Raw genomic sequence first — 54340 nt, 5'->3', positions numbered from 1 at the left:
AACCCTGCATGTGGGCCTGTTTAGTGTAACGACGAGATTAGACAGGGACGTCTACGAGATTTTGCGGCGGCATTGTGAAAATCGAGGCCGTAAAATGGGTTGGCAGGGGTTAGGTCACCGATTCAGGAGTCTCTCTCGTGCCAGCATCCGCATTTCCTCCTCCGCAGTGTCTTGCTCCAAATCCCCGGTCACAGGCGACCAGCCGAGTGCGTCGTCCAGTTGGGGCCAGAGTGCTGCCAGATGCGCAGCCACCTTTTTGGGCTCCACCTCGACGAGACGAAGTAGAGCCGTAGGCGCAACGCGTGATGGCATCTTACGCTGTTCGGCAAGATCAAAAATGCAATCTCGGGTTTCAACCGATGGCGTAGCCGCTGCCATACATGCATCAAACGCAGCCCTGTATAGCACCTCTCTTTGGCGTTCGCTTTCGATTTCAAGAGCAATTAAGCGAACGATCTTCGGCAAGACCTCAGCAAGACGCGACGCTCGCACGCGCCCTGCCAAATTGATCAAGTTCACCGCAATGGCGTCCCTGGTTGAGGAATCAATATGCACAGTGTCCTCTAGAGCCCGGATACATCCTTCTCGGAACGCCAACTGCTCTGCAGCCTCCAGACAGTCGTGCACATCTTCGAGGTCGAGCGCCATCGAACCGTTCCTCCCAATAAAAGGCGCCGCGACTCCAAAGGCATGGCGCCCTTTGCCCTCTTCGACAAAACCGCGGAACCCAGAAATCAGAAATCGCTTGAAGTCTTCCGGATCGGAAGTTTGCAGCTCGACTAAGTCATCTCTCTTGGGACTACGCATTATTCCATTCTCGGTAGATTATCAGTCCATTCATCAAACACAGGTCGAAATCCTGGAAATGACCCATCAATAACGTGCTTAAGCCTGTTCAAAAATGCCAAATGATCGTCATTGGTCGAATTTCCAATCGGAGAGTTGATCTCTCCAATAAAATCAAACTCAATATGGGCATCAGTGAAATCAACTTCATTTAGTCGCGGAGAAATTCGCTCTTTCATCCCTGGCAAAAGTTCGCCTCGATCTCGGAGGCAGCCCAAGTCGACTGTACTTCCCCAAGCGTCGGCCCGTGAAGATACACTGTGACCGCTGTGTGCGGCGAAACGACAATAACCTCCCGCATCTGCGAAGTTTGGTCTATAGTGGCCTGTTTCAATTAATATATGGTTCTTTACGTGCAGAACGAACCGAAGATTTCGAGCGCGGGCTCTCTCAGTGCCGGAACCATCATGCTCTGGGTAGAACAGCCCAAGCTTGTCCCGTAAGACATTTGCAGCGCCCTCTGGAGCAGCGCTTGCCAGCAACTCTTCGACGAGAGTACGTTGTGTCCACCAGTGCACTGGCTTTACTGGCCAATATGCAAAAGGCTCTGGAACAAATCTGCGCATTCGGCGAATGGTGGGATCAAGTGAAGAGAGTTGTTCCCACACAGCGTCACCGGTCGGCGGCGGATCGTTGGACCAGAAAGAAAAGCGGTTGCGAACTGCATCTGGCATTACTCCGATCAATGTACGCCAATCAACGACCTGACTGAGGTATTCATCGTCGGTATCATTCAGGCAATCTGCCCCAACCGAAGTATGGAAAAGAAAATCCGAGCCGTTGCGTACATAAATATCCGGAGGATATCCAGCGAGCGCTCCAATCTCTCCATGACACGCATCGGCCAGTGCAGCAAGATAGGCCGCTGCGGTCGGCGTGTCCGAAGAACTTGGCGGAAATACAACGCCGGCAAAGGTATTTTCGACATGCTCCTGATCATGTAGACCAGTCGCCGATCCAATCGCGGCGTTCAGAAGCGAAATTAAAATAGTCAGATAATCGTCATTAATTGGGTCCAACTCTTCAATGATCCTTTAGCTAAGAATGAACATCATTCCACTAAGCGATACTTGAAATGATGCGTCAACCAGAGGAACGCTGCTCGATTTGCACATGTGCTCTCTGGGCATCTTGTCCCTCGCCTCCATCTGGCCTTCTTGATTGACGCCTGAACTCTTTGAATTCTGCGCGCGCCGCAACGACATGGATCATAGAGAGTTTTTTCATCAATGGAAGTCTTGATATCCTTGGTCGCTTCGCAATCTCAAACTCTATCTGAAGCGCAGTATCGCGCAGGACCACGACAACCCATTGTTTTAACTTGAAATTACTTCCGCATCGCGGCCACCACAGGACAAAACAGCTCCTGAGGTTCGCCCACCATGCCCGACACCAGCGTCATTTTCGCTCCTCCGCCCGAAACGCTCACCACCGATGAGCGCTTGGCGGAACTCGCCCGGATCCTCGCTGCAGCTGTGGATCGCGCCAACCCACCAGAATTGAACGAAAATTCTGCGAACGACGGAGACAGTTCGCTGGACATCCTCGCCCTTGTTCGCCGTCGTCGTCACCAGTTGCGAACCCGAGTTGGAGAGGACGAATGATGCAAACGACAACAAAATCAGTAGGAAAGAGAACAGGCGTCGGCGCTGCGCAGGGCCACGCTGTTCTGGCGGACCTGGTCGCGCTGAAGGCGATGACCGTGCCTCAGCTGCGCGAGAAATGGACGGCGATCTTTGACGCGCCCGCGCCGAACACCAGCCGCCAGAACCTCGAACTGCGGCTGGGGTACCGGATCCAGGAACTGGCCCTCGGCGGCATTGGCCGCGACACCCGGCGGACGCTGGATGCGCTGGCGGCGGAGGTGGCTTCTGGCGAGCCCGGTCAGATCATGTCCGACCCACGACGCCCGATTCCGGGCACCAAGCTGGTCCGTGAATGGAACGGTGTCGAGCACACGGTCACGGTGCTGACGAAGGGCTTTGAATGGCAGGGCCGCCGGTACAAATCCCTCTCCGGCGCGGCGCGGGCCATCACCGGTGCGAACTGGAACGGTTGGAAGTTCTTCGGCTTCACCCCACGCCCGAGGATCAGCAATTGACGCGCCAAACACAGCCGCAACCACCCCGCCGCCTGCGCTGCGCCATCTACACCCGCAAATCGAGCGAGGAAGGGCTCGACATGGAGTTCAACAGTCTCGATGCCCAACGAGAGGCCTGCGAGGCCTATATCGCCAGCCAGAAGGCCGAGGGCTGGGTTTGCCTGCGCGACAAATACGATGACGGCGGCTTCTCCGGCGGCACGCTGGAACGCCCCGCGCTGAAGGACCTGATCGCCGACATCGAGGACGGGCTGATCGACATCGTCGTCGTCTACAAGATCGATCGCCTCAGCCGCGCGCTGATGGATTTCTCCAAGCTGGTCGAGATCTTCGACAAGCACGGCGTCACCTTCGTCTCCGTCACGCAGTCCTTCAACACCACTACGTCCATGGGGCGGCTGACGCTGAACATCCTGCTCAGCTTTGCCCAGTTCGAGCGAGAAGTCATCGGCGAGCGGATCCGCGACAAGGTCGCTGCATCGCGCAAGAAGGGCATCTGGATGGGCGGGCCGGTGCCGCTGGGCTACACTGTGAAGGACCGCAAGCTGATCGTTGACCCGGCCGAGGCCGAGACAGTGCGGACGATCTTCACGCTCTACGCCCGGTCCAGTTCCACGGCGGAGGTGATCCGTGAGTTGGACGCGCGATCGATCCTGACCAAGACCGGCAGGCCTTACGATAAGACCTCGCTACTCAAGACCCTGCACAACAAGGTCTATCGCGGCCTCGCCGTTCACAAGGGCACGGCCTATCCCGGCGAGCACGACGCGATCATCGACGAGGCGCTTTGGGACGACGTTCATCATGTAATAGCGAACAACCGCGTCAAACGGGTTGCCATTGCCAAGGAACCCTCACCGGCGCTGCTGCGCGGGCTGATCTTCACTGAGACCGGCGTGGCGATGACGCCCCATCACACCAAGAAGGGCACGCGGCGCTATCGCTACTATGTCTCGATGGACGCGATTAAGAAACGGCCCAAAGCCGAGATCCGCGGGCCGCAACGGCTGCCCGGCGGGGTCGTGGAAGATGCCGTGGTCGGGGAAATCCGCCGCCTGCTGCGCACCCCCGAGGTTGCCGCGCGGGTGTTGCGGAAGCTGTGCAGCACCAAGCCATCTTTTTTCATGCCAAGCCGCTTTAAAAACGTGCTGAACGAGCGGCCTAGATTGCGGCCATAGCCCTCTTTGGCGTTGTAGGAAAAGGACACGAAAAGCCTCTCTTGTCGAGATAGGGAATGCACCCATTCAAGGAAGCCAAGCCGGATCAACTCGGAATGGATGGGCACTTGGCGCTTAGCGGCAGGTGACTTGAGGCTCTTACCTTTGCCATCATCGTTGATGTCGATAAACCAGATGTCGCCTTCTTGTCGGATGTCCGTCAGGAATAGCTGAGCAATCTCGCGTCGTCTTGCCCCGGTATAAAGGGTCAGTAGCTACGAATACCGCAGCATCGCCATCGCAGCCAATCAACCCTTTAGCGGCTGGGATCAGATCTTCCCCGACAAAGCCATGACCGTCGCGGCTATCGACCGGCTCGTTCATCACGCGACCATCCTCGAGATGAACGCCGAAAGCTTCCGTCAGCGTACCGCCGCCTCCAACAAAAGGGCGCAGGCCGATGCCCCAGCGACAACCATTATAGACAAACAAAACGAAGGAGAAACCTAACCAGAAACATTGAACGACACGCCAACCTCAGCGGCCTGAAAACCGGCCAAGGTGGTTGTCGCGCGCGGACAAGGTGGTTGACGTTCTACACCGAATCATGGAACACCATTCCCAAGAGGCTTGATTCATGCGCAACGCAACGGCAACATGCACGAGAAGGCATCCCAATCAGAGGGTTGTCGAATTGTGCTTCTTATACAAGGAATACCCAATTGATCAGATACGCTTTTCTTGCTGCAGCGACAGTGTTTTTGGGCGCACCCGCGTTCGCTGACTGTCCGAGCGCGCCGCCCTTTTCTCCGTCATTGGCATCGGGCGATGCTACGGTCGACGCGGCCTGGTTGAGCCAGACGCTGGTCGGAATGCGATTGGTTTTCGATGATGGAACTGAAGTCTATAGAGAGGATGGCAGTTACAGCTACGTAGCAGGGAATCAGCAATGGGACGCTTCCAGCTACAGGTTTTACGAAAATGGCTTTCGTTGCATAGGATACGGCCAACCGCGTTTCGATTACTACGTGGTCAATGATGGAAATCTTATTTTAGTAAACTCCCAAGGAAGCAGGTTCGCAGGGCAACTTACAAATTGATCTCTTTTCATGAATGGTGATGTAATTTTCGGCGGGCCAATTGCATCATCACAAGGGGTGCGTTTATGCAACACGCGTACTCAAGCTGCAAGCACGTGTTCCTGTGCGACTGGACCTCGCAAATCGTGCAACTCGTACCATTTTTTATACCGAGCATGAAACACGCATACACGCCCCGAACCAAATTCAATTAATGAAACGAAACGCGATCCGGGTTCCGGAATTGGGCTGCTGGCCCTTGATTGACGTCAAGTATCGCCGCCGAAAATATGATGAGAACTGGTGTAGAGAAAATCGACCTTCGCCGAGTAGCTGAGTATTGCAACGTATCGCCACTCTGAACCTAGCGCCCATTCGTGGGCATTGCTCTCTAAAAGCGGCCATCGGTGCGCGTGCAGCGAAAGCTCACTTTGTCCGCAGTTTGCCAGTTCATGCACGGCGCAGCGAACGACCGCTGTCCGCCAAAAACGGCCGCCCTAAGACCCGTCCCGCGGTTTGCATCGTATTCCGATACCGCTTGAGACTTCGAAAATGGCGCTTGCCCGAAAACGCCAAGGCCCTGAAAATACTATACTTTTTGAATGCGCCCTACTGAAGACCTAGGGCGCTCGGTTAGAGACAAAGCGGGTTCAGAGACCAATTTTGGTCAATTTGGCAGTCTCCGAAGGGCGGTCGCAACTGCTAAACCCCTTTGAAACAAAAAGAAAAAAGGGCCCCATAAGGACCCATCATCGGTTTCGGCAAGTGTAAGTGGCGGAGAGGAAGGGATTCGAACCCTCGAGACGGTTCCCCGCCTACACACTTTCCAGGCGTGCGCCTTCGACCACTCGGCCACCTCTCCGAGGAGCGGTCTAGCGGGAATCGCCGGGGATGTGCAAGGGCTTCGGCGCAATATCAGGCGCCCTCCGCCGGAGCGGCCGCCAGCGCAGGAGAAACCGCTCGTCGGGGCTCATGCCGGCGGGGGCCTGAGGCCTCTGGCGGGGCGAAAGGGGCCCGGTCCGCAGGCGCGGCGCGGCGGACGAGCGGTCTGGCGGCAGTGGCGCGCACCAGGTGCCGGGCCCGGCTGAAAGAGGCGCGGGCCGGCGGTCACTCAAAGGCGGGCAGGTAGGCCATGTCCTCGGCAAAATACTGATAACTGTCGGCATTCCGGGTCAGCACACGGCGGGATTGCAGCGCCATCTGCGAGCAGGTCGTGCGGGTGTAGCAGATGTCATCGGTGGAGGCGACGATGTCGAAATGGCTCATCTCGTGGATGATCGTGCCGGCGCGGGTGCCGTTCTCCATCTCGCGCGAGGTGGCCGAATAGGCGTGGATCGGCGGCATCCGGAAGAACGACGGGCACAGGTTGATCGCGTAATGTTCATGCCGCCAGACATTGGCATACATCGACTCGTCGCAATCCTCCTCGCCGATATTGGCGCAGACCACCTTGACCTCGACGTCGCGCAGCGCGGTGTGGATGGATTTGAAGGCGGCGCGCACGTCGGCCGCGTTTTGCTTGCTGTAGGGCCCGAACCAGCGCCGGTATTCCGGGGTGTCCCCGATCGAGACCGCAGCGCGCAGGGCGAGCTTTTCAGCCGCGGTCAGCGCCTCGAGCACGGACTCGATCTCTGCCTTCTCGCAGCGCTCGAACTCGTGGGCCGCGGCGGCGTGGGCCATCAACGACACCGCCAGAACGGCGAAGATACGAACGAACATGGCGGGCCTCCTGCGTAGCGTGTGCCGCATCAAGTATAGGAAGACACGGATCAATCGAGCAAGAGCGACACGCGCCTGTTGATCTTTCCCTTTTTCTCGATCTTGCCGAGCCGCACCTGGCCGATCTCGATCGTGGTGGTCACGTGGGTGCCGCCGCAGGGCTGCAGGTCGGCGGTGTTCTCGCCCTCGCCGATGCGCACCAGGCGAATGCGCCCTGCCCCGCGCGGCGGCTGCACCGAGAGGGTCTTGACCAAGCCCGGGTTGGCGTCGAGCTCGGCCTCGGCAATCCATTCTTCGGTCACGGCGAAATCGCAGGCGATCAGGCGGTTGAGCGTCGCCTCGATCTCGTCGCGGTCCTCCGGGGCATCGGGCATGTCGAAATCGAGCCGGCCCTTCTCGGCGCCGATGGCCCCGCCGGTCACCGGGCGCGGGATCACCACCGACAGCAGGTGCAGCGCGGTGTGCATCCGCATATGGCGGTGGCGCCGCTCCCAGTCGAGATGCTGGGTCACGCGGGCGCCGGTGGCGGGCAGCGACGCGGGCTCGGCAGGGACCAGGACAATATCGTCGCCCGCGCCCTTGACCGCGGTCGCGATCTCGATCTCGCCGTCCTCCCAGACCAGCGCGCCGCTGTCGCCGGGCTGGCCGCCGCCCGTGGGATAGAAGATCGACCGGTCGAGGATCAGCCCCCCCTCGGCGGTGACGCCGGTGACCCGGCCGGTAGTCTCGCGCAGGTAGGGGTCGGAACGGAACAGCGGCTCTGTCATGTGAGGTCTCCCTTGTCGGGGTCGGTGGGTGTGTCGGCCGGCGCGGGTGACGGCGAGGCGGCCGGCGCCGAGGCGGCGGCGCCGCCGGTGTCGCGCAGGACTTCGGGGTTGCGCAGCCAGATGTCCCGCTGGGCGAAGGGGATCTCTATCCCCTCTTCGGCGAAGCGCTTGGCGATGGCGTGGTTGAGGTCCGTATGCACATTCATCACCCAGTTGACGTCGCGCAGGATGGCGCGGATCTCGAACTCCAGCGAGTCGGCGCCGAAGGTCCGGAACAGCACGGCGGGTTCGGGATTGTGCAGCACCATCGGGTGTTCGCGGGCGATGGCCATGAGGATGTCCGACACCTTCTGGGTATCGGTGCCGTAGGCCACCCCCACCGGCACGATCACCCGGCCCACGGAATTGCCGCGGGTCCAGTTCGTCACCGTGCCCGAGATCAGGTCGGCGTTCGGCACGATCACATCGGTGCGGTCGAAGGTCTCGATCCGGGTGGAGCGGACAGAGATGTCGCGGACATAGCCCATCTGCCCGCCCACCTCGATCCAGTCGCCCTGGCTGATGGGGCGTTCGATCAGCAGGATGATCCCCGAGACGAAGTTCGACACGATATTCTGCAGGCCGAAACCGATCCCGACCGACAGCGCCCCGGCGACGTAGCCGAGCGCGGACAGGTTGATGCCCGCGGCGGTGATCGCCACGAAGGCCGACAGGATGACACCGACATAGCCCACGCCCGACGCGATGGCGTTCTGCCCGCCGATATCGAGCCGGGTGCGCGGCAGGACCGTGTTGCGCAGACCGCCCTGGATCAGCCGGGTCAGGACATAGCCGATGGCGAAGACGATCGCGAAGGACAGAAACACGGTCGGCGAGATCCGCGTATCGCCAAGGGCGACCCCCTCGCGGAACCGGTTCCAGAGCTCGGTGAGGTCAGAGACCCGCGCGCCCCAGATCAGCGCCAGGAACGGCAGCGCGAGCAGCGTCAGGGCGAAGGCGACCAGCACCGGAGCAAGCGCGTCAGTGCCCCCGTCCAGCCGGCGCGACATCAGCGCGTAGAGGTCGAAGACCAGCCGTTGCAGCAGCAGTACCATGCCCAGCAGCGCCAGCGTCAAGGCGATCGGGCGGAGCATGACCGTGGCCGCCTCTTCATAGCCCAGGATCGCGCACAGCGGCCCGAGAAGCCCGCCAAGCATGGCCAGCTGGCCGACGGTGCGGGTGATGCGGACGCGCAGCGGCATGCCCTCGGCGACGTCGTCCTCGGGCAGGGTTTCGAGGCCGCGTGCCGGGCCGGTTTCCGGCTCTGCGCCAGCCGGGCGGATCGCGATGCGGCGGCCGAGACCGAACAGCAGCGCCCCTCCGATCAGATGCACCGGGAACATCAGCACGGCGGTCGCGGCGGCGCCGGCCTCGGCCACCTCGCCGAAGGTCCGGACCAGGACGCTGACGGTCAGGGTCCAGCCCAGCCCGGCGGCAAGCACCCGGTCGCGGCGCCAGGTCGGGCCGCCGCTGTGTTCCGCCGGCGCGGGCCCCTCCTCTCCGTCCGGCAGGAAATAATGGTCGACGAGCCAGCCCGCGATCAGCACGTAAAGCGCGGCGAACGGCAGCTCGACCAGCATCGTCTCGACCCGCAGGCCGACAAGGCCGGTCATGGTCAGCCCTGCATAGATCGCCAGAAGCCCCAGGAACGGCAGCGCGATCTTGCCCAGGGAGGCGGCGAAGGCCAGCGCCCCCTTGCCGGTGCGTTCGCTGGCCATGGCCCGGCGTTCGAGCCGCCCCGACCAGGCGCGACCGCGCAGCAGGATCAGCAGGCCGAAGAGCGTTGTGGTGCTCGCCGCCGGGGCGACGGACAGCGCATCGGTGAGTTTCGCCTCGCCTCGCAGGGCGCTCTCGACATCCAGCCGGAAGGCCTCCACGCCGCGCTTGACCGCGGCGGCGGCGGTGGGCCAATTCGCCGGATTGACCGGCAGCGGCCCGCGTTCGGAAAGCTGGCGGGCCTCGCGTTCCCGCACCAGGCTGTCGATCTCGGCGATCAGGCCGGTGGCGCGGGCGCGGGCCTCCGAGGCCAGTAGCGCCGGGGCGCCGATCTCGCGGAGTTCGGCCTGGAGTTCGGCGCGGCGCTCGGAGATGGGGTCGGCCTGCTCCTGCGCCTCGCCGTCGGCGGTTTGCGGCGGTGCCAGCGCCTCGAGCTGCCCCTGCAAGGTGCGCAGGCGCTGCGCCCCGATGGCGTTTTCCGCGCTCAGCCGGTCGCGCCAGTCGACCAGTTCCTGGCGCAGCGACGTGAAGGCGAGGGTCGAGGCGAGGCCGGCGTCAATCGCCTCCTCGGCGCGCCGCGCCACGGCGTCGAATTCGGCATAGGTCGAGGTCTCGGGCGCGACCGCGCTGCCGGGCTCGTCCACCTGCGCCACCGCCGTCCCGGCCGGAAGCAGCAGACCCGCCGCAACCAGAAACAGGACGGACAGTGCGCGTATCATGCGTCTTCGAAAACGCCGGGAATGGATTGCGGGGCGCCGTCCATCCAGGCAGGCACTGGCAGACCCTTGGATTGCAGGAAGTCCGGGTTGAAAAGCTTGGACTGGTAGCGGTTGCCGTAGTCGCACAGGATCGTCACGATCGTGTGCCCCGGCCCCATCTCGCGGGCCATCCGCATCGCGCCGGCGATGTTGATGCCGGACGAGCCGCCCAGGCACAGACCTTCTTCCTGGAGCATGTCGAATACGATCGGCAGCGCTTCGCTGTCGGGGATCTTGAAGCACATGTCCGGGGTGAAGCCTTCGAGGTTGGCGGTGATCCGGCCCTGCCCGATGCCTTCGGTGATCGAATCCCCGCCCGCCTCGATCCCGGTGTAGATCGTGTAGAGCGAGGCACCCTCGGGGTCGGCCAGGCCGATCTTGACGCCCTTGGGCTGCAGCGCCATGCCGACGCCCGCGAGCGTGCCCCCGGTGCCGACCGCGCAGACGAAACCGTCCACCTTGCCGTCGGTCTGCGCCCAGACCTCGGGGCCGGTGCCGTCGATATGGGCCTGCCGGTTGGCGATATTGTCGAACTGGTTCGCCCAGAGCACGCCCTCGTTCGAGGTCCGGCGCAGCTTTTCGGCCAAGCGGCCGGAATAGCGCACGTAGTTGTTGGGGTTCTTGTAGGGGACCGCGGGCACCTGAACCAGCTCGGCGCCGGCCAGGCGGATCATGTCCTTCTTTTCCTGGCTCTGGGTCTCGGGGATGACGATGATCGTCTTGAACCCCATCGACGCGCCCACGAGGGCGAGCCCGATGCCGGTGTTGCCGGCGGTGCCCTCGACGATGGTGCCGCCGGGATGCAGCTCGCCGCGCGCCACGGCGTCCTGGATGATCGACAGCGCGGCGCGATCCTTCACCGACTGGCCCGGATTCATGAACTCGCATTTGCCCAGGATGGTGCAGCCCGTCTCTTCGGAGGCGCGGCGCAGCTTCATCAACGGCGTGTTGCCGACCAGGTGGGCGAGGTCTGACTTGAATTGCATGGGTCCGCTCCTGTCATAAGCTCCGGCAATTCGTTTAGGGGCCACGCACCCGGAACTCAAGCAGAGGAGCGAAACCGGTCACGATGGCGTGCGGCCCAAAGCAGCATCATCGCCAGCGGGGCCACGTTTACCTCTCCGCTCGCCACCAGGTCGAGCGCGGCGTCCAGCGGCAGGACATGGGCGCGGATGTCCTCGTGCTCGCCCTCGGCGCCGCCGATGCGCTTGTCCGCCCCCGTCAGGTCGGCGATCCCGAGGTAGCAATGGTGGAACTCTGTCGAGTAGCCCGGCGACGGATAGACCCGCCCGATCAGGTGCAGCGCCCCGATGTCGAGCCCGGCCTCCTCGACGGCTTCCCGACGGGCGCAGGTTTCGGGCGTCTCGCCCGCCTCGATCATGCCGGCGATGGGCTCCAAAGTCATCGGGTGCGGATCGCCGCGCAGCGCGACGGCCAGGCGCAGCTGCTCGATCAGCAGCACGGTGTCCTGCGCGGGATCGTAGGGCAGCACCAGCGCCGCGTCGAAGCCGGCAAAGACCTCGCGGGTGAAGGGCTCGGTCCAGCTGCCGTCGAAGCGGCGGTGACGCAGGTCGAAATGCCGAAGCCGGAAAAAGCCGTCGAAGCCCTCGCGCTGCCGGGTGATCTCGATGGGGTTGCCGGGGGTGCGCAGCTCGGTCGGGGCACCCGCGCGGGCCAGCTCCCGCGCCCAGCCCCGCGCCTGCATCGCCGAGAAGAACCCCTCCAGCCGGTCGAGGGGCTCTCCGGCGGCGAACCGGCCGATGAACTCGGCCGCCGCGCTGACCGCCATCGGCCCCCAGTCCGCGACCCAATCCTGCAGCTCGAACGGCGGGCCGGGGGTGAAGGCGCCCTCGTCGGGAAAGTAGATCTCGGCCTCGACCCGGCCGGTGGCGGCGCTCACCGAATGGCGCCGCGTGCCATAGGCAAAGCCCAGCTCGTAGGCGTCGAGCCGTTCGGCGTCGCCGGGCTGCGGCTCGAACAGCAGGCCCTGGGCCTCGCCCGGGCCGGGCTGGATCATCGGCACGTTCTGGCCGGCGATCCAGCGCACCTCGTGGCCGTCCAGCCGCGCCGGCTCCAGCGGCCCGGGATCGCGGCCCAGAACGGCCCGCAGCAGCGGCGCGTGGCGCAGCGTTCCGTAGAAGAAGAACATCAGCGAAAGGCCCGGCCGGCCATGCCCGATATGATGCCGGCCACGATGCCGCCTGCGATCAGGGTGGCCCAGACCTCCACCGTGGACATCGTGCGCAGATGCTCGGCCAGCAATTCGAACACCGCGATGACCGCCTCTGCCGGGCCGTCGTATTCCCGCTCCAGCGACCGCCCGAGCATGTCGTTGAAGCTCTGGATGAAGAGCGCCCAGAACACGGTCATCAGGATCGTGGTGAAGCCCACGCTGATAGAGCCCACGAAGCCCAGCCGCGCCCGGCTGCCCATGATCATCCAGCCGCAGACCACGCCCACGGCGGCGTTGACCTCGGCGAACCAGCCGGGGTTGAAGGCCTCCGGAAAGAGCGGCTCGATCAGCGCGTCAGAGACATACCAGGCCAGGCCGCCGTAGAGCAGGGCTGCGACCACATGGGCGAATGTCGGCATCGGCTTCCTTCCCGGCTGCGCGGCACGCGGCTCCGGTCAGTGCGGCCGCTCCACGGTGATCTGGACTACATCGCAGTTGTGCCCATGGAACGTCGCGGCGCAAGAGGTCAGGTAGACATTCCACATCCGCCGGAACCGCTCGTCGAAGCCGAGCTTGGCGATCTCGTCCCAGCGATCGTTGAAGGTGTCGTGCCAGCGCCGCAGGGTGATCGAATAGCTTTCGGCGAACTCGATGCTCTTCTTCATCGCAAGGCCCGCGCCCTCGATCTCTTCCTTGAGGCGGCTCGGCGGCGGCAGCATCCCACCAGGAAAGATGTACTTCTGAATGAAATCAACGCCTTTTCGGTAGATCTCCCAGCGGTCGTCCTGGATCGTGATGATCTGGAACGTCGCCTGCTTGCCCGGGCGCAGACGGTCTCGGACGGTCTTGAAGTAGATCGGCCAGTATTGCTCGCCCACCGCCTCGAACATCTCGATCGAGGCGATGCCGTCGTAGACTCCGCGCTCGTCGCGGTAATCCTGCAGCTTGAAGGTCACCTGGTCCTCCAGCCCCGCCTTGCGGATCCGCTCCACGGCATAGTCGAACTGTTCCTTGCTGATCGTGAGCCCGGTGACCTTCAGCCCCCGCTCGCGCGCGGCGTATTCCGCGAACCCGCCCCAGCCGCAGCCGATCTCGAGCACGTGGTCGCCGGGCTTGGCGCCCATCTGGTCCACCATCGAGGCGTATTTCTGCTCCTGCGCCTTCTCCAGGCTCTCCTGGCCGGTCCCGAACAGCGCCGAGGAATAGGTCATGCTCTCGTCCAGCCAGAGGCTGTAGAACTCGTTGCCCAGATCGTAATGCGCCGAGATGTTCTTGCGGGCCTGGCTCTTTGTGTTGCGCAGCATCCAGAAGCGAAGCTTTTCGTAGGCGCGCACAAGCTCGAAGCCCGGAAAGCCGTCGAAGATCGCGTAGTTGTCGGCATGCAGGAAATCGAAGAAGGCCATCAGGTCCGGCGTCGACCACCAGCCGTCGACATAGGCTTCGCAAAAGCCAAGGTCACCGTCCCGGATCAGCCGCGAAAAGACGTCCGGGTTGTGAATGCTGACCTCGCAGACCGGTCCCGGCCCGGCTCCGTCGGCCCGAAACGTCCGGCCGTCCGGCAGTTGCAGGTCGATCCTGCCGTGTTCCACCTTTTTCGCAATGTCGAACACCCGCGCAAAATACCTCGGCAGGTTGCCCTGCCCCTCTGTCGTCGTCAGGATCATGCCACGTCCTTTCCCCCATCGAAGAAAGATTTTAGCTCAAGTATCGGCAATGTCACCCGTTTCTCCCTCCGCGGTTAAAAGTCCCGGTCGGAATAGGCGTCCAGGGCACGGCGTCGCCCGTCTTTTGCCGAGACGACAGGGTCGGGGTAGCCGTCGCCGGGCCCAAGACCCCAGCAGCGCGGGATCGCCTCGAAATAGTCCAGCGCCGTCCGCGGCGGGCTGCCCTGGCCCTCGGCGATCCAGCGGCGGCGGTATTCGCCGTCCCGGTCGAACTTGTCGACCTGGGTCTCGGGGTTGAAGACGCGGAAATAGGGCGTCGCGTCCGGCCCCGACCCCGCCGACCATTGCCAGCCCATGGCGTTGGAGGCCGGGTCCCAGTCGATCAGGTGCTCCTCGAACCAGCGCAGGCCGATCCGCCAGTGGGTCATCAGGTGCTTGGTCAGATAGGAGGCCACGATCATCCGGCCGCGATTGTGCATCCGCCCGGTGACGTGCATCTCGCGCATGGCGGCATCGACGAATTCCATCCCCGTGCGCCCCTGTTTCCAGGCCAGCACTTCGGGGCGGGTCTCGTCCTCGTTCCAGGGAAAGGCATCCCATTCCTCGCGCCAGTTGCCGGTGGTCAGGCGCGGGGTGTGGTGGACCAGGTGATAGGCGAACTCGCGCCAGACCAGCTCCTTGAGGAAGGTCTCGGCGCCCGCCGCCCCGGCGTCCAACGCCCGCCATCCCGCCTCCCAGCAGGTCCGCGGCCCGATCTCTCCCAGGGCGAGGTTCTCGCTGAGCCCGGAGGTGCCGTCGATGGCCGGAATGTCCCGGGCCTCGTCGTAATCGGCGATCTTGTCGTCGATGAACGTGTCAAGCCGGTCCCGCGCCGCCGCCTCGCCCACCACAAGGTGGGGCGCGACGACGGCGGCGCCCCGGTTCATCGGGGCCGCCATCCGCCAGTCGTCAAGCGCGTCGCTCTCGGGAAAGCTCTCCGGCCGGCTCAGACGCGAGGGCGCGGCGGCGGCCGTGCCCGGGTCGCGGCCCCGCACCGCCTTCCACATCGGCGTATAGACCTTGTAGAAACCTCCGGTCCGGGTCTCGACCGTCCAGGGCTCGAACAGCAGATGGCCCGCGAAGGACCGCGCGTCGAGGCCGTCGTCCTTCAGCCCGGCCTTCACCGCCTCGTCGCGTTTGCGGGCGTCCGAGTCGTAGAGCCGCGTCCACCAGACCGCGCCGGCCCCGGTCTCGCGCACCAGCCCTCGCAGGGTCTGGAGCGCCTCGCCGCGGCGCAACACCAGCGTCGAGCCCTTGTCTTCAAGCGCCGCGGCAAAGGCCGCCACACCGCGGCCAAGGCGCCAGCGCGCGGCCGCGCCGTGGCCCTCGACCGCCTGGTCATGGATGAAGACCGGGACGATCGGCCGCCCGGTCTCGGCGGCGGCGGCAAGCGCGGGGTGATCCGCCAGCCTCAGATCGCGCCGGAACCACAGCAGAATCGGTGAGGCGTCAGCCATGTCTCGTCCCTTTCGTCGCCGCGGCCCCGGCCGGCCACCCCGCAGGCCCGGCCGCCGGGGGCCCGGCGGCTCAGGCGTTCACGTCCACGACGACCCGGCCCTTGACCGACCCATTCAGGATCCCGGCGCCCAGCTCCGGCAGATCGGCGAGCGTCGCCGGCTCCACCATCGCCTCCAGCTTGTCGAGCGGAAGGTCGGTCGTGATCCTCTGCCAGGCAGCCACCCGGTCGTCATACGGACGCATAACGCTGTCGATGCCCAAAAGGTTCACCCCGCGCAGCAGAAACGGCACCACCGTCGCGGGAAGCTGCGCCCCGCCGGCCAGCCCCACCGCCGCGACCGAGGCGCCGTATTTCATCTGGCCCAGCACCCGCGCCAGCATCGCGCCGCCCACCGCATCGACGCAGCCGGCCCAGGTCTCGGCCTCCAGCGGGCGCTTGACGGTCTCGGCCAGATCGGCCCGCGGCACCATCCGCGTGGCGCCCAGCCCGGTGAGGTAGGCCTCGTTCTCGGGCCGCCCGGTCACGGCGGCCACCTCGTATCCGAGCCTGGACAGGATCGCCGTCGCGACCGACCCGACCCCGCCCGAGGCGCCGGTGACCAGCACAGGGCCCTGCCCCGGCTTCAGCCCCTGCGCCTCCAGCGCCATGACCGCGAGCATCGCGGTGAAGCCCGCGGTGCCGACGGCCATCGCCTGTCGCGTGCCCAGCCCCTCTGGCAGCGGCACCAGCCAGTCGGCCTTGACCCGCGCCTTTTGCGCGTAGCCGCCCCACCACGCCTCGCCGACCCGCCAGCCGGTCAGGACGACCTTGTCGCCCGGCGCGAACCGCGGGTCGTCCGAGGCCGAGACGGTGCCCGCGAAATCGATGCCGGGCACATGCGGATAGGTCCGCACCAGCCCGCCGCCCGGCCCGATGCACAGCCCGTCCTTGTAGTTCAGCGTGGAGTATTCGACATCGACCGTGACGTCGCCCTCGGGCAGCCGGTCCTCGCCCAGCTCCTGGACGCTTGCGTGGGTCTTGCCGTCTTCGTCCTTCTCGACAACCAATGCCTTGAACATGGCTCTCTCTCCTTCTGATGAGCGACGCCGTCTCGGCGCGTTGCTGTCACCCGGCCTCCGGCATGAAGGGCAGGTCCGTCGTGGGCGGTGTGATCCCCGCCGCCGTCAGCATCGCGTGGACTTGCCCGCGGTGATGTGTCTGGTGATTGAACATGTGCATGATGCCCATGGCCAGCGGCAAGGTCCGGGCGCCGCCGCCCGACGGGGTCCAGACGATCTCGCCCACCAACGCGAGCGAGGTCACCTCGTCGGCCCAGAGGCTGATCCGCCCGTCGGCGCGAAACCGCGCCTCGGCCCAGGCGGCCGGCCCCTCGGTCAGCGTCGCGCTGTCGGCCAGCCCGCAGGGCGGCGGTGCGTGGCCCGCGATCCGGCTCATCCAGATCAGGTCGCCCCAGAGCAGATGGTTGAGCGTCCCGCCGATCGAGCCGAAGAACGCCCCGCGGTCCCGGTCGAAGGCCTCGGGCTTGATGTCGCTCACGATCCGGCGCAGGCCGGTGTTCTGCCAGGCGTTGTAGCGCGCCATGGTCTGGCAATAGCCCGGTGTAATCATCTCCCCGATCCCCGCTTGCGTCTCAAAACCGGCAGAAATTGCCCATTCCGCTTCAGAATTGGCCTTGTGGGCATCAGTGACAAGCCATGACCGGCTGTGCAAGCCGATCCGGCCTTGCGGCCCCGCATGGCCATGTTAGCGTCTTCGCCGCAACGATCATCAGGGAGAGATGACATGACACGACTAACCCTTCTCGGAAGTGCCGCCCTCCTGACGCTCGGCTCGGTTGCCGCGGCGCAGGATACCGACCTTCTGGTCTTCGACTACCCCGGCTTCGAGGACCCCAGCTACCATCAGCCCTATGTCACCACCCACGGCGCGAGCCCGGCCTTCTCGTTTTTCGGCGACGAGGAAGAGGCGTTTCAGAAGCTGGTCTCGGGCTTTCAGGCCGACGTGACGCATATCTGCGCGGGCTCCGTCGCCAAGTGGGTCGCCAGCGGCATCATCGAGCCATGGGACACCTCGCGCATCGAGGCGTTCGACGACCTCAGCTCTGACCTGACCGGCGCAGACGTGGCCTCGGGCGAGGCTGCGGCCTATTTCATCCCGACCGATTTCGGCTCTACCGCGATCGCCTACAACCCCGAGGAAGTGCCCGAGGAGGCGGTCTCGACGCTGCAGGTGTTCAAGGATCCGGCCTATGCCGGCCGCCTGACGATCCCCGACAACGTGGATGACGCCTATGCGCTGGCCTATCTGGCCACCGGCGTCACCGACTGGACCGGGGCCACCGACGCCGAGTTCGAGGCGGCCTCGGCCTGGCTGCGCGAGATCCATCCTAACCTGCGCACCTACTGGACCGACCCGGCCGAGCTGTCGCAGCTTCTGTCCACCGGCGAGGTTCTGGTGTCCTGGGCCTGGAACGAGACCTATCCCACGATGGTCGAGGAAGGCCGCCCCATCGCCTTCGAGCGCGAAGCCGAAGAGGGCTCTTCGCTGTGGCTATGCGGCTACGTGAACATGGCCGACGCCCCGGGCTCCGAGGACAAGGCCTATGACTACATCAACGCCATGCTCTCGCCATCGAGCGCGATCCCGCTGCTCGAGGCCGGCTACGGCACCTCGAACACCGCCGCGCTGACCGGTCTGATCAGCGAAGAGGACCTGGTCGCCGCCGGGCTCGAGGATATCGACGTGCCCGTCCTGGCCCAGCTGCCGATGAGCCAGGAGCTGCGCGAAAAGCAGTCCGAGGCCTTCGAACTGATCAAGGCCGGCTTCTGAAGTATCTGATCCGGCAGGCGGTTCGCCGCCTGCCGGAATTTCTGACAGGTCCAGGTGTAAATATTGCCTGACAGCGCATCCGGAGTGATCCGGCGCCGCCGATCGCCCGTATCCAGATCGACATCGACAGGACGGGCGGACGCATGGACATCATCAATACCCTGATCGCGCTGATCTCCATCGGCCTCGGCCTTCTTGGCTGGCTCGCGCCGCGCTACACCATGGAGGTGGTCGATTTGCGACCCGGCCTCAGCCCGATGGGCTTCGGCGAGGTCCGCGCCGCCTCGGGCGCGTTGTTCGTGGGGCTTGGGGCCGGGGCCCTGCTGCTCGACACGCCGCTGGGCTTCGCGATGATCGGTTTTGCCTGGGGCGGGGCCGCGATCGGGCGGCTGACCTCCCTCGTCCTTGACGGGCAGACCCCGAAGAAATGGCTGTTCTTCGGTTGCGAGGCGGTCGTGGCGGCGGTGGCCCTTGGCCTGAACCTGCCGGCCTGATCCGACCGGTCCAGGCCGGTCGTGCCGGGCGCAGCCAGGGGCCGCGCCCAAAAGCTCAGTATTCGCGATTGGCGTCGAAGACATAGCTGAGCGCGTAGCTGCCCCAATCCATGGTCTCGACCCCGTTTCTGCTGCTGGAGAGGTAAGATGTCAGCCCCGGGAAGGCCATCGCCGTGACCGGCCCGCCGGCCGCGGGAATGACGCCGGCATGAACCGCCGCCGCGCAGATGTTGCTGTCGCCGGTATAGGGCCCGCTGCCCCAGACCGAGCCCGTGCCGCTTCCGGCCGGGCATCCGCAGGAATACTCCGCCTGGCTGGTCGGATAGGCGCCGCACATCTCCAGGCCCGCCGGGATCGGATCGGCGATCTCGAAAACGTAGCTGTCGCCGTAGCTGCCCCAGTCGCGGGTGGTGACCCCGTTGGCCGCGGACCCAGAATAGGCGTCCGCTCCCGGGGCCAGCAGGGCGGTGACGGGCCCGCCGCCGGCCGCGCCGATGGCGCCGGCGTGGACAGCCGCGGTGCAGATGTCGCTGTCGCCGGTATAGGGCCCGCTGCCCCAGACCGAACCCGCCTGCGCATCGGGCGAACAGGTGCACGAGAGGCTGGTCTGGGGCACCGGATAACGGCCGGGACATTCCGATTGCGCGGCGACCTGGCCGGCCGCGGCGGTGAACAGAAGGCATGTGGCGGAAAGAAATTTCATGGCAATGGCTCGCTTTCGGTTGGATGTAGCGCCTCCTGATTCTTGACGCCACGTCATGCCGGAGTATTGTGCCCGCCCCCCCGCCGGACAAGCCCTCTCGGGTCACCGCGTCTTGTGACGGCGCCACAAGCCCCTTGAGTTCCCGGATCGCCGCCCCTATCTCTGAGATGTCGCGCAAGCGACTATGGACATAAACGCGCTCGTAATAAGCGGATCGGACCCGGGGGCGGTACCCGGCGGCTCCACCAAAAATCCTTCGTTTGGGGATCATGGGGCCGAAATAGGATCGACGAACGTCTAAAGGGGTTTGCTTTGTCCCGGTGAGTTACCACCGTTATCGGTACAAAAAAGCTAGTTGCAAACGACAACAAAGCTCCGATGGCCCTCGCTGCGTAAGCAGTGCGGAACATCGAAATCTAAGCCCTTGGGCCTAGCAGCTTAAGGCGGGGTTCGCAGGCACCTGGCAACAGAAGCCTGCACTTTCCCCCCGAGAGGACAATTCATCCGGCCTGCGCGTAGTGGCCGCACCCCTGGCGTGGCAATTCGGGGTCGCGTGGGGCCGCTTTCTCTTGCGTCACCGTGTCCGGGGCCTGACACTCCGGGCATGCGCTGGTTTTCCCTTTGCTTGTGTCTGACGGCCTCGCCGGTCGCTGCCTGCGAAACGGCACTGCTCCTGATGATCGACGTGTCGAACTCCATCGATCAGGCCGAATACAGGCTGCAGACCGATGGGCTTGCCGATGCGTTGATCGACCCCGAGGTGAGCGAGGCGCTGGTGCGCGGGCAGGTCGCGCTCAGCGTGGTGCAATGGTCGGGGGTCGAGGACCAGGAGGTCTCTCTGCCCTGGACGCAGATGCGCGGGCCGGCGGAGGTGCAGGCCTTCTCAGCCCGGGCCCGCGGCATGATCCGGGCCTTCGTGCTGTCGGACACCGCCCCGGCCGAGGCGCTGGATTTCGCGCTCGACCACCTGGACGCAGCGCCCGCCTGTGCCCGCCGGATCATCGACATCTCGGGTGACGGCACGGCCAACGCGGGCTCCGATGTGCGCCGGATCCCGCGCGAGGCCGAACGCCGCGGCGTCACCATCAACGGCATCGCGATCGAGGGCATGGGCCGCGCGATCACGAATTTCTACCGCCGCGCGATCATCACCCGCGACGGGTTTGTCATCACCGCCATGGGCCACCGGGAATATCCCGACGCCATCCGCCGCAAGATCCTGCGCGAGGTCGCCCGGATCTTCGGCTGAGACCGGTTTTCCATGAAGTTTTGACGACAGCGGCAGGATTGACTTGCCCGCGCCCGCCGCGCGGCCGATCCAGAGCCATGAGCTTCACCGATCTCGTCTTCGTCTTCGGCCGCATCGGCCTTTTGTCCTTCGGCGGGCCCGCCGCGCAGATCGCGCTGATGCACCGAGTGCTGGTGGAGGAGACCGGCTGGCTCGACGATGCGCGGTTCCTGCGCGCCCTGAGCTTCTGCATGCTGCTGCCGGGACCGGAGGCAATGCAGCTTGCGACCTACGCCGGCTGGCGCCTGCGCGGCATTCCCGGCGGGCTGATTGCCGGCGGGCTCTTCGTGTTGCCGGGGGCGGTGGTGATCGCCGTGCTGACCGCGTTCTATGCCCGGTTCGGCGCGGCGGAGGCGGTGCAGGCCGCGTTCCTTGGGGTCAAGGCCGCGGTCATCGTCATCGTCCTGCAGGCGATCCTGCGGCTGTCGGCCAGGGCGCTTCAGGACGCCGAGGCCGTGGCGCTCGCTTGCCTCGCATTCGCGGGGCTGTTCCTGTTCGCCCTGCCCTTTCCGCTGGTCGTTGCCCTGGCCGCCGCCTGGGGCGCGGCGCGGGCGCCGGCCGCAAGACGGGCCCCGCGCCCGGATATCCGGCTCACGCCCGCGGCCGGGGTGCTGGCCCTGGGCGGGGCCGCCTGGGCCGCGCCGCTGCTGATGGCCTGGGCCACGGGCCAGACCCTGTTGCTGTCGCTGGGCCTGTTCTTTTCGAAACTGGCGGTGGTGACCTTCGGCGGCGCCTATGCCGTCCTAGCCTTCATGACGCAGCAGGTCGTGGTCGATCGCGGCTGGCTGAGCACCGGCCAGATGATCGACGGGCTCGGGCTGGCCGAGACGACGCCCGGGCCGCTGATCCTTGTCACCCAGTTCGTTGGCCAGTTGACCGGGCTGCAGGCGGGCGGGCCGCTGCTGGGCGCGCTGGCGGCGGCGATGACGCTGTGGGTCACCTTCGTGCCCTGCTTCATCTGGATCTTCGCCGGGGCCCCGCTGATCGACTGGCTGGAGCATATGCCCCGCCTCAGCGCCGCCCTGCGCGCGATCACGGCCGCCGTCGTCGGCGTGATCGCCCATCTGTCGGTCTGGTTCGCGGCCCACGTGCTCTTTGCCGATGTCGCGCTGACGCGGGCCGGGCCGCTGACCCTGCTGATCCCCGATCCGGCGAGCTTTCGGCCCGACGCCTTCGCGCTCTCGGCGCTGGCCGCCGCCCTGCTGCTCTGGCGGGGCTGGTCGCTTCCGGCGACCCTTGCGGCCATGGCCGCGGCCGGATTGGTGGCGGGCCTCACGATTGGTGGCTGACCCCTTCCCTCTGCGCCCGAATCCCGTATGCTAACTATATCTTGCGCCAAGAGGAGCCGCGTCCCGTGAGCCAATCCATCGACTATGGCAACCTCATGCACCGGGCCATGCGCGGCCTGATTCAGCAGGTGCTGGAGAAGGTCGCAAAGGGCGGTCTGCCCGGAGCGCACCACTTCCTGATCACCTTCGACACCATGCATCCCGACGCCGAGATCGCCGACTGGCTGTCGGACCGGTATCCCGACGAGATGACCATCGTGATCCAGCATTGGTTCGACAATCTGGAGGTCACCGACGAGGGGTTCTCGATCACCCTGAACTTCGGCGACAACCCCGAACCGCTCTATATCCCTTACGGCGCGATAAAGGCCTTCGTCGATCCGTCGGTGGAATTCGGCCTGCGCTTCGAGACCCGCGAGGACGAGGGCGACGACGATGAGGACGATCTCGACGACGACGAGGCGCCCATGGTCGAGATGGCCGAGGACGCCGAGGACGAGGCCGACGGCAAGGCCCGCAAGCCGGCCGAGGTCGTGAGCCTCGACCGCTTCCGCAAGTAGGTAGCGCCGCCGCCGATTGCTTGCCACGACCGACGGGCCTTGCAACGGCCTGCGGTCCTTGCCGCGGGTCTCTTCAATTGCCCCGTCAGATGCGATCCCCTATAGCTCGTGCCAACCACGACCGGAGTTGCAGATGACCACCACACGCACCGAAACCGACAGCTTTGGCCCGCTTGAGGTTCCCGCCGACAAATACTGGGGCGCGCAGACCCAGCGCTCTATCCTGAACTTCCCCATCGGCTGGGAAAAGCAGCCCGTGGCGATCGTCCGCGCCCTGGGCGTGATCAAGCAGGCCTGCGCCGAGGCCAACAAGGCCAGCGGCAAGCTCGACGCGTCCCGGGCGGACGCGATCATCGCCGCCGCCTCCGAGGTCGTCGCGGGCAAGCTCGACGATCATTTTCCGCTGGTGGTCTGGCAGACCGGCTCCGGCACCCAGTCGAACATGAACGCCAACGAGGTCATCGCCAACCGCGCGATCGAGATGCTGGGCGGCACCATCGGATCGAAGGACCCGGTGCACCCGAACGACCATTGCAACATGGGGCAATCCTCGAACGACACCTTTCCGACCGCGATGCACATCGCCGTGGCCATGACCGCCCGCGACGTGACCCTGCCGGGGCTTGAAAAGCTGCACGCGGCGCTGATCCTGAAGGTCCAGGAATTCGACGGCATCATCAAGATCGGCCGCACCCACACGATGGACGCCACGCCGCTGACGCTGGCGCAGGAGTTTTCGGGCTATGCCCACCAGGTCGCCATGGCGATCAAGCGGGTGAAGGCCGCCTTGCCCCATATCCATGAACTTGCCCAGGGCGGCACCGCCGTCGGCACCGGGCTCAACACCGCGCCGGGCTGGGGCGAGACGGTCGCCGCGAACATCGCCGCGATCACCGACCTGCCCTTTGTCACCGCGCCCAACAAGTTCGAGGCGCTGGCCGCCCACGACGCGCTGGTCGAGATGTCCGGCGCACTGAAGACCGTCGCGGCGTCGCTCTTCAAGATCGCCAACGACATCCGCCTTCTGGGCTCCGGCCCCCGCTGCGGGCTGGGAGAGCTGATGCTGCCCGAGAACGAGCCCGGCTCCTCGATCATGCCGGGCAAGGTCAACCCGACCCAGTGCGAGGCGATGACCCAGGTCTGCGCCCATGTGATGGGCAACGACGCCGCCGTGGGCTTTGCCGGCAGCCAGGGGCATTTCGAGCTGAACGTCTACAAGCCGATGATGGCCTATAACGTCCTGCAGAGCATGCAGCTTCTGGGCGACGCCTCGGTCGCGTTCACCGATAATTGCGTGGTTGGCATCCGGGCCGACGAGGACCGCATCGCGAAGATCATGCAAGAGTCCCTGATGCTGGTGACGGCGCTCGCGCCCGAGATCGGCTATGACAACGCCACCACCGTCGCCAAGACCGCGCACAAGAACGGCACAACCCTCAAGCAAGAGGCGATCGGCCTGGGCTTCGTCGATGCCGAGACCTTCGACCGCGTGGTGCGGCCCGAAAAGATGATCGGGCCGACGTAACGCGCCGAGGCAACGGGCGGGGCTTCGGCCCCGCCGCCGTGCTGCAACCTGCCCTAGAGCGCGTCGCAGCCCGCGCCGGACAGGGCCGAGATCGCGGCGCCGGAGCCGCGCAGGGAAATCGTCTCTACCGTCTCGCCATCGAGGGCGACCGCGACCTGAGCGCCGGCCTTCAGGGCCTGTGCAAGGTTATCGGCCTCGTCAGCGCCCAGCGTCAGGGCGCAGCCGGCCTCGCCATCGCACGCCGCCCCGATCGGGCCGAAGTCGCGACCATCCACCAACAGGGTCGCCGTCGCCTCCCCCTGCAATCCGAAAACGAAAAGGCCGGTCAGCGTGTAGGATGGCACCCCGCCGTTTTCGCAGCGCATCCGGATCGTCATGCCGAAGTCCCCGGCGCCCAGAACTTCGGCGCCGTCGTCGGAAACGCGCCACTCCGCGAGGGCCGCAACCGGCAGGACAAGGGCGAGCGACAGGGCGGCAATACGCAGTGGCAAGAGCGGACCTCAAAGGTTAGAGACAGGATGAAATCGCAGGATCACAGTGATGAAACCAGTCGTCAATCTCGGACGGGTCCGCAAGGCGCGGGAACGGGCGGAGCTCAAGAAGATAGCCGATCAGAACGCGGTGAAATGCGGGCGGACCAAGGCGCAGCGCCTGTTGGAGACCGCGCGGAACGAGTCCGTCCAGACCCGGCTCGATCAGCAGAAATTCGACGATTCCGATGTCTGACGGCCGGCCCGTCAAACACTCTCTGACACTCCATGGCCACCGCACCAGCGTGTCGCTGGAGGATGCCTTCTGGGAGGTGTTCCGCGAGATGGCCAAGGAAAAAGGCCAGACCCTGAACGGGCTGGCCTCGGAAATCGACGACACGCGGGGCGGAGACATCGGCCTGGCCTCGGCGATCCGCGTCGCCGTCCTGCGCCACCTTCAGCAGCGCAGGGGCGCTCAGACGCTGTAGAGCGCCTTGCGGATCGTGGCGAGGTCGCGGGCTTCCTGCTCCTCGGGGCTGAGGTTGCCGGGCCGCGCCGGCGTCTGGACGGACACCTGGGCATTCTCCTGCCGGAACAGCGCGGCGAGATCCTCCGCGTCCATTGACGGCTCTGCATTGCGAGCCTTGCCCGAGGCGCCCTCGCGGGATTCACGCACGATCGACATCACGCTTTCGATCGTCTTCAGAAGCCCAGGGGTCGGGCGCGGTTTGCCTTCCATTTCTTCCAAGAGAGTCATGGCCGAAATCCTGATCATTCACATCGGCCCCCACCGACGATCCTTTTAAACACCATTTGGCGCTTATTTGAAATGCCACAAAGCGGCCCCAGTCGGGCGACACTGCGTCGATGAATCGAGATCAAGCATATGATTTTATCGGGTTTACTGAAGGGCTCACGCCTTTTTTCCGCCCGGATTTCCTGCCTCATTCCTGCCTGATTGCTGCGATGCGGCAAGAAAGGGCGCGTTTTCAGGAACCAATTTCCGGGACAGCGCCGGACCGTTTCCGGCCCTTCTCCAGTCGCGGGGCGAATCAGGCGTTCCGCGGCGTCAGGCGCAGCCAGATTCCGTCTTTCGCCCGCACCGTCAGGTGCGCGACCGGCACAGGGTCGCGCCCGGCGACCCGTTCAATCCGGAACCGGCGGGCGATGAGCGCGATCAGCAGCACGCCCTCGACCATGGCAAAGCCCGCCCCGGTGCAGACCCGCGGCCCGGCGGAAAACGGCATGTAGGCCTCGCGCATGCAGGCCCGGCCATTCTCGGTGCCCCATCGCGCGGGGTCGAAATCGTCGGGCCGGTCCCAAAGCCGCGCGTGCCGGTGCAGGTGCCAGGGCGACAGCACGATCTGTGCGCCGCGCCGGACCGCCCGCTTGCGGAAGGTCTCCGCCCCAGCGGCCTCACGCACCATCATGGGCACCGGCGGATAAAGCCGCAGCGCCTCGCGGAACACGTCCCGCGTGACCCGCAGCTTCGAGACGCTGGAGAAATCCGGGGTCACCTCGCGCCCCTCCTCCGCCAGCACCTCCTGCCATTCGGGATAGAGCGCCAGCAGATAGAGCGTCCAGGCCAGCGCCGAGGCGCTGGTCTCGTGCCCGGCGAGAAAGAAGATCGCCACCTGGTCCACCATCTCGTCCAGATCGAACCGGTCGCCGGTCTCGGGGTCGGTGGTCGTCATGATCTTGGTGGCGAGGTCATCGGGCGCCGCCCCCGCCGCGATCGCGTCCAGCCGCCGCCGGGTCAGATCCCCGATCAGCGCCCGGATCCTGCGGGCCGACCGCCGGGTCTCGGACCGGAAGAAGCGCGGCATCCAGCGCGGACCGGGGATGAAGGCGGCAAGGTTCAGGATCGGCTGCGACCGTTGATAGGCCCGGAACTCGGCGAACACCTCGGCGGCCAGCTCATGCTCGATCGGGATCGAGAACAGGGTGCGAAAGATCACGTCGGCGGCGGCGTGGCTGGTCTCGGCCTCGATCTCCACCGGCGCCCCGGTGGCAAGCCGGTCGAGCCGTGCCACCGCCGCCTCTCCCGCGTCCCACATCGCCGGGTAGGTGTCGCGCAGGCGGCCGCCCTCGAAGGCCGGGTCGATGATCCGCCGCTGGCGTTTCCACACCGCGCCGTTGGTCAGAAAGACCGAATTGCCCAGCAGCGGCCGCAGCCCCGCGCCGATCCGGCCGGATTTGGGGAAATCGTCGGGCCGCTCGTTCAGCACGCGCCGGATCAGCGGCGGGTCGTTGACCAGGAAGGACCGGAAGAACGGCGTGCGGAACTCGGCCATCCAGGCGCGGTAGAGCTTGGCGGGCTGGGCCGACAGGATGTCGGACCGGAACAGCCGGGCATAGCGCCAGAGCGAGACCTTGTCGGGCCGCGAGGGCGGTTTGGGGGGCTGGTCCGGCGTCATGCCGCCTGGCTGGTGTATTTCGACGCGGGGATCACGATGCGGCTTTTCGACGGCGGCCGGCCGGCATAGCGCGCCCCCAGCGTCAGCGGCCCGGCGGTCACCCGGAAGTAGTCGTAGTCCTTGGGCCGGTCGAAAGCGCAGAGATACTGGAAATGCAGCCGGAAGAAGCGCCAGCGCAGCTCTTTCCAGCGGGCGGGCGACAGCGTCTGGGTGAACGAGGCCGAGAAGACCAGCGGCCATTTCGCCCCCTCCGGCGCCACGCCCGAGACCGCCACCGGATCGCAGAGCGCGAAGGCGCAGCCGTCGCCCGGCGCGGTGATGTCGACCCAGGTGATCTCGTCGCGCAGGGAAAGATAGGCGAGGTCGGCCCGCAATCTGTGGGCCTTGGGCAGGAACGACACCATCGGCACGACCTGGCCCAGGCTGAGGAAGGACAGCGCCGGGCCGTTGGCCGGCACCCGCCCCGCCCGGATCAGGTCGGCGAGGATCGACACCGCCAGATGCGCGCCCGAGGAATGGCCGACCACCAGCACCTCGTCGCTGCCCTCGGTCAGCGCCCCGGCGATGCGGTCGGCAAACTCGGCCATCCGCGCCTCGAGCTCGGGCGGGTTGGCCCCGCCCCAATTGGCCGAATAGGCGTAGTCGTGCATCAGGTAATAGGCGAAGATCTTGCCGTCCTTCTTCTTGAACCAACGCAACAGGGCCACCGCGACCGCCCCCCAAAGCGCCAGCCGCAGGACCAGACCCAGCGCCCAGGGCGCCCCGAGAAGCGACAGCGCATGCCCCCCCGCCGCGCCGGCCGCCGCACCAAGGCCGAGCGCGACCGCGAGTTGCAGCAACAGCATCCCCACCGGGTAGAGCGCTGCGATGACCGGCCCCTTGCGCAGCCACATCAGCCGCCGAAGGGCGCCGCTGGCGATATAGGTCCAGGCGCAGCGGACCAGCTGCAGGTAGGTCGCCGGGATCGACGACGACATCGAGCCGCGCACGATATCGGACCAGACCAGGACCTCGACATCGGCCTCGACCTCGGCGCCCTCGATCTCGGCGGTGACATGCCAGCCGTAGGGACCGCCGGCCCGCTTCGGCTTCAGCCCGATGGCAAAGCCCGAGACCGCCGCCTGGGCCGCCGCCTCCTTGCGGTAAAGCTCGCGGTAGCGGCGCGGGTGGATCGGGTCGTAGCCCGGAATGTAGAAGACGCGCCTCTGCGCCACCTTGCCGCTCCTGTGGTCTGACATGGCCCTGCTCCGGCTTTTCGGATTGTCTCAGCCTAGCCGCAAAAACGGGCAGAAATAAGCCGATTGTCGCGCGGGTCGGGGGCTGTGAAACTTGGGGGCCGTCAGCCCAGCTGCGCCAGCGCCGGGAAGGTCTCCAGCAGCCAATAGGAGAAATCCGAGAACTGCCCGGTCAGCATCATCAGCCCGACCGTCCAGAGCAACACGCCCGAGATCCGCTCGATTCGCTCCATATGCCGCTTCATCCAGCCCATCGCGCCCTTGAGCCGGGGAAAGAAGGCCGCGACCAGCAGGAACGGGATGCCCAGCCCCAACGCATAGGACGCGAGCAGCGCGGTGCCGCGCATCGTGTCGGCCTCGGACGCCGCAAGCCCGAGGATCGCCCCCAGGATCGGCCCGAGGCAGGGGGTCCAGCCGAAGGCGAAGGCCAGGCCCAGCAGGAACGCCCCGAAGGCGGAGCCGCCCCTGTCGCCGGCCTCGACCCGGACCTCGCGGTCCATGAAGCCGATGCGGAAGACGCCGAGGAAATGCAGCCCGAAGATCATGATGACGACCCCGGCCCCGGTCACGAACCAATCCTGCACCTGCAGGAACATCCGGCCCATGGCGGAAAAGGCGAAGCCCAGCAGCAGGAACACGGTCGACAGGCCCAACACGAAGAACAGCGCGGCCAGCGTCACCTTGCGCCGCGCCGCCCGGGTGCCATCCATCTCGGTCACGCTGACCCCGCCCATATAGGCCAGATAGGGCGGCACGATCGGCAGGACGCAGGGGCTGAGGAACGACAGCAGGCCCGCGGCCATGGCAATCGCCAGGGCGGGCAGCAGCGTCGCATCAAGAAGCAGGTTCGCGTCCATGAACCCGTTCTTATCCCGGCGCGGCGCCCGCGTCACGGGCACATCGCGTCACGTTGCCGTGCTGGAGCCGGGCAACATGGTCGCAGGGTGGCACTGGACTTGGCCATGGGCGCGGTCTAGCTCACCGCCATGACCGACATGACCGACACGGCGGCCGAAGAGATCGACACCCGGGGGCTGCTCTGCCCCCTGCCCGTCCTGCGCCTGCGCAAGCGCCTCGGGCCGCTGCCCGCCGGCACGGTGGTGCGGGTGCTGGCGGACGATCCCGTCGCGATCATCGACATCCCGCATTTCTGCACCGAGGCCGGCCACGCGCACCTGTCCCTCGCAACCGAGGGCGGCGAACAGGTCCACCTGATCCGGCGGGGAGTCTGACCCTCTCGGCCGAAGGGGGCGAACAGGTTCACCCGATCCGGCGAGGATAGTCTGACCCTGTCGGTCCAAAGCGATGCGCGGATCTACCTGTTCCGGCGGGAATAGACTGTCGCTGCCCGCCGGGGGGCGCGGCACCCTTGGGCCCGGCCCGGCGGGGACTCTGTCCCTCTCGGCCGAGGGAGGCGAACAGGGCCACCGGGTCCGGCGAGCACAATCTGACCCCGTCGGTCCAAAGCGATGCACGAATCCACCTGTTCCGGCGGAGGTAAGTTGCACCCTTCGGCCGAAAAGCCCGCACCGGTCTATCCGGTCCGGCGGAGATAGCGCGGGGGCAATTCCGGGTGTCGCGAAGCGTGTCACGAAGACTGTCGCGAATCGTGTTGGGAAGCGTGTCACGAAGTTTGTCACGAAGTTTGTCACGAAGTTTGTCACGAAGTTTGTCACGAAGTTTGTCACGAAGTTTGTCACGAAAAAAGGGCTCCGCAGATCGCTGCGGAGCCCTTTTTTTCTCCAGGGCAGCCCGGCGCTCGCGCCCCGGGCCGTTGCCGCCCCTTAGCGGGCCAGCGTCCACCAGCCGCGACGTTTGGGCTTGTCGTCCTCGTCGCCCGTTTCGTTTCCGGCGTCGGCCTCGGCGCCCACGGGTTCGGGCGTGCGCACTTCCTCCTGGGCCGGGGGTTCCGGCGCGGCCTCTTGCACGGGCTTCGGCGCAGCCTCCGGGGCCTCGGCCTCTGCGGGCTCGGCATCTGCGGCGGGCTCCGCCTGCGGCGCTGGCGTGTCCGCCGCGGGCGCCTCGCTTGCGGGGGCGGTGTCGGCCTCCGACGCCTCGGCCTGCGGGGCCTCTTCCGGCTGCGCTGCCGGAGCGGGCTCCGGCGGGGTCTCGGCGGCGGGCGCGGCTTCAGGCGTGGGCTCGGCGGCCGGCGTGGCCTCCGGTTCGGTCTCGGCAGTCGCGGTCTCCGTGTCGGCCTCCACCGTCTCCTTGGCGGAGGTCTTGCGGCGCGTCCGGGTCCGGGTGCGCGGCTTCTTGGCCTCTGCCGGGGCCGCCTCGCCGTCCTGCGGGGCGGCATCGCCAGTCGCGTCGGCCTCTACCGGGGCAGGCTCGGCCGGCGCGCCGTCGCCAGAGCTGTCGTCAGACCCCTGCCCGTCGCTGCCGGCCTCATTGCCAGACTCGTTCCCGGAATCGCCGCCGTTCTCGCCACCGCCGCCCTTGCGGCGCCGACGCCGGCGACGCCGCTTCTTGGGTTTCTCTTCGCCGCTCGTATCGGCGGGGGCCTCGGGCGCAGTCTCGACCTTGGCTTCGGCCTCGGGCTCCGGCGCCTCCTCGGGCTCGGGCACGTCGATCTCATCATCGGGATCGTCGGCCATCATCGAAGAGCTCGACGAGATCACCGGCAACGTCACCTCGGCCACCACCCGCGTCGCGGTCTTGAACTTCTCGATCGCGAAATCGGGCGAGATCATGAACGGATCGGCCTCGATCCGCACCGACAGGCCATAGCGCAGCTCGATGCCGGCGATGTGCTCGCGCTTCTGGTTCATCAGGTAGTTGGCGATGGCCACGGGCGCCTTGACCAGCACCTCGCGGGACCGGCCACGCACGCCCTCTTCCTCGATCTGACGCAGAATGGACAGCGCCACGTTGTCGTCGGAGCGCAGAAGCCCCGTGCCGTGGCAATGGGAACAGGGCTGGGTCGTCGCCTCGAGCATCCCCGGCCGCAGCCGCTGACGCGACATTTCCATCAGGCCGAAACCGGAGATCCGCCCCACCTGGATGCGGGCCCGGTCGGTCTTGAGCTTGTCCTTCATGCGCTTCTCGACGGCGGCGTTGTTCTTGCGCTCGTCCATGTCGATGAAGTCGATCACGATCAGCCCGGCCAGGTCGCGCAGGCGCAGCTGGCGGGCCACTTCCTCGGCGGCCTCCAGGTTGGTCTTGAGCGCGGTCTGCTCGATCGAGCCTTCCTTGGTCGCCCGGCCGGAGTTCACGTCAATCGCCACCAGCGCCTCGGTGATGCCGATCACGATATAGCCCCCCGAGGGCAGCTGCACCGTCGGGTTGAACATCGAGCTGAGGTAGCTCTCGACCTGGTGCCGCGCGAACAGCGGCAGCGGGTCGATGTAGTGTTTCACGTTCTTGGCGTGGGACGGCATGATCATCTTCATGAAGTCCTTGGCCGTCCGGTAACCGTTGTCGCCCTCGACGATGACCTCGTCGATCTCCTTGGAGTAGAGATCGCGGATCGACCGCTTGATGAGGTCGCCCTCTTCGTAGATCGGCGCGGGCGCGACGGATTTCAGCGTCAGCTCTCGGATCTGCTCCCACATGCGCTGCAGGTATTCGTAGTCGCGCTTGATCTCGGTCTTGGTGCGCTGTGCGCCGGCGGTGCGGATGATCAGGCCCGCGCCGAGCGGCACATCCATGGAGGACGCGATTTCCTTGAGCTTCTTGCGGTCCGGGGCGCTGGTGATCTTGCGGGAGATGCCGCCGCCACGGGCGGTGTTGGGCATCAGCACGCAGTAACGGCCCGCGAGGCTGAGGTAGGTCGTCAGCGCGGCGCCCTTGTTGCCACGCTCTTCCTTGACCACCTGAACCAGCAGGATCTGACGGACCTTGACCACTTCCTGGATCTTGTACTTGCGCGGGCGCGGCTTGCGCACGGGGCGCACCTCGTCGCTGTCGTCGACGGCGACGGATTCGATCTCCGAATCCTCTTCGGACTCGTCGTCGCGGGCCTCCTCGCCCTCGTCATCCTCGCCGGCGGCGGGGGTTTCGACAGGCGTTTCGGCCACGGTCTCCATCGGGCTGCGGGCCTCGCCCTCGGGGGGCTCCTCCTCGCCGAGGTCGATGGTCTCCATCCCCGAGATCTCGGCGCCGGGCGCGTCCTCGGTCGCGACCGCATCCGCAGAGCTGGTGTCGGCCGCCTTGGAGCGGGACCGCGAGCGGCGCTTGCGCGGCGCGGGTTTCTCTTCGGCCTCGTCCTCGGCGCGCTCGAGTTCGGCGTGGGCGCGTTCCTCGGCCAGCAGCGCCTCGCGGTCGGCCACGGGGATCTGGTAGTAATCGGGGTGGATCTCGGAAAAGGCGAGGAATCCGTGGCGGTTGCCGCCGTAATCGACGAAGGCCGCCTGCAGCGACGGTTCGACCCGTGTGACCTTTGCCAGGTAGATGTTGCCGGCTAGCTGACGCTTTGCCTGTGCTTCGAAGTCGAATTCCTCGACCTTGTTTCCGTCAACCACCACGACGCGGGTCTCTTCCGCGTGGGTGGCGTCGATGAGCATTTTCTTAGCCATGTTATCCGTTTGCACGACATCCCTGGCGGCGCCCCGGGGGGCGCGGTTGCAAGATGATCGTGTCTGATTATGGCGACAGGCGTTGCGCTCGATGCCGAGGGGCCCCTCGGGGCTGTTCTCAATCCTGGCTTCAGCGTCGCGCGCCTCATCGCGTTTCTTCTCCGGCCCACTCGGCGCGGGCGCCTCGGTGACCAATTCAGGCCTCGGCGCAAGCGCCCAAGGCTGTTCTATTGGGGCCAGACGGCCCAAATCCTTCTGCCCGGACCTGCACGCGAAACGGCGGCACCGGTCTGGACAGCGAAAACTTCCGGCCATGGCCCGCATCATCGCGGAGACGGCCGTTATACTACATAAAGGGAACGCGCCCGACATGACAATGGCGAAAAAGCCGTGCGTGGCACCGGACGGTGCCGAACAGTCGGGGACGGTGGCCTGACACCCCGCGCATGGGCTGTGCAAGAGGCGCGGAACGTCCACGCCCGCGCCCCGGTCCGGGCACGGACCCAATGCCCCGGTCCGGGCACGGACCTTATGCCGCAGGGGGCGACGGGGGCTGGCCGCCGCCCCGGCCCGGTCAGGACAGGTAGTCGGACCGCTGCAGGGTGTATTTCGCCATCTTCTCGTTCAGCGTTCGGCGCGGCAGGCAGAGCTCGTCCATCACCGCGACGATGGAGCCCTTGTGCCGCCGCATGGTGTTGTCGATCAGCATCCGCTCGAACGCCTCGACGAATTCCTTCAGGGGCTTGCCCTCGGTGGTCATCGCGGGCTCGCTCTCGGCGTTGTCGGCCATCAGCAGCGAGGCGATGGTGCCGGTGCCGCGGCGGTTCTGCAGCACGGCGCGCTCGGCCACGTTGATCAGCTGGCGCACGTTGCCGGGCCAGGGCGCCTGCAACAGCTGCGCCGCCTCCTGGGCCGACAATTCGGGGGCGGGGCAGCCGTATTCGTCGGCGAACTGCTCGGACAGGCGCGTGAAGAGCGTCAGGATATCCTCGCCCCGCTGGCGCAGCGGCGGCACGGTGACGCGCAGCGCGGCCAGCCGATAGAACAGGTCCGCCCGCAGCACGCTTTCACAGGTCTTGCCCTCGTCCTGCAGGTTGCAGATCGCGACCACGCGGGTCTCGGCCGGGGTCCCTTGCTCGTTCAGCGCGGTCAGCAGGCGGGCCTGGAGCGAGGGCGCCAGCGCCTCGATATCCTCCAGCACGAGGGTGCCGCCGCGGGCCTCCTCCATCGCCGGGATCGGGTCGTCCTGGCCGGCGGGGCCGAACAGCCGCCGTTGCAGCGCCTCTTCATCGAGCGCCCCGCAAGCGATCAGCACGAACTTCTTGTTGGCCCGGGCGCCCACCGCGTGCAGCGCATGGGCCACGAGGGTCTTGCCGGTGCCGGTCTCTCCCTCGATCAGCACATGGCCGTCGGCCTGGCCGAGATCGAGGATGTCCTCCTTGAGGCGCTCCATCACAGGGCTGCCGCCAATCAGCTTGGAGATGATCGCGGTGCCCTCCGACAGCTCGCGCCGCAGGGCCCGGTTGTCGAGCGTCAGCCGCCGCGCATGGGTCGCCTTCTTGGCAAGCTCGGTCATCCGGTCGGGGTTGAACGGCTTTTCGAGGAAATCGTAGGCACCGATCCGCATCGCCTCGACCGCCATCGGCACATCGCCGTGGCCGGTGATCATGATCACCGGAAGAGTGCTGTCCACGCCCTTGATCTTCTTGAGGAATTGCATCCCGTCCATGCCCGGCATCTTGATGTCCGAGACGACGATGCCGGGGTAATCCGGGGTCAGCCCCTTCAGGGCGTCCTCGGCGCTGGCATAGGTTTCGGTGTCATATCCCGACAGGGCCAGCCATTGGCTGATCGACTGCCGCATGTCCTTCTCGTCATCGACGATTGCAATTTTCATAGCCTGAGCCATGGGTTGTCTTACTCCGCTGCTTCCAGGTCTTCGTCATGGTCGGTCCAGATCGGAAGCTGGACCTCGAAGACCGCGCCGCCGCCGGCGGCATTGCGGGCGGTCAGCCGACCGCCGAAATCGCTGACGATCCCGGATGAGATCGCCAGCCCCAAGCCAACGCCGTCACCGGGCTGCTTGGTGGTGTAGAACGGCTCGAACAGGGCATCGAGATCCTCGATCCCGGGCCCGTTGTCGCGCACATTCAGCCGCATCGTGTCCCCCGCCGCCAGAAGGATGTCGATCTGCGGCTCCTTTGCGGACTTGGTGGCATCGAGCGCATTGCGCAAGAGGTTGATGATAACCTGTTCCAGCCGCAGGCGGTCGCCGACGATCAGGACCGGGTCGCTCGGCAGGGTCTTGGTGATCGTTACCGCGAGGCTTTTCAACTGCGGCTCCATCATCGCCAGCGCCGACTGGATGGAGCCGCGCACGTCGACCGGCTCGAACTCCTCGGCGCCCTTGCGGGCATAGGATTTGAGCTGCTTGGTGATCGCGCCCATCCGCTCGATCAGGTCGTCGATCCTCTGGAACGACGACAGCGCCTCTTCGGGCCGCTTGCGCGCAAGCAGCAGCCGGGCCCCGGCAAGATAGGTCTTCATCGCGGCCAGCGGCTGGTTCAACTCGTGGCTGACGGCGGCCGACATCTCGCCCAGGGCGGCCAGCTTGGAGGATTGCGCAAGGGTCTGTTCGGCAACTTCCAGGTTCTTCTCGACCTTCTCGCGTTCGGCGATTTCCCTTTGCAGCCGCCGGTTCAGCTGGCGAAGTTCAAAGCTTTCACGCTGAAAGAACAGCACCCGCGACGCGGCCTTGCGGTTCAGCAGCCAGAACACCCCGGCCAGCAGGATCGCGAAACCCATGATCTCCAGCGCGAGGACGCCATTCACCTTCTCGCGGACCGACGCGTAGGTGGTGAAGGTCACCAGCTGCCAGCCCCGGAACGGCACCCGGGATTCGACCCGCATCACCGCCTCGCCGCGCAGGTAGGCGTCGATCGGCAGGGCCGACCAATCCTGGGTCATCCGGATCGCCCGCTCGATGGCCGAGGGGGCGGATTGGCGCACCAGGGCCGCGGATTCCTTCAGCCCGCGCCAGCGCGGCTCGGTCGACAGGATGATCCGGCCCTCGCTGTCGGCCACGAACACCGCGTCGGCCACCCCCGCCCAGGACCGCTCCAGCGCCGCCAGATCCACCGCCACCAGGATCACGCCCAGCCCGTTGCCCATGTCCTCGACCTTGCGGGCATAGGTGAATTGGTAGCCGCCGGCCTCGGGCTCGGTCACGTTGAAGACGGTCGTATTCGCCCGCATCGCGTCGACGAAATAGGCCGCGTTCCGGTGCGCCTCGCCCAGGCGGTTGCGGTCGGTCGCGGCGACGGTGCGGCCCTCCTTGTCCAGCAGCATCAGCGAGGCGGCGCCGATCTCGTCCACGAAGGACAGCAGGCGCTGGGTCGACTGGGTGTAGTCGCCGGAATTGAGTGCGCCGATCAGCTGCGGATCGCGCGACAGCAGCTGCGGCACGATGGACGAGCGCTGAAGCTCGCTGACCAGGTTGCCCACATAAAGCGTCGAGCGAATCTCGGCCCGGTTCCGCGTCGTTTCCGTGAAACGCTGGGTAAGGTATTGATTCGTAATGTAGACGACGACGATCGCAAGCACGACCAGCACCCCGAACGCGGTCCGCATCGGCCATTTCGCGCCGGCCCGGCTCTGAGGCATGGGTTGCTTTGACATTGCCCGATTTTATGCCGCCGGGACCCGCGCGGCAAGCGACAGCCCTCAGACGTGCTGCAAAGCCCCCACGAGAGAGCGGAAAAGCGCCTGTCCGTCGGTGCCGCCGTGCCCGGTATCCACCGCCCGCTCGGGGTGCGGCATCATCCCCAGGACCCGGCGGTTTTCCGACAGGATCCCGGCGATGTCGGCCAGGCTGCCGTTGGGGTTGTCGAGATAGCGGAAGGCCACGAGATCGTCGCCCTCGAGCCGCGCGAGGGTCTCGGGGTCGGCGAAGTAATTGCCGTCATGATGGGCCACGGGGATACGGATCCGGTCGACCTCGTAGCCGCTGGTGAAATCGCTCTGCCGGGTCGCGACCTCAAGCGCCACCGTCCGGCAAATGAACTTCAGCCCTGCGTTGCGCATCAGCGCACCGGGCAGCAGTCCGGTCTCGGTCAGCACCTGAAAGCCGTTGCACACCCCCAGCACAAAGCCACCCCGCACCGCGTGATCGACCAGTGCCCGGCAGATCGGCGATTGCGCGGCGATCGCGCCGCAGCGCAGGTAGTCGCCGAAGGAAAACCCCCCCGGCACCGCCACCAGGTCCAGCCCCTCCGGCAGGACCGCGTCCTTGTGCCAGACCATGGTCACGTCGGCACCGGCGGCGCGGAGGGCCACGGCCATGTCGCGGTCGCAATTGCTCCCGGGGAAGACGAGGACGGCGGCTTTCATCCGGATGATCTCCTGCGCAAGAGAACGACGACAAGGCCCCAGATCAACAGGGCCGGGAACAGCGAGACGGCCCCGAGCAGGCCGACGATGGCGGGGATGAACCACATGCCGATCCATGTGTCCATCCGCACATTGCCCCGGTCACCGGGGATCGCGCGGATCATCGCCGTTTCTCCGACCGCCAGGTCGAAGGCGGGATGGGCCGAGCCGACGCTCGCGCGGTAAGGCTCGCCGTCGATCTCGTAGGTGAAGATCGGCTCGTAATTCACTTGCCTGCGGTCGAAAATCGTCGTCCCGGGCCATTCGTACCGTGCGACGACCGTGCCCTCAACCGGGACCGAGCGCAGCTGGAACAGCGCGCTTGCCGCAGCGAGGCCGAGCGCCGCCAGAAGACACAGCAGTGGAAAGGCAAAGACCACGATCCGCAGCCGCTGGCGCAGGGTCAGGCCCGCGAGCCCCCTCGCCCCACCGACCTTTCGGGCCAGATGATGCGGGTCCAAGCGCCTCGCCCCTCAGCCGCCGGAAAAGTCGGTCACGACCGCGACGCCCGGCGCGGTCGGCCCTTCCATCGCCGCAAGCTCGGCCGAGACATCGCCCAGCCCGATCTCGCGCCCGATCATCGGCGACAGATCCACTGCCCCGCTCTCGATCAGGCTGAACAGCTGCGGATACCGGTGCGCGGGCATCCCCTTGGAGCCAAAAAGCGCCAGGTTCTTCATGAAGACGCCGTTGAGGTCGATCTCCATCCGCGCGGTATGGCCGATGGGCATCCCGCATTGCACGTGCCGGCCCAGCGGCCGCAGCCCGGCGATGGAGCCGTTGAGCGTGGGCGCGATTCCCACCGCCTCGAGCGAGACATGGGCCCCGCCGCCGGTAATCTCGCGCAGACGCTCGGTGGCGCCCTCCTGCGCCGCGTTCACCACCGCCTCGGCGCCATGGGCCAGGGCATGATCGAGCTTCTCCGGGACCACGTCGACTGCCACGACCCGCGCCCCCATGGCCCGGCCAAGCAGCACCGCGGCAAGGCCCACGCCGCCCGTGCCATGCACCGCAAGCCATTCGCCGGGCTGAAGCGCGGCGCGATCCGTCAGCCCGTGCCAGGCGGTCATGACCCGGCAGCCAAGCCCGGCGGCCAGCACCGGATCCATGTGTTCGGGCAGACGCTGCAGGTTGTGATCCCTTGGCACGGCGACGAATTCGGCGAACGCCCCATCCATCCCCAGCCCGGGATAGAGCATGTCCGGGCAGGTATGCTCCACCCCGCCCCGGCAGGCCGCACAGCGCCCGCAGCTCAGCAGGAACGGCGCCACCAGGATATCGCCCACGACCCAGCCCGAGGCCGGCCCGGCGGCCACGACCTCGCCGCAATATTCGTGCCCGCCTATCGCGCCCGGCTTCACCCGCGGATGCTCGCCCGCCCAGGCGTGCCAGTCCGACCGGCACACGCCGCAGGCCAGGACCCGCAGAACGACCCCGTCGGGCGGACAGTCGGGGTCGGCCCGGGTCTCGATCTCCAGCGGCCGGCGGTAGGCCGTCAGGACGGCGGCCTTCATTCCATCACGATCCGGTAGCTCTCGATCACGGTGTTGGCGAGCAGCTGCTCGCACATCCGGCCGACCTCGCTCTCGGGGGTCCCGTCGGCCAGCTCCAGCTCGATCACCTTGCCCTGTCGGACCCCCTCGACCCCGGCGAACCCGAGCGCCCCCAGCGCGTGGCGCACCGCCTCTCCCTGGGGATCCAGAACGCCGTCCTTCAGCATGACATCCACCCGAACCTTCACCGGCGTCCCTCCTTCATCTTGGCAAGAAAACTCGAATCCGACAGTCAGTTGATGAGCGTCGGCTTGGGCATGTGCGTGGCGTTGGACGGCATCACGCCCAGCCTGCGGGCGACCTCGGTATAGGCATCGGTCAGCGATCCCAGGTCGCGCCGGAACACGTCCTTGTCGAATTTCGCCCCGGTCTCGATGTCCCACAGCCGGCAGGAATCGGGCGAGATCTCGTCCGCCACGACCAGCCGCTGATAATCGCCGTCCCAGATCCGGCCGACCTCGATCTTGAAATCCACCAGCTTGATGCCGACGCCGTACATCACGCCGGACATGAAATCGTTCACCCGGATCGCCAGTTGCACGATGTCGTCCAGATCCTGCTGCGAGGCCCAGCCGAAGGCCGTGATGTATTCCTCGGGCACCAGCGGATCGCCCAGCTTGTCGTCCTTGAGCGAGAACTCGATGATCGGACGCGGCAGCTGAACACCTTCCTCCATCCCGAGGCGCTTGGCCATGGAGCCCGCCGACACGTTCCGGACGATGACCTCCAGCGGAATGATCTCGACCTGGCGAATCAGCTGCTCGCGCATGTTCAGGCGGCGGATGAAATGGTTCGGAATCCCCAGCTGAGTCAGGCCGGTCATGAAGAATTCGCTCAACCGGTTGTTGAGCACGCCCTTGCCCTCGATGACCGCGCGCTTTTCGGCGTTGAACGCCGTCGCGTCGTCCTTGAAATATTGCACCAGGGTGCCCGGCTCGGGGCCTTCGTACAGGATCTTCGCCTTGCCTTCGTATATCTTCTTGCGGCGCGCCATGACGGATCCTCGAAATGATTTGGGTCCGCGACCCGGACGGGTGCGGACGTCGCTGTCACCCATATGGCAACGCCCGCGCCGTCGCAAGCGCCCGCGCGGTTGCAACAGCACCCGCCATGAGCCATATCTCAGGGTAACAATCCAATGCGGGGGAGCCGCCGATGACAACCTTCGATGACCGGGAACACGCGTTCGAGGCCAAGTATGCCCACGATGCCGAGATGCTTTTCAAGGCCGAGGCGCGACGCAACAAGCTGATCGGCCTCTGGGCCGCCGGCCTGCTTGGCAAGGAGGGCGCCGATGCCGAGGCCTATGCGGTCGAGGTCGTGAAATCCGACTTCGAGGAAGCCGGGCACGAGGATGTCGTGCGCAAGCTGACCGGCGATCTGGGCGACAAGGCGACCGAGGCCGAGATCCGCGCCAAGATGGTCGAGTGCATGGCCGAGGCCAAGGTCCAGCTCGTCAGCTGATCCTGGTCCTGCCGGTCCGATCAAGTGGCCCGTGACCACCGGCCTGGACGCAGGGGCCGGCGACTGTCCGCCACAGCGCTGGCCGGCGGGGCCGTGGTTTCACCTGTCCGGCCGCGGGGCCGAACCTCTCGTGCCCGCGGCCGCGGGCACGAAGCCCGTGATTTGACCTTGGGTGCAGGATGATCTTCAGGAAAACGGGTTTGCACTCCGCCGCCCTGCATGGCACCTCACAATCAAGCAAGTTTTCGCGGCGCCTTGGGCACGCTGTGGCCCGGTAGGCCCGCTCTCCGGGCTCTTCAGCCCGCAACCCCCTCCGGGCTCTTCAGCCCGCCATGACCCCGATGAGGCCTCCGATGACCGACGCCCTGAGCAAGATGCTCGCCTCCCGCGACTGGATCCTGGCCGACGGCGCCACCGGCACGACTCTGTTCAACCTCGGCCTGCAATCGGGCGATGCCCCGGAGCTCTGGAACGTCGACCACCCCGACCGCATCACTGCGCTCTATTCCGGCGCGGTCGAGGCCGGCTCGGACCTGTTCCTCACCAATTCCTTCGGCGGCAACGCCTCCCGGCTGAAACTGCACGACGCCCAGAACCGGGTCGGAGAGCTCAACCGCGCCGCCGCCGAGATCGGCCGCGAGGTCGCCGACAAGGCCGGCCGCCCGATCGTCGTGGCCGGGTCGGTCGGTCCCACCGGCGACATCATGGCCCCCATGGGCACCCTGACCCACGAGAGCGCGGTCGAGATGTTCCACGAACAGGCCGAGGCGCTGAAGGCCGGCGGGGCCGACGTGCTCTGGCTCGAGACGATCTCGGCGCCCGAGGAATACAAGGCCGCGGCCGAGGGCTTTGCCCTGGCCGGCATGCCCTGGTGCGGCACCATGAGTTTCGACACCGCGGGGCGCACGATGATGGGCATGACCTCGGCCGAAATGGTCCGCATGGTCGGCAAGCTTCCCGCCCCTCCGCTGGCCTTCGGGGCCAATTGCGGCACCGGCTCTTCCGACCTGATGCGCACGGTGCTGGGCTTCGCCGCCGCCGGTCCCGACCGGCCGATCATCGCCAAGGGCAACGCGGGCATCCCGAAATACGTCGAGGGCCACATCCATTACAACGGCACGCCCGAGCTGATGGCCGATTACGCGTTCATGGCCCGGGACGCCGGGGCGCGGATCATCGGCGGCTGCTGCGGCACCACGCCGGAGCACCTGACCGCCATGCGCGCGGCGCTGGAGACCCGGGCCAAGGGCCCGGCGCCCACGCTGGAGGCCATCGTCGCGACCCTGGGCGAGTTCTCCTCCGCCTCCGACGGCACCGACGGCAAGGGCCCCGAGGCCACCGCCCGCCGTGGTCGCCGCCGCACCAAGAGCTGAACCGCCCCCGGGCGCAGAGCTATCCGAAAAGGGACAGCTGGTCGCCGGGCTTCGGCGGGACCCGGAACAGGTCGCAGCGCAGCGGTGCTGCATCGCGCCGCAATCCAGACCGGCGCAGGGCCACGGCGAACCGCTGCTTCATCAGGTCGGCCCAGATCCCCTGCCCCGACATCCGGCGCCCGAACTCCGGGTCGTAGTCGCGGCCGCCGTGCAGCTCTCGCACCCTGCCCATGATCCGGTCTGCCCGGTCCGGAAAGGCCTCGGCGACCCAGTCGCGAAACAGCCCCGAGACCTCGCGCGGCAGCCGCAGGGCGATGTAGCTGGCGGTGCCCGCCCCCGCCTCGGCCCCCGCCAGCAGGATCGCCTCTATTTCATGGTCGGTCAGCGCGGGCACCACGGGCGAGGCCATCACCCGCACCGGAACCCCCGCCTCGGACAGCACCCGGATCGCCCGCAGCCGGCGCGCGGGCGACGGCACCCGCGGTTCCATCGCCCGCGCGGTCGCGGGGTCCAGCGTGGTGACCGAAATGCCCACATGCGCCAGCCCCATCGCCGCCATCTCGCCCAGGATATCCACGTCCCGCTCGATCAGCGCCCCCTTGGTCACGATCGAGACCGGGTGCCGAAACTCGCGCAGCACCTCGAGCACACGGCGCATGATGCCCCGGTCGCGCTCCACCGGCTGGTAGGGGTCGGTGTTGGTGCCGATGGCCAGCACCGCGGGCCGGTAGGATTTGCGCGACAGGTCCCGCGCCAGAACCTCGGCGATGTCGGGCCGCGCGATCAGCCGCGTCTCGAAATCGAGCCCCGGCGACAGGCCCAGATAGGCGTGGCTGGGCCGCGCAAAGCAATAGATGCAACCATGCTCGCACCCGCGGTAAGGGTTCACCGAGCGGTCGAAGCTGACGTCCGGCGAGGTGTTGCGGGCGATGGCCGAACGCGGCCGTTCCTCGCGCACCTCGGTCCGCAGGGGCGGCAGGGGCTCTCTCTCCCAGCCGTCGTCGACGGCCTCGGTGGTCAGGCGTTCGAACCGGTTGGTCCGGTTGGTGACGGCGGCGCGTCCGCGGCGACGCTCTGGCGGGATCGGAAGGGTCTCGGTCATATCGTCAATATAGAACAAAAACGGAACATGTGAAGCCGCTTCAGGTTCACCATGCCGCGAATTCATTTGTATCCGGGTCGCTTGCAGGGCAATCAGTGTCGGAAATCGCGAAGCCGGGTCAGGCGTTGCGGTGCACACCGCAATGAAACCGCGTCGGGAGATCAGAGACATGGCCGAAGATGACGACATCATCCTGTCGGAGCTCGACGACGAAGAGCTTGTCGCGCAGATGTACGACGACCTCTACGACGGCCTGCGCGAAGAGATCGAGGAATCCGTCGAGATCCTGCTGGAGCGGGGCTGGACACCCTACCGCATCCTGACCGAGGCGCTTGTCGGCGGCATGACCATCGTCGGCAACGACTTCCGCGACGGTATCCTGTTCGTCCCCGAGGTGCTGCTGGCCGCCAACGCGATGAAGGGGGGTATGTTCATCCTCAAGCCGCTGCTGGTGGAAACCGGCGCCCCGCGCGTCGGCAAGATGGTGATCGGCACGGTCAAGGGCGACATCCACGACATCGGCAAGAATCTGGTGTCGATGATGATGGAGGGCGCGGGTTTCGAGGTTGTCGACCTCGGGATCAACAACTCGGTCGAGAAATACCTCGAGGCGCTGGAGGCCGAGGGGGCCGACATCCTCGGCATGTCCGCCCTGCTGACCACGACGATGCCCTACATGAAGGTCGTGATCGACACGATGAAGGAAAAGGGCATCCGCGAGGATTACATTGTGCTCGTGGGCGGCGCCCCGCTGAACGAGGAGTTCGGCAAGGCGATCGGGGCCGACGCCTATTGCCGCGACGCCGCCGTGGCGGTCGAGACCGCGAAGACCTTCGTCTCGCGCAAGCACAACCAGATGAGCGCCGGAGGCTGAGGGCCCATTCCATGTGGGGCGCACCGGCCCCATATGTCTCGAAGGAGGTGCCCTCATGCCGACAGGCCGATTTCTTGCGATCATTCTTGGTGTTCTCGCCCTGGCGGGGCTGACCGTCTGGGGCCTTTCGTCCCTCACCTCGGGGGCCGGGGCGGCCTCTGGCCTGGTGCTGATCGTCGCGCTGGCGCTTGCGCTGCTGGTGCGGCTGGTAGCCGCAAGACGCTGACCGGCGGGCGCCGGATATGGCCCCTTGCCGCGACGAGACCCCGCGCGGCAATCGCGTGACGGGAGGGAACAAGCGGCGTTTCGGTGAGTTTCCCCGGTGAACCTGAACACCGGAGGACACCATGTCGCAGAGACTGAACAACCTGAATGACCTGATCGCAACGCTGAAAACCGGCGCGGGCTATTACCGCAAGGCTGCCCGCCAGACCGGCAAGGCCGAAAACCGGGTCGTCTTCGTCGAACACGCCGAGATCCGCGAGAGCTATGCCCGCCAGCTGGCCGGCATGGTCGAAGAGGTCGGCGGCGAGGTCCGTGACCTGGACGCCCGGGAAAAGGGCCGCGAGATCGCGGGCCGGGTCGGCGCCTTCATCGGCGATACCGACCGGACGCTGATCGACAGCCTCGAAGACCACGAGGACCGCACGCTCGACCTGTTCCGCACAGCCGTCCACCACGCCGACAACGCGCGGGACGAACCCACGCTGCGTGACATGATGAACCACCTCGAGGCCACGCATCAGCGGATGCGGACCCTGAAGGACGACCCCCGCGCCGACGTGCTGGCCGACGAGCCGAAACAGGCTTGACGGCGGGCCTCCCTTGGTCGACGCCCGGGGAGAGATGACAGATACAGCGCCCGATGACACCACCCTGACCGACGCCGGCTTTGACACCGGCGTTGGCGGGCCTGTGCTGATCCTGGCCTGCGGGGCGCTCGCGCATGAGATCCTGGCGCTGATCCGGCTCAACGGCTGGGACCACGTGTCCCTGCGTTGCCTGCCGGCCATCCTGCACAACCACCCCGAACGCATCGCACCGGCGGTCGAGCAGGCGGTGACCGAAGCCCGCGACGATCATGACCGGATCTTCGTCGCTTATGCCGATTGTGGCACCGGCGGGCAGCTTCAGGCGACCTGCGACCGGCTCGGGGTCGAGATGATCGCGGGCCCCCATTGCTATGCATTCTTCGAAGGGCTGGACAGCTTCGCCGCGCGGGACGAGATGACGGCCTTCTACCTCACGGATTTTCTCGCCCGCCAGTTCGACGCCTTCGTCTGGCAGCCGCTGGGTCTCGACCGGCATCCGGAGCTGCGCGACATGTATTTCGGCAATTACGAAAAGGTCGTCTACCTCGCGCAGACCGAGGATGCGGCCCTCACCGAGCGGGCGCGGACCTGCGCCGAGAGGCTGGGTCTCGCGTTCGAGCGGCGGTCCACAGGCTACGGCGATCTCGCCACACGGCTGGAGCGGGTCGCGGAGCGCTAGGCCGCGGCGGCCGAGGCCGCCTGGGCCCGGATCCGTTCGACCATGGCGCGCAGGCCGTTGGAGCGTTGCGCCGAGAGGTGATCGTTCAGGCCCAGCCGCTCAAGCTCGGCGCGGGCGTCAACCCGGCCGACCTCGCCCGCCGGCAGCCCGTCGTAAAGCGCGTGCAGCACGGCGATGAGCCCGCGCACGATCATCGCGTCGCTCTCGCCGCGGAAGTGATAGACCGCGCCCGCGCCCTGCCCCTCCACGAAGGGCACCAGCCAGACCTGGCTCGCGCATCCGTCGACCTTGGTCGCCGGCACCTTGAGCGCCTCTTCCAGCGGGTCCATCGCGCGGCCAAGCTCTATCACGTGGCGATAGCGTTCTTCCCAATCGTCCAGAAACTCGAAGGTTTCCGCGATATCCTCGAATGCCGGCTGGGCCATGGTGGTTTCCCTTCTTTCTGCGCCCGGATTTAGGACGGCAGCGCGCGGACGTCCAGTGGACGCTTTCCCATCGCGCCGGATTGGGCTAGCAAAAGGAGGGATAACGACCAAGGAACCCGCCGCCATGCGCATCGCCCCGATTTCCGTCTGCGCCCTTTGCGCCGCCCTCTCGGTCTCGGGCTGCGGGCAGCTTGGCTCGCAAGGGTCCTCGGGCTCTCTCGGATCGCTCGGATCGCAAGGCTCGCTTGGGTCGATCGGCTCGCTCAACCCGTTCGGCGGCGCCCGCCGGACGCAGGCGACGGTTCGCGGGCCGCTGCGCCCCCTCGTCGACGCGGGAACGGGCACGCAGGTCATCGACGGGCGGGCGCTGCTTGCGCAGGTGACCGACGTGCGGATGGAGCCCGCGGCCTTCGGCGCCATCGTCACCGCCTCGGGGCTGGCCTATGAGGCGGGCAATTACAACGCGCAGCTGACCCGAGAGGGCTTCGAGGGCGGCACGCTGGTTTTGGCGTTCCGGGCCGAACGGGCGGCGGGCTATCCCGCGGGCGGCCCCGCGCCGGTGCGGCGGATCACCTCGGCGATCACGCTCGACGAGGACGAGCTGTCCTACATCACCGGCGTGCGCGTCGTGGCCCAGGGCAACGCCGTCAGCGCCCGCCGCTAGAGCGGCACCAGCACCACGCTGGACCCCTTGGCCGCCAGCGCGATCTCGCCGTTGCAGAGCTTCATCGCGTCGTCGCCGAAGACTTCCTTGCGCCAGCCGCGCAGGGCCGCCACGTCGCGGCGCCCGGCGGCGATCTCGTCCAGATCCGACGAGGTCGCGATCAGCTTCTGGGCCACGCCCTTTTCCTCGGCCTTGGCCTTGAGCAGCACCCGCAGCAGGTCGGCCAGCGCCGGGTTCACCACCATCTTTTCGCGCGAGCGGTCGGGCTGGGGCAGATCGTCCAGCTCGGCGGCCTGCCCGGCCGCGACAGCCGCCAATATGCCTTCCGCGATCTCTCCCTTGCGCGCCTCGCGCAGCAACAGCCGAGAGCGGCTGAGGTCATTGAGCGAGGCCGGCTTGGTCGAGGCGAGCTCCACCAGCGCGTCGTCCTTGTAGACCCGGTTGCGCGGCACGTTCCGCTCTTGCGCGTAGGCCTCGCGGAAACGGGCAAGTTCGCGCACGATGGCCAGAAATCGCGCCGATTGCGTGCGGGTGCGGATCCGCTGCCAGGCGTTCTCGGGTTCGACCTTGTAGGTGCCCGGATCGTTCAGCACGGCCATTTCCTCGGCCAGCCACTTGGTCCGGCCCGAGCGGTCGAGCTCTGCCTTCAGCGCCTCGTAGATCACCCGCAGGTGGGTCACGTCGGCCAGGGCGTATTGCTTCTGCGCCTCCGACAAAGGCCGGCGCGACCAGTCGGTGAAGCGCGAGGACTTGTCGAGCGACTCCTTGGCCAGCTTGCGCACCAGCGTCTCGTAGCCGACCTGCTCGCCGAAGCCGCAGACCATCGCCGCGACCTGGGTGTCGAACAGCGGCTCGGGGATGACATTGCCGTCGATGTAGAAGATCTCGAGATCCTGCCGGGCCGCGTGGAACACCTTGACCACCCCGTGATCCCGAAACAGGTCGTAAAGCGGCGCGAGGTCGAGGCCGGTGTTGATCGGGTCCACCAGCACCGCGTCCTCCGTGCCGTCGCCCGGATAGGCCAGCTGCACAAGGCAGAGATGGGGGTAATAGGTCCGTTCCCGCAGAAATTCGGTGTCGACTGTCACATAAGGCGCCGTGGCGGCCGCCTCGCAGAAATCGCGGAGGTCTTCGGTCGTTGTGATGGTGCGCATGTGGATCCGGCTCTCGGGGGCGTTTCCTCTCATAGGCGAGCGGCGCCCGATTGAAAAGAGAGGGTCAGTCCACAGCCTCGATCGTGACGGGACGTCGGTCGCCGGCGGCGAACCGGGCCAGCACCTGCGGATACAGCCGATGCTCCAGCGTCAGCACCCGCGCCGCGAGGGTCTCGGCCGTGTCGCCGGCCCGGACGGACAGCCGCGCCTGTCCCAGCATCGGCCCCATGTCCAGCTCCGACGTGACCTCGTGCACGGTGCAGCCATGCTCGGCCTCGCCGGCGGCCAATGCGCGGGCATGGGTGTCGAGCCCGGGATATTTCGGCAGCAGCGAGGGGTGGATGTTCAGCATCCGCCCCGTCCATTTGCCGACAAAGCCGGGCGTGAGGATCCGCATGAAGCCTGCAAGGCAGATCAGATCGGTCCCGGCCGCCTCGAACCTAGCGTGAAGAGCGGCCTCGAAGGCATTGCGATCCTTCGGGAAATCCTTGTGGCTGACCACGGCCACGGGCACGCCCCGCGCAGACGCCTTCGCCAGCCCGCCCGCATCGGCGCGGTTCGACAGCACCAGCACGGGCCGGGCGTTGTCGCTGCCTTCCATCGAGGCAAGCAGCCTGTCCATGTTGGAGCCGCCGCCCGAGATCAGGATCGCGACACGCCGTGTCACAGAAGTGCGCCGCCAAAGCTGACGCCCGTCCCCGCCGAGACCGTGCCAAGGCGGCAGACGGTTTCGCCCTCGGCGGCCAGCACCTCGGCCAGCGCGTCGGCCCGGCCCGCCTCGACCGAGAGAACCATGCCGATGCCCGCGTTGAAGGTCTTGAGCAGCTCGGCCTGGGACAGCCCGCCGGTTTCGGCAAGCCAGCGGAACACCGGCGGCAGGGTCCAGGCCGAGAGGTCGACCTCGGCGCCCAGCCCCTCGGGCAGGATTCGCGGCAGGTTCTCGGTCAGCCCGCCGCCGGTGATATGGGCCAGTCCATGGACGCCGCCCGCGCGGATCGCTGCCAGCGCCGGGCGCACATAAAGCCGGGTGGGCCGCAGCAACGCGGCGCCCAGCGGCCCGTCGGCAAAGGGCGCGGACGCATCCCAGCCCAGCCCGGCCAGCGCCACCACCTTGCGGACCAGCGAGAACCCGTTGGAATGCACCCCGTCCGAGGCCAGCCCAAGCAGCACGTCGCCCGCCGCCACATCCGCCGGCAGGGCGGTCCCGCGCTCCATCGCGCCCACGGCAAACCCCGCGAGGTCGAAATCGCCCGCCGGATACATCCCCGGCATCTCGGCCGTCTCGCCGCCGATCAGGGCGCAGCCTGCGGCCGTGCAGCCCGCGGCGATGCCCTCGATCACCGTTGCCGCGGCCTCGACCGACAGCTTGCCGGTGGCGAAATAGTCAAGGAAGAACAACGGCTCCGCGCCCTGGCAGACCAGGTCGTTGACGCACATGGCGACCAGATCAATGCCCACGCCCGAGACCTCGCCGGTGTCGATGGCGATCCGCAACTTGGTGCCGACCCCGTCCGTGGCCGCGACCAGCACCGGGTCGGCGTAGCCCGCGGCCTTGAGGTCGAAGAGGGCGCCAAAGCCGCCCAGCCCGGACATAACGCCGGGGCGGGCGGTTGCCTTGGCCGCAGGCTTGATTCGCTCGACCAGCGCATTGCCCGCATCGATATCGACACCGGCCTCCGCGTAGCTCAGACCGTTCTTTTCCGCCATCGTCCTGCCTTCCCACCATGTGCCGCGGGCCGCGCCGCCGTTCTACATCCGCCCCGGGCGGGGCTCCGATCACCGGGCGCCTCCGGCGGCGGATCGAATGACCAAGCGCCTCCTGGGGGCGCATCCTTTCACCACGCGCCTCCTGGGGGCGCATCCATTCGCCACGCGCCTCTAGCGGGCGCATCCTTTCGCCAAGCGCCTCTTGCTGGCGCATCCTTTCGCCACGCGCCTCTTGCGGGCGCATCCTTTCGCCACGCGCCTCTTGGGGGCGCATCCTTTCGCCACGCGCCTCTTGGGGGCGCATCCTTTCGCCACGCGCCTCTTGGGGGCGCATCCTTTCGCCACGCGCCTCTTGGGGGCGCGATACCCGAACATTGCGCGCTCGGCAACGCGCCAGCGCCACCGGCCCGCCAAGTTCTTGCCTTGACGTCATGGCAGGATCCGCGTTGCAGGTTCGCGCCTGCCCACACATCTCTTCGTCATGACCGGGAAAGATCACATGCGCCGCACCCTTCTGACCTGCCTCGCCCTGCTCGCCCCCCTGCCAGCCACCGCCGGTCCCGTCTCGCAAGACGCCTCCGAAGCGCCGCCCCCGGCCGCCACAGCCGAGCCGCAGCCCTGGCCAGACAGCCCCTGGTCCGCGCCCTCCGAGATCCTGACCGCCCCGCTCACCGACGCGGATCTGCGCGCCATGGTCGAGATGGACGGCGACCCCGAGAGCCTGAGCGCCGGCGAAGCCGAGATGCTGGCGGTGCTGCGCCAGGTCCTACAGGGCTCGCCACTGGGCAACGATGAGCCTTGACCGCCTGCCGCGCTCTGCTAGGAAAGTGCTAGGCTGGGCCTGTAGCTCAATGGTTAGAGCTGAGCGCTCATAACGCTTAGGTTGGGGGTTCGAGTCCCTCCGGGCCTACCATCATCAGCCAGACCTTCCCGGCCGACCCACCGATCCAGACTGTGATCCGGCGAACCTGCGCCGGGCCTCTCGCAGGGCGGTCGCCCTAGCGGGCCAGCCGCAGCTCCGCCCGCAGCCCGCCCAGGGCGGTGCTCTCGCCCAGGACCAGGCTGCCGCCATGAGCGCGGGCCACGTCGGCCACGATCGCCAGCCCCAGCCCCACGCCGCTGCCCCGGTCCTGGTTGCGCGACCGGTCAAGCCGCACAAAGGGCCGCATCGCCTCTTCGCGGTGCTCGGGTGGAATGCCCGGCCCGTCATCCTCGACGATCACCCGCAGCGACCGCGGCGTCAGCAGCACCGACACCTCTGCCCGGGTGCCATAGCGCAGGCCGTTGTCGATCAGGTTGTCGAGACCCCGGCGCAGCGCCATGGCACGCAGGCGCATGGTCTCGCCCTCCGGCCCCTCGACCGACACCAGTGCCACGCTCCGGCCGGACCGGGCGGCGTCCCGCACGATGGCGCGCACCAGATCGACCGGGTCGACGATCTCGGCATCGTCCTCGGCGTCGCCCCGCGCGAAATCGAGGAAACTGTCCAGCAGGTGCTGCATCTCGTCCAGGTCCCGCCGCATCGGCTCGGCATCCGAATCGTCCAGCATCGACAGCGCCAGCCGCAGCCGTGTCAGCGGTGTCCGCAGGTCGTGGCTGACCCCCGAGAGCATCAGGGTCCGGCTCTGGGTATGGCGCTCTATCCGCGACCGCATCTCGAGGAAGGCCCGCCCGGCGGCGCGCACCTCGGTGGCGCCCGAGGGCTGATAGCGAACGATCCGCCCCTTGCCGAATTCCTCGGCCGCGGCGGCCATCCGCGTGATCGGGCGCAGCTGGTTGCGCAGGTAGATGAACGAGATCGTCGTCAGCAGTATCCCGAGAATGATCATCAGCACAAGAAGCTGATGCGGGTTGGAGGCCGAGACCCGCCCCCGGTCGAACTCCACCATCATCGGCCCATGCGGCGTGGACAGCCAGATGAAGACATTCCGGTCATCGGGCAGCCGGGTCACCAGAATGCCGTCCAGCTCGTCCTTGAGCGTGGACAGCACGACCCGGCCCGAGAGGTCGTAGAACCGGCGCTCGTTCCGGGCGGGCATCCCGGGGGCCGGCAGGGCGGGTTCGAGGTCGAGCGGCGGGGCGATGGCGTCGATCGCCGCCCGCGCCGCCGCGAGATCCGGCGCAGAGCGGACCGCCGTCGCAAGATAGCGCAGATCGTAGGCGACAGAGCGGGTCATCTGCGTCGTCACATCCTCGAAATGCCGCTGGAAAAAGGACAGGGTGACGATAAGCTGCAGCCCGAAGACGGGCAGCGCCAGGATAAGCGCCGCCCGGCCATAGAGGCCGCGGGGCATGTAGCGTTTGAGCCAGATGAAGGACATGCACGCGACGCTACTCCGGCGCAGGATGAAGGGAAAGCGCACAGGATGAGCCGGCAGCCGCCCCGCGCCGGCGCGCCGCAGCCGGTCGCGCCCGGGGTCCTTCGGATCCTCGCGCCAAACCCCTCGCCGATGACCTTCCTGGGCACCAACAGCTATGTGCTGGGCGACCGGGACGTGGCGGTGATCGACCCCGGCCCCGACGATCCGGCACATCTGCAGGCGCTTCTCGCGGCGATTGCCGGGCGACCGTTGCGGGCGATCCTCGTCACCCATGCCCATCTGGATCACGCGGCCCTGGTCCCTGCCCTGTCGCGCCGCACCGGCGCCCCGGTCATGGCCCGCGGACCGGCGGGCGCGGGGCGCAGCGCCGTCATGACCCGGCTTGCCGCGACCGGCAGCCTCGGCGGCGGCGAAGGGGTCATGTCGGATTTCGTGCCCGCCGTCTCGCTGGCCGATGGCGAGGCGGTTTCCGGTGCCGACTGGGCGCTGAAGGTGCTGTACACGCCCGGCCATTTCGGCAATCACATCTGCCTGCTGGGGGCGCAATGGGGCTTTTCCGGCGACCATGTCATGGGCTGGGCCAGCACGCTGATCTCGCCGCCGGACGGGGACCTCACGGATTTCATGGCCTCCTGCGCCCAGCTGTGCGAGCGCCGCCCGCCGCTCTTGCTGCCCGGGCACGGGCCCGTCATCGTAGGACCCCGCGACCGGATCGACTGGCTGCTGGCGCACCGGCGCGACCGCGAAGCCCAGATCATCGAGGCCCTTGCCAAGGGCCCCTCCACCCTGCCCCGCCTCACCGCGCGTCTCTACGCCGATACGCCCGAGAACCTGCTCCCCGCCGCCGCCCGCAACGTCCTCGCCCATCTGGTCGACCTGCACGGCCGCGGCCTGGTCAAGGCGACACCAACCCTCACTCTCCAGGCCCGTTTCTGCCTGTCCTGACGGCACTGAGCGGAGGGCGGAAAAATCCGCGCAAACCCACTGGACGCCCCCCGACTCCATTGCTATACGCCGCTTCGGTGATCCGGCGTAGCTCAGCGGTAGAGCAGTTGACTGTTAATCAATTGGTCGTAGGTTCGATCCCTACCGCCGGAGCCAAAAATCCCTGAAAATACAGAGATTTAAGAGCAAGCCCTTTCGCGGGGGCTTTTCTCGTTTTCGGCTGGGGTAACATTTGGGGTAACAGTCGAAGGCGTACAAGAAAGTTAGATAGATGCATCCGCCCATCAGACCTTGACCGTCCGCCTGATTCTGCCGGACGTTCAGATTTTTAGGGGATACGATGAAAAAGTTCGATGATGAAGCACAGAAGCGGCTGCTGATTGCCCTTTCAGAAGTTTACCCTGGGTTGATGGACGTGGACGAAGCCAAAGCGATTCTTGCGCCCGAGACCCGAGATTTCAATTGGGCCTATCTGGTGCAATCTGCCCTTGTCGAAGTCGTGAAGGAGATGGTTCCAGCGGACGACCCCCACGAGCGCTCGACGGCAAAGATTAACGGAGCGAAGATCACAGCCAAGGGTATCGACTTGCTCAGGGCGTCCTGACTTCTGGCATCCCCAGCTTATCCCACCGATCTTGGTGCGCTTCAATCCTCGCCAGTCGTTCCGCAATCTGCGCCAGCAAGTCAAGCTGCTTCCTTTGATAATCAGTCATTTTCGCTACTCCTGCTTTGCCCGTTGAACTCATGCCGCCTTATCCCCTTCACCCCAATTTACCATGGTCATCGCCGCGTTCACCTGTTCCGGCGTCAGGCCCAGTTCCTTCGCCCGCGCCATGGCCTCGATGATGGTCGACAGCGCCCGCGCCCGCGTGTGTATGGATTCAGGCTATGAGGGTTTTCGGCTGACGTGGGAGGTTTTCCTACCCCTGCAAAGCCACCCCAAAAGCCCGGTCGGCCTCGCCTGCGGCGGCTTCCGCTGCGACGATCTTCCGCATCGCACTCTCATCCCGTGCATCGACGGCGGCGCGTTCAGCAGCCCTGATAGCTGCCTGCAACTCGGCGTCGATTTCCAGAACAGAGTCGATCTTATCGACCAACTCCGGTGCGACCTGTTTAGTGTAGGTGTCTGTCACCGCCTTGATCCGCTCTGGCTCAACCCCGGACAGATACGCCGCGCCGTTTGTCAGAGCGTTCAGCGTCAGCACGTCCTTTGACTTAAGCGCGTCATTGACCACCGCTGCTCGCTGCTCAGGTTTCATGGCGAGTAGTGCCTGCCGAACCTCAGTCTGGTGAACCACCTCTGCCACGCCCTCAGGTGGACGCAATCCCGTCTGAACGCGCAGCTTTTGAGAAAGATCACCCAAAGACAAGTTCAGAGCCTCAGTGCCTCGGTCCCTCGTCGCACCCAAAGCCCTGGCAAGACGTTCACCGGCTTGATGCACCTTTTTGATATGCGCCGCTTCGGTGTCCGCCAGGTTGCGGTTAAGGATGACACCTTCGAGCGCTCGGGTTACCCCTGCGACGCTCTGCATCTGCTGGATAAGTGCCTGCCCCTGCTTGCTGCCACGCGCCTGCGCCCGGCTGATCAGTTGGTCGACTGCTTCGGAATATTGAACCAATGGCTGTCCTTTCGTTTCTAGATTCTAAGTTCAGATACCGTGAATCTGCTCACGGGCTTCTTGATGGTCGCAACCAGCCCAGCGACCGCGTTCGCGAGGTCATCATGCCCCCCAGGCGGATGGTCGATCATGTCCCGCCCGCTGCGCCCGGTTCGGCGCTCAAGGGCAACTAGCTGGCGAGCAAACTGCGTATCAGGCGGCAACTCCACGCTTCCCGAATTGATGGCGGCCAGAAATTCCAGATACAGGGCGGGTAGTGTCCCGGGAAGTGGTGTAGGAGGCCGCGCGCGGAGCCTCCGGCGTAGCGCAGTGCGCGGCCGGTGGTGACGCTGGCGGTCACCGTCGATCTTCGGAGAAGGTTCGGGTTGCGAGACCTGTA

56 protein-coding genes, 3 tRNA genes, 1 other RNA gene and 2 pseudogenes are annotated in these 54340 nt (G+C 66.4%); 28 read left to right on the top strand and 34 right to left on the bottom strand.

Annotated elements, in window-relative coordinates; genetic code table 11:
• Positions 1-114 precede the first annotated feature (114 nt).
• Together ROA7023_RS17555 and ROA7023_RS23975 are read right to left on the bottom strand one after the other, a co-directional pair.
• Positions 115-807, bottom strand: a complete 693-nt coding sequence (locus tag ROA7023_RS17555) for a hypothetical protein (RefSeq protein ID WP_143535621.1) — start codon at positions 805-807, stop codon at positions 115-117.
• The gene (locus tag ROA7023_RS23975; protein WP_143535620.1) at positions 807-1865 is read right to left on the bottom strand and encodes a hypothetical protein; all 1059 of its coding nucleotides are present in this window, start codon (positions 1863-1865) and stop codon (positions 807-809) included. Before ROA7023_RS23975 ends, ROA7023_RS17555 begins: the two co-directional genes overlap by 1 nt.
• 363 nt (positions 1866-2228) lie before the next feature.
• Between ROA7023_RS23975 and ROA7023_RS23970 the strand changes: the two genes are divergently transcribed.
• From ROA7023_RS23970 to ROA7023_RS24535, 5 genes and pseudogenes are all read left to right on the top strand, one after another.
• Entirely contained in the window at positions 2229-2450 is a 222-nt protein-coding gene (locus tag ROA7023_RS23970; protein WP_143535619.1) for a hypothetical protein, read from the top strand.
• Positions 2447-2947, top strand: a complete 501-nt coding sequence (locus ROA7023_RS17545; protein ID WP_085880333.1) for a DUF2924 domain-containing protein — start codon at positions 2447-2449, stop codon at positions 2945-2947. The genes ROA7023_RS23970 and ROA7023_RS17545 overlap by 4 nt, the downstream gene beginning before the upstream one ends.
• On the top strand, positions 2944-4125 hold the full coding sequence (locus ROA7023_RS17540; RefSeq protein WP_234992291.1) for a recombinase family protein: 1182 nt from the start codon (positions 2944-2946) through the stop codon (positions 4123-4125). Before ROA7023_RS17545 ends, ROA7023_RS17540 begins: the two co-directional genes overlap by 4 nt.
• Positions 4126-4380: 255 nt before the next feature.
• Positions 4381-4614 (top strand): annotated as a pseudogene (locus ROA7023_RS17535) (ATP-binding protein); the annotation flags it as partial.
• 212 nt (positions 4615-4826) lie between these two features.
• Entirely contained in the window at positions 4827-5204 is a 378-nt protein-coding gene (locus ROA7023_RS24535; protein WP_159458571.1) for a hypothetical protein, read from the top strand.
• 751 nt (positions 5205-5955) lie between these two features.
• On the opposite strand, the gene ROA7023_RS17530 is transcribed toward ROA7023_RS24535, so the two are convergent.
• The 11 genes from ROA7023_RS17530 to ROA7023_RS17480 form a co-directional block, all read right to left on the bottom strand.
• Positions 5956-6045 (bottom strand) — tRNA-Ser (locus tag ROA7023_RS17530).
• Between the two features lie 245 nt (positions 6046-6290).
• A complete protein-coding gene (locus ROA7023_RS17525) occupies positions 6291-6902 on the bottom strand; it encodes a M35 family metalloendopeptidase (protein ID WP_159458570.1) in 612 nt (203 codons plus the stop codon).
• A 50-nt stretch (positions 6903-6952) separates the two neighbouring features.
• Positions 6953-7669: an alanyl-tRNA editing protein gene (locus ROA7023_RS17520; RefSeq protein ID WP_085880330.1), complete on the bottom strand. Its 717-nt coding sequence runs from the start codon at positions 7667-7669 to the stop codon at positions 6953-6955.
• The gene (locus tag ROA7023_RS17515; RefSeq protein WP_085880329.1) at positions 7666-10143 is read right to left on the bottom strand and encodes a DUF3772 domain-containing protein; all 2478 of its coding nucleotides are present in this window, start codon (positions 10141-10143) and stop codon (positions 7666-7668) included. The genes ROA7023_RS17520 and ROA7023_RS17515 overlap by 4 nt, the downstream gene beginning before the upstream one ends.
• Positions 10140-11168: a cysteine synthase A gene (locus ROA7023_RS17510; RefSeq protein WP_085880328.1), complete on the bottom strand. Its 1029-nt coding sequence runs from the start codon at positions 11166-11168 to the stop codon at positions 10140-10142. The genes ROA7023_RS17515 and ROA7023_RS17510 overlap by 4 nt, the downstream gene beginning before the upstream one ends.
• A gap of 56 nt (positions 11169-11224) precedes the next feature.
• On the bottom strand, positions 11225-12331 hold the full coding sequence (locus ROA7023_RS17505) for an NUDIX domain-containing protein (protein WP_085880327.1): 1107 nt from the start codon (positions 12329-12331) through the stop codon (positions 11225-11227).
• Positions 12331-12774 carry a TrgA family protein gene (locus tag ROA7023_RS17500; RefSeq protein ID WP_085880326.1) on the bottom strand — a complete coding sequence of 148 codons (444 nt, stop codon included), beginning with the start codon at positions 12772-12774 and terminating at the stop codon, positions 12331-12333. The genes ROA7023_RS17505 and ROA7023_RS17500 overlap by 1 nt, the downstream gene beginning before the upstream one ends.
• A gap of 36 nt (positions 12775-12810) precedes the next feature.
• Positions 12811-14019 carry an SAM-dependent methyltransferase gene (locus ROA7023_RS17495; RefSeq protein WP_085880325.1) on the bottom strand — a complete coding sequence of 403 codons (1209 nt, stop codon included), beginning with the start codon at positions 14017-14019 and terminating at the stop codon, positions 12811-12813.
• A 74-nt stretch (positions 14020-14093) separates the two neighbouring features.
• Positions 14094-15515 (bottom strand): cryptochrome/photolyase family protein, encoded by a 1422-nt coding sequence (locus tag ROA7023_RS17490; RefSeq protein ID WP_085880324.1) that lies wholly within the window; start codon positions 15513-15515, stop codon positions 14094-14096.
• Between the two features lie 70 nt (positions 15516-15585).
• Entirely contained in the window at positions 15586-16575 is a 990-nt protein-coding gene (locus tag ROA7023_RS17485; RefSeq protein ID WP_085880323.1) for an MDR family oxidoreductase, read from the bottom strand.
• A gap of 46 nt (positions 16576-16621) precedes the next feature.
• Positions 16622-17125, bottom strand: coding sequence for a DinB family protein (locus ROA7023_RS17480; protein WP_085880322.1), 504 nt, complete (start codon positions 17123-17125; stop codon positions 16622-16624).
• 174 nt (positions 17126-17299) lie between these two features.
• On the opposite strand from ROA7023_RS17480, the gene ROA7023_RS17475 reads away from it, so the two are divergent.
• A complete protein-coding gene (locus ROA7023_RS17475) occupies positions 17300-18346 on the top strand; it encodes an extracellular solute-binding protein (RefSeq protein WP_085880321.1) in 1047 nt (348 codons plus the stop codon).
• Between the two features lie 143 nt (positions 18347-18489).
• Positions 18490-18840, top strand: a complete 351-nt coding sequence (locus ROA7023_RS17470; protein ID WP_085880320.1) for a DUF4345 family protein — start codon at positions 18490-18492, stop codon at positions 18838-18840.
• A 55-nt stretch (positions 18841-18895) separates the two neighbouring features.
• Here the strand turns inward: ROA7023_RS17470 and ROA7023_RS17465 are convergent, their stop codons facing one another.
• Positions 18896-19543: an LCCL domain-containing protein gene (locus ROA7023_RS17465; protein WP_159458569.1), complete on the bottom strand. Its 648-nt coding sequence runs from the start codon at positions 19541-19543 to the stop codon at positions 18896-18898.
• Between the two features lie 130 nt (positions 19544-19673).
• Between ROA7023_RS17465 and ssrA the strand changes: the two genes are divergently transcribed.
• The 5 genes from ssrA (at position 19674) to fumC (ending at position 24205) form a co-directional block, all read left to right on the top strand.
• Positions 19674-20024: a transfer-messenger RNA gene (gene ssrA / locus ROA7023_RS17460) on the top strand.
• 123 nt (positions 20025-20147) lie between these two features.
• Positions 20148-20792, top strand: coding sequence for a DUF1194 domain-containing protein (locus ROA7023_RS17455; protein ID WP_085880318.1), 645 nt, complete (start codon positions 20148-20150; stop codon positions 20790-20792).
• 77 nt (positions 20793-20869) lie between these two features.
• On the top strand, positions 20870-22120 hold the full coding sequence (gene chrA / locus ROA7023_RS17450; protein WP_085880317.1) for a chromate efflux transporter: 1251 nt from the start codon (positions 20870-20872) through the stop codon (positions 22118-22120).
• A 65-nt stretch (positions 22121-22185) separates the two neighbouring features.
• Positions 22186-22680 carry an SspB family protein gene (locus ROA7023_RS17445; protein WP_085880316.1) on the top strand — a complete coding sequence of 165 codons (495 nt, stop codon included), beginning with the start codon at positions 22186-22188 and terminating at the stop codon, positions 22678-22680.
• 133 nt (positions 22681-22813) lie between these two features.
• Positions 22814-24205: a class II fumarate hydratase gene (gene fumC / locus ROA7023_RS17440; protein WP_085880315.1), complete on the top strand. Its 1392-nt coding sequence runs from the start codon at positions 22814-22816 to the stop codon at positions 24203-24205.
• A 53-nt stretch (positions 24206-24258) separates the two neighbouring features.
• Here the strand turns inward: fumC and ROA7023_RS17435 are convergent, their stop codons facing one another.
• Entirely contained in the window at positions 24259-24696 is a 438-nt protein-coding gene (locus ROA7023_RS17435; RefSeq protein ID WP_085880314.1) for a hypothetical protein, read from the bottom strand.
• Positions 24697-24745: 49 nt separating this feature from the next.
• Between ROA7023_RS17435 and ROA7023_RS17430 the strand changes: the two genes are divergently transcribed.
• Both ROA7023_RS17430 and ROA7023_RS17425 read left to right on the top strand, forming a co-directional pair.
• Complete coding sequence (locus ROA7023_RS17430; RefSeq protein WP_085880313.1) at positions 24746-24931, top strand: DUF4169 family protein; 186 nt, start codon at positions 24746-24748, stop codon at positions 24929-24931.
• Positions 24924-25163 carry a ribbon-helix-helix domain-containing protein gene (locus ROA7023_RS17425; RefSeq protein ID WP_085880312.1) on the top strand — a complete coding sequence of 80 codons (240 nt, stop codon included), beginning with the start codon at positions 24924-24926 and terminating at the stop codon, positions 25161-25163. The genes ROA7023_RS17430 and ROA7023_RS17425 overlap by 8 nt, the downstream gene beginning before the upstream one ends.
• On the opposite strand, the gene ROA7023_RS17420 is transcribed toward ROA7023_RS17425, so the two are convergent.
• The 4 genes from ROA7023_RS17420 to ROA7023_RS17405 all read right to left on the bottom strand — a co-directional run bounded on the left by ROA7023_RS17420 (position 25151) and on the right by ROA7023_RS17405 (position 29184).
• Positions 25151-25432 (bottom strand): hypothetical protein, encoded by a 282-nt coding sequence (locus ROA7023_RS17420; RefSeq protein WP_143535616.1) that lies wholly within the window; start codon positions 25430-25432, stop codon positions 25151-25153. The two genes, ROA7023_RS17425 and ROA7023_RS17420, sit on opposite strands and share 13 nt — an antisense overlap.
• A gap of 295 nt (positions 25433-25727) precedes the next feature.
• A complete protein-coding gene (locus ROA7023_RS17415; RefSeq protein ID WP_085880310.1) occupies positions 25728-27092 on the bottom strand; it encodes a cytochrome P450 in 1365 nt (454 codons plus the stop codon).
• Entirely contained in the window at positions 27089-28330 is a 1242-nt protein-coding gene (locus tag ROA7023_RS17410; RefSeq protein WP_085880309.1) for a hypothetical protein, read from the bottom strand. Before ROA7023_RS17410 ends, ROA7023_RS17415 begins: the two co-directional genes overlap by 4 nt.
• Positions 28331-28431: 101 nt before the next feature.
• Positions 28432-29184, bottom strand: coding sequence for a cytochrome c biogenesis CcdA family protein (locus ROA7023_RS17405; protein ID WP_085880308.1), 753 nt, complete (start codon positions 29182-29184; stop codon positions 28432-28434).
• Between the two features lie 129 nt (positions 29185-29313).
• Between ROA7023_RS17405 and ROA7023_RS17400 the strand changes: the two genes are divergently transcribed.
• Complete coding sequence (locus ROA7023_RS17400; protein ID WP_370739243.1) at positions 29314-29559, top strand: sulfurtransferase TusA family protein; 246 nt, start codon at positions 29314-29316, stop codon at positions 29557-29559.
• A gap of 552 nt (positions 29560-30111) precedes the next feature.
• Here ROA7023_RS17400 and ROA7023_RS17395 read toward each other — a convergent pair.
• The 8 genes from ROA7023_RS17395 to purC form a co-directional block, all read right to left on the bottom strand.
• Positions 30112-32841: an Rne/Rng family ribonuclease gene (locus tag ROA7023_RS17395; protein ID WP_085880307.1), complete on the bottom strand. Its 2730-nt coding sequence runs from the start codon at positions 32839-32841 to the stop codon at positions 30112-30114.
• Positions 32842-33415: 574 nt separating this feature from the next.
• Positions 33416-34750, bottom strand: coding sequence for a sigma-54-dependent transcriptional regulator (locus ROA7023_RS17390; protein WP_085880306.1), 1335 nt, complete (start codon positions 34748-34750; stop codon positions 33416-33418).
• 8 nt (positions 34751-34758) lie between these two features.
• Complete coding sequence (locus ROA7023_RS17385; RefSeq protein ID WP_085880338.1) at positions 34759-36471, bottom strand: sensor histidine kinase; 1713 nt, start codon at positions 36469-36471, stop codon at positions 34759-34761.
• 93 nt (positions 36472-36564) lie between these two features.
• Positions 36565-37230: a phosphoribosylformylglycinamidine synthase subunit PurQ gene (gene purQ, locus ROA7023_RS17380; RefSeq protein ID WP_085880305.1), complete on the bottom strand. Its 666-nt coding sequence runs from the start codon at positions 37228-37230 to the stop codon at positions 36565-36567.
• Complete coding sequence (locus ROA7023_RS17375; RefSeq protein WP_085880304.1) at positions 37227-37730, bottom strand: hypothetical protein; 504 nt, start codon at positions 37728-37730, stop codon at positions 37227-37229. The genes purQ and ROA7023_RS17375 overlap by 4 nt, the downstream gene beginning before the upstream one ends.
• A gap of 12 nt (positions 37731-37742) precedes the next feature.
• Positions 37743-38783: a zinc-binding dehydrogenase gene (locus tag ROA7023_RS17370; RefSeq protein WP_085880303.1), complete on the bottom strand. Its 1041-nt coding sequence runs from the start codon at positions 38781-38783 to the stop codon at positions 37743-37745.
• The gene (gene purS / locus ROA7023_RS17365) at positions 38780-39010 is read right to left on the bottom strand and encodes a phosphoribosylformylglycinamidine synthase subunit PurS (RefSeq protein ID WP_085880302.1); all 231 of its coding nucleotides are present in this window, start codon (positions 39008-39010) and stop codon (positions 38780-38782) included. The genes ROA7023_RS17370 and purS overlap by 4 nt, the downstream gene beginning before the upstream one ends.
• Before the next feature lie 44 nt (positions 39011-39054).
• Entirely contained in the window at positions 39055-39816 is a 762-nt protein-coding gene (purC, locus tag ROA7023_RS17360) for a phosphoribosylaminoimidazolesuccinocarboxamide synthase (protein WP_085880301.1), read from the bottom strand.
• A gap of 161 nt (positions 39817-39977) precedes the next feature.
• Between purC and ROA7023_RS17355 the strand changes: the two genes are divergently transcribed.
• Together ROA7023_RS17355 and bmt are read left to right on the top strand one after the other, a co-directional pair.
• Positions 39978-40286 carry a DUF1476 domain-containing protein gene (locus ROA7023_RS17355; RefSeq protein ID WP_085880300.1) on the top strand — a complete coding sequence of 103 codons (309 nt, stop codon included), beginning with the start codon at positions 39978-39980 and terminating at the stop codon, positions 40284-40286.
• A 353-nt stretch (positions 40287-40639) separates the two neighbouring features.
• Positions 40640-41659, top strand: a complete 1020-nt coding sequence (gene bmt, locus ROA7023_RS17350; RefSeq protein ID WP_085880299.1) for a betaine--homocysteine S-methyltransferase — start codon at positions 40640-40642, stop codon at positions 41657-41659.
• Positions 41660-41678: 19 nt separating this feature from the next.
• Here the strand turns inward: bmt and ROA7023_RS17345 are convergent, their stop codons facing one another.
• Positions 41679-42761 carry a PA0069 family radical SAM protein gene (locus ROA7023_RS17345; RefSeq protein WP_085880337.1) on the bottom strand — a complete coding sequence of 361 codons (1083 nt, stop codon included), beginning with the start codon at positions 42759-42761 and terminating at the stop codon, positions 41679-41681.
• 169 nt (positions 42762-42930) lie between these two features.
• On the opposite strand from ROA7023_RS17345, the gene ROA7023_RS17340 reads away from it, so the two are divergent.
• The 4 genes from ROA7023_RS17340 to ROA7023_RS17330 all read left to right on the top strand — a co-directional run bounded on the left by ROA7023_RS17340 (position 42931) and on the right by ROA7023_RS17330 (position 45126).
• Entirely contained in the window at positions 42931-43635 is a 705-nt protein-coding gene (locus ROA7023_RS17340; RefSeq protein WP_085880298.1) for a cobalamin B12-binding domain-containing protein, read from the top strand.
• A 55-nt stretch (positions 43636-43690) separates the two neighbouring features.
• A complete protein-coding gene (locus ROA7023_RS24860; RefSeq protein ID WP_200812546.1) occupies positions 43691-43861 on the top strand; it encodes a hypothetical protein in 171 nt (56 codons plus the stop codon).
• Positions 43862-43982: 121 nt separating this feature from the next.
• Positions 43983-44447, top strand: coding sequence for a DUF2383 domain-containing protein (locus tag ROA7023_RS17335; protein ID WP_085880297.1), 465 nt, complete (start codon positions 43983-43985; stop codon positions 44445-44447).
• 34 nt (positions 44448-44481) lie between these two features.
• Positions 44482-45126, top strand: a complete 645-nt coding sequence (locus ROA7023_RS17330; RefSeq protein WP_085880336.1) for a DUF1638 domain-containing protein — start codon at positions 44482-44484, stop codon at positions 45124-45126.
• On the opposite strand, the gene ROA7023_RS17325 is transcribed toward ROA7023_RS17330, so the two are convergent.
• Positions 45123-45551: a SufE family protein gene (locus tag ROA7023_RS17325; protein ID WP_085880296.1), complete on the bottom strand. Its 429-nt coding sequence runs from the start codon at positions 45549-45551 to the stop codon at positions 45123-45125. The genes ROA7023_RS17330 and ROA7023_RS17325 overlap by 4 nt on opposite strands.
• Positions 45552-45675: 124 nt before the next feature.
• Here ROA7023_RS17325 and ROA7023_RS17320 point away from each other — a divergent pair, with 124 nt between their 5' ends.
• Positions 45676-46215 (top strand): hypothetical protein, encoded by a 540-nt coding sequence (locus ROA7023_RS17320; RefSeq protein WP_085880295.1) that lies wholly within the window; start codon positions 45676-45678, stop codon positions 46213-46215.
• On the opposite strand, the gene rnd is transcribed toward ROA7023_RS17320, so the two are convergent.
• From rnd to purM, 3 genes are all read right to left on the bottom strand, one after another.
• Positions 46212-47369, bottom strand: coding sequence for a ribonuclease D (rnd, locus tag ROA7023_RS17315; protein ID WP_085880294.1), 1158 nt, complete (start codon positions 47367-47369; stop codon positions 46212-46214). The two genes, ROA7023_RS17320 and rnd, sit on opposite strands and share 4 nt — an antisense overlap.
• 64 nt (positions 47370-47433) lie before the next feature.
• Positions 47434-48036 carry a phosphoribosylglycinamide formyltransferase gene (gene purN, locus ROA7023_RS17310; RefSeq protein WP_085880293.1) on the bottom strand — a complete coding sequence of 201 codons (603 nt, stop codon included), beginning with the start codon at positions 48034-48036 and terminating at the stop codon, positions 47434-47436.
• Positions 48033-49076, bottom strand: coding sequence for a phosphoribosylformylglycinamidine cyclo-ligase (gene purM / locus ROA7023_RS17305; RefSeq protein ID WP_085880292.1), 1044 nt, complete (start codon positions 49074-49076; stop codon positions 48033-48035). The genes purN and purM overlap by 4 nt, the downstream gene beginning before the upstream one ends.
• Between purM and ROA7023_RS25695 the strand changes: the two are divergent.
• The 3 genes and pseudogenes from ROA7023_RS25695 to ROA7023_RS17295 all read left to right on the top strand — a co-directional run.
• Positions 49017-49316, top strand: a pseudogene (locus tag ROA7023_RS25695) (hypothetical protein); the annotation flags it as partial. The gene purM and the pseudogene ROA7023_RS25695 sit on opposite strands and share 60 nt — an antisense overlap.
• Positions 49317-49575: 259 nt before the next feature.
• Complete coding sequence (locus tag ROA7023_RS17300; RefSeq protein WP_085880291.1) at positions 49576-49878, top strand: hypothetical protein; 303 nt, start codon at positions 49576-49578, stop codon at positions 49876-49878.
• A gap of 35 nt (positions 49879-49913) precedes the next feature.
• Positions 49914-49989: transfer RNA gene (locus tag ROA7023_RS17295), tRNA-Ile, on the top strand.
• An 85-nt stretch (positions 49990-50074) separates the two neighbouring features.
• Here the strand turns inward: ROA7023_RS17295 and ROA7023_RS17290 are convergent.
• Positions 50075-51397, bottom strand: coding sequence for an ATP-binding protein (locus tag ROA7023_RS17290; RefSeq protein ID WP_085880290.1), 1323 nt, complete (start codon positions 51395-51397; stop codon positions 50075-50077).
• A gap of 45 nt (positions 51398-51442) precedes the next feature.
• Between ROA7023_RS17290 and ROA7023_RS17285 the strand changes: the two genes are divergently transcribed.
• The 3 genes from ROA7023_RS17285 to ROA7023_RS17275 all read left to right on the top strand — a co-directional run bounded on the left by ROA7023_RS17285 (position 51443) and on the right by ROA7023_RS17275 (position 52946).
• A complete protein-coding gene (locus ROA7023_RS17285) occupies positions 51443-52342 on the top strand; it encodes an MBL fold metallo-hydrolase (protein ID WP_085880289.1) in 900 nt (299 codons plus the stop codon).
• Between the two features lie 81 nt (positions 52343-52423).
• A tRNA-Asn gene (locus ROA7023_RS17280) sits at positions 52424-52498 on the top strand.
• A gap of 184 nt (positions 52499-52682) precedes the next feature.
• A complete protein-coding gene (locus ROA7023_RS17275) occupies positions 52683-52946 on the top strand; it encodes a hypothetical protein (RefSeq protein WP_085880288.1) in 264 nt (87 codons plus the stop codon).
• A 316-nt stretch (positions 52947-53262) separates the two neighbouring features.
• Here ROA7023_RS17275 and ROA7023_RS17270 read toward each other — a convergent pair whose 3' ends face one another.
• Positions 53263-53961 (bottom strand): hypothetical protein, encoded by a 699-nt coding sequence (locus ROA7023_RS17270; RefSeq protein ID WP_085880287.1) that lies wholly within the window; start codon positions 53959-53961, stop codon positions 53263-53265.
• Positions 53962-54340 lie beyond the last annotated feature (379 nt).

The organism is Roseisalinus antarcticus, from assembly GCF_900172355.1.
Taxonomy (GTDB): Bacteria; Pseudomonadota; Alphaproteobacteria; order Rhodobacterales; family Rhodobacteraceae; genus Oceanicola; species Oceanicola antarcticus_A.
Note: the sequence above shows the minus strand (reverse complement) of the source record. Positions and strands in the feature narration are given on the sequence as shown.

Excerpts from the sequence above, each read along its gene's own strand:
- ROA7023_RS17395 (WP_085880307.1), bottom strand. The coding sequence starts at position 32,841 with ATGGCTAAGAAAATGCTCATCGACGCCACCCACGCGGAAGAGACCCGC.
- chrA (WP_085880317.1), top strand. The coding sequence starts at position 20,870 with ATGAGCTTCACCGATCTCGTCTTCGTCTTCGGCCGCATCGGCCTTTTG.
- ROA7023_RS17400 (WP_370739243.1), top strand. The coding sequence starts at position 29,314 with ATGACCGACATGACCGACACGGCGGCCGAAGAGATCGACACCCGGGGG.
- ROA7023_RS23970 (WP_143535619.1), top strand. The coding sequence starts at position 2,229 with ATGCCCGACACCAGCGTCATTTTCGCTCCTCCGCCCGAAACGCTCACC.
- ROA7023_RS17495 (WP_085880325.1), bottom strand. The coding sequence starts at position 14,019 with ATGATCCTGACGACGACAGAGGGGCAGGGCAACCTGCCGAGGTATTTT.
- fumC (WP_085880315.1), top strand. The coding sequence starts at position 22,814 with ATGACCACCACACGCACCGAAACCGACAGCTTTGGCCCGCTTGAGGTT.
- purQ (WP_085880305.1), bottom strand. The coding sequence starts at position 37,230 with ATGAAAGCCGCCGTCCTCGTCTTCCCCGGGAGCAATTGCGACCGCGAC.
- ROA7023_RS17490 (WP_085880324.1), bottom strand. The coding sequence starts at position 15,515 with ATGGCTGACGCCTCACCGATTCTGCTGTGGTTCCGGCGCGATCTGAGG.
- ROA7023_RS17465 (WP_159458569.1), bottom strand. The coding sequence starts at position 19,543 with ATGAAATTTCTTTCCGCCACATGCCTTCTGTTCACCGCCGCGGCCGGC.
- ROA7023_RS17390 (WP_085880306.1), bottom strand. The coding sequence starts at position 34,750 with ATGGCTCAGGCTATGAAAATTGCAATCGTCGATGACGAGAAGGACATG.
- ROA7023_RS17320 (WP_085880295.1), top strand. The coding sequence starts at position 45,676 with ATGCGCATCGCCCCGATTTCCGTCTGCGCCCTTTGCGCCGCCCTCTCG.
- ROA7023_RS17505 (WP_085880327.1), bottom strand. The coding sequence starts at position 12,331 with ATGTTCTTCTTCTACGGAACGCTGCGCCACGCGCCGCTGCTGCGGGCC.
- ROA7023_RS17475 (WP_085880321.1), top strand. The coding sequence starts at position 17,300 with ATGACACGACTAACCCTTCTCGGAAGTGCCGCCCTCCTGACGCTCGGC.
- ROA7023_RS17355 (WP_085880300.1), top strand. The coding sequence starts at position 39,978 with ATGACAACCTTCGATGACCGGGAACACGCGTTCGAGGCCAAGTATGCC.
- ROA7023_RS17370 (WP_085880303.1), bottom strand. The coding sequence starts at position 38,783 with ATGAAGGCCGCCGTCCTGACGGCCTACCGCCGGCCGCTGGAGATCGAG.
- ROA7023_RS17520 (WP_085880330.1), bottom strand. The coding sequence starts at position 7,669 with ATGACAGAGCCGCTGTTCCGTTCCGACCCCTACCTGCGCGAGACTACC.
- ROA7023_RS17405 (WP_085880308.1), bottom strand. The coding sequence starts at position 29,184 with ATGGACGCGAACCTGCTTCTTGATGCGACGCTGCTGCCCGCCCTGGCG.
- ROA7023_RS17410 (WP_085880309.1), bottom strand. The coding sequence starts at position 28,330 with ATGTCAGACCACAGGAGCGGCAAGGTGGCGCAGAGGCGCGTCTTCTAC.
- ROA7023_RS17525 (WP_159458570.1), bottom strand. The coding sequence starts at position 6,902 with ATGTTCGTTCGTATCTTCGCCGTTCTGGCGGTGTCGTTGATGGCCCAC.
- ROA7023_RS17555 (WP_143535621.1), bottom strand. The coding sequence starts at position 807 with ATGCGTAGTCCCAAGAGAGATGACTTAGTCGAGCTGCAAACTTCCGAT.
- ROA7023_RS17385 (WP_085880338.1), bottom strand. The coding sequence starts at position 36,471 with ATGCGGACCGCGTTCGGGGTGCTGGTCGTGCTTGCGATCGTCGTCGTC.
- bmt (WP_085880299.1), top strand. The coding sequence starts at position 40,640 with ATGACCGACGCCCTGAGCAAGATGCTCGCCTCCCGCGACTGGATCCTG.
- ROA7023_RS17345 (WP_085880337.1), bottom strand. The coding sequence starts at position 42,761 with ATGACCGAGACCCTTCCGATCCCGCCAGAGCGTCGCCGCGGACGCGCC.
- ROA7023_RS17430 (WP_085880313.1), top strand. The coding sequence starts at position 24,746 with ATGAAACCAGTCGTCAATCTCGGACGGGTCCGCAAGGCGCGGGAACGG.
- ROA7023_RS17325 (WP_085880296.1), bottom strand. The coding sequence starts at position 45,551 with ATGGCCCAGCCGGCATTCGAGGATATCGCGGAAACCTTCGAGTTTCTG.
- ROA7023_RS17480 (WP_085880322.1), bottom strand. The coding sequence starts at position 17,125 with ATGATTACACCGGGCTATTGCCAGACCATGGCGCGCTACAACGCCTGG.
- ROA7023_RS17275 (WP_085880288.1), top strand. The coding sequence starts at position 52,683 with ATGAAAAAGTTCGATGATGAAGCACAGAAGCGGCTGCTGATTGCCCTT.
- ROA7023_RS17285 (WP_085880289.1), top strand. The coding sequence starts at position 51,443 with ATGAGCCGGCAGCCGCCCCGCGCCGGCGCGCCGCAGCCGGTCGCGCCC.
- ROA7023_RS24860 (WP_200812546.1), top strand. The coding sequence starts at position 43,691 with ATGCCGACAGGCCGATTTCTTGCGATCATTCTTGGTGTTCTCGCCCTG.
- rnd (WP_085880294.1), bottom strand. The coding sequence starts at position 47,369 with ATGCGCACCATCACAACGACCGAAGACCTCCGCGATTTCTGCGAGGCG.
- ROA7023_RS17300 (WP_085880291.1), top strand. The coding sequence starts at position 49,576 with ATGCGCCGCACCCTTCTGACCTGCCTCGCCCTGCTCGCCCCCCTGCCA.
- ROA7023_RS17470 (WP_085880320.1), top strand. The coding sequence starts at position 18,490 with ATGGACATCATCAATACCCTGATCGCGCTGATCTCCATCGGCCTCGGC.
- ROA7023_RS17415 (WP_085880310.1), bottom strand. The coding sequence starts at position 27,092 with ATGACGCCGGACCAGCCCCCCAAACCGCCCTCGCGGCCCGACAAGGTC.
- purC (WP_085880301.1), bottom strand. The coding sequence starts at position 39,816 with ATGGCGCGCCGCAAGAAGATATACGAAGGCAAGGCGAAGATCCTGTAC.
- ROA7023_RS17515 (WP_085880329.1), bottom strand. The coding sequence starts at position 10,143 with ATGATACGCGCACTGTCCGTCCTGTTTCTGGTTGCGGCGGGTCTGCTG.
- ROA7023_RS17330 (WP_085880336.1), top strand. The coding sequence starts at position 44,482 with ATGACAGATACAGCGCCCGATGACACCACCCTGACCGACGCCGGCTTT.
- ROA7023_RS17485 (WP_085880323.1), bottom strand. The coding sequence starts at position 16,575 with ATGTTCAAGGCATTGGTTGTCGAGAAGGACGAAGACGGCAAGACCCAC.
- ROA7023_RS17455 (WP_085880318.1), top strand. The coding sequence starts at position 20,148 with ATGCGCTGGTTTTCCCTTTGCTTGTGTCTGACGGCCTCGCCGGTCGCT.
- purM (WP_085880292.1), bottom strand. The coding sequence starts at position 49,076 with ATGGCGGAAAAGAACGGTCTGAGCTACGCGGAGGCCGGTGTCGATATC.
- ROA7023_RS17510 (WP_085880328.1), bottom strand. The coding sequence starts at position 11,168 with ATGCAATTCAAGTCAGACCTCGCCCACCTGGTCGGCAACACGCCGTTG.
- ROA7023_RS17290 (WP_085880290.1), bottom strand. The coding sequence starts at position 51,397 with ATGTCCTTCATCTGGCTCAAACGCTACATGCCCCGCGGCCTCTATGGC.
- ROA7023_RS17545 (WP_085880333.1), top strand. The coding sequence starts at position 2,447 with ATGATGCAAACGACAACAAAATCAGTAGGAAAGAGAACAGGCGTCGGC.
- ROA7023_RS17420 (WP_143535616.1), bottom strand. The coding sequence starts at position 25,432 with ATGACTCTCTTGGAAGAAATGGAAGGCAAACCGCGCCCGACCCCTGGG.
- ROA7023_RS17500 (WP_085880326.1), bottom strand. The coding sequence starts at position 12,774 with ATGCCGACATTCGCCCATGTGGTCGCAGCCCTGCTCTACGGCGGCCTG.
- ROA7023_RS17340 (WP_085880298.1), top strand. The coding sequence starts at position 42,931 with ATGGCCGAAGATGACGACATCATCCTGTCGGAGCTCGACGACGAAGAG.
- ROA7023_RS17425 (WP_085880312.1), top strand. The coding sequence starts at position 24,924 with ATGTCTGACGGCCGGCCCGTCAAACACTCTCTGACACTCCATGGCCAC.
- ROA7023_RS17335 (WP_085880297.1), top strand. The coding sequence starts at position 43,983 with ATGTCGCAGAGACTGAACAACCTGAATGACCTGATCGCAACGCTGAAA.